This is a genomic window from Streptomyces sp. MCA2, from assembly GCF_023544705.1.
Taxonomy (GTDB): Bacteria; Actinomycetota; Actinomycetes; order Streptomycetales; family Streptomycetaceae; genus Streptomyces; species Streptomyces decoyicus.
In genome coordinates this window covers 57,275-114,102 of the sequence record NZ_JAMJFM010000021.1, presented here as the reverse complement: position 1 = coordinate 114,102, position 56,828 = coordinate 57,275, and the positions used below count along the sequence as shown (strand labels likewise).

Sequence of the window (56,828 nt, the reverse complement as noted above, 5' to 3'; positions counted from 1 at the left end):
ATCGTGTTCGCGGCGGTGGCCGGCGGCAGTCATGGTGCAGGTGGTCCTTTGTGAGGTGGGGGAGGGGAGGGGGCGAGTGAGGTGACGGGGCGTCAGATGCCCTGCGGGGTCAGGGAATCCGTCGCGTGGAGCGTCCCGACCGGAGCGCCACCGCCGATGACGGGTGTGGTGGCGAAGGCGGCGAGGACGTCGGGGTCGACCCCGCAGTGCGCCAGGGCCGCCGCCGTCACCGGCATCCGGGCGCGGTCGGCGCCGTCGGCTATCTTCACGCCGACCGCCCGTCCGTCCGGCAGCGCCGCGATCTGCACCCCCTCGAAGCCGTCCTTGGCGAGCAGACCGGGCACCGCCCGTACCAGGCGGGCCACGTCCCGGCCGCTGCCGGAGACCATCTCCGGGTGCGCGCGCATGGCGTGCGCGACCCGGCCCTCGTCGGTGCCGGGGGCGGCCGTCGCCAGCCGGGCCGCGGCCCGGGTCAGACCGTGCAGGGAGACGGAGAACAGCGGGGCGCCGCAGCCGTCGACCGTGACCTGGGCGATGCCCTGGCCGGTGAGGTCCTCCACCGTCGCGGCGAGTTCCCGCTGCAACGGGTGCCCGGGGTCGAGGTAGTCGTCCAGGCGCCAGCCCCGGGTGCGGCACGTCAGCAGCATGGCGGCGTGCTTGCCCGAGCAGTTCTGCGCGAGGCGGGTGGGCCCGAGGCCCCGGCGGATCCACGCGTCCCGTACGGCGGGGTCGTACGGCAGATCGGGGACGTTGCGCAGGTCGTCCTCGGTCAGTTGGCCGAGGGCCAGGATGTCCCGGGCGCCGGCCAGGTGCCGTTCCTCACCGGAGTGGCTGGCCGCGACCAGGGCCAGCGCCTCGTCGTCCAGCGGCGGCAGCCCCGCGCGCAGCAGACCGACCGCCTGGAGAGGCTTGAGCGCCGAGCGCGGGTAGAACGCGGCCTCGATGTCGCCCGCCTGGAACGCCACGCTCCCGTCGGCCGCCAGCACCACGACCGAGCCGTGGTGGACGCCCTCGACGAGCCCTCCGCGCACCACATGGGCGACGGGGACGTGGGCCGGTACGCGGAGCGCGGGCGGGTCGCCCGGAGTGCGGTGCGGCGGCAGGGTGGTGGTGCTCTGACTCATGATCCGTTCTCGGTGCTTTCGGTGCTGTTGCTGTCTTCGGTGCTGTGGGTGTCTTCGGTGTGCGGGGTGTGCGGGGTGCTGCCGGGGCCCGTCGCGCGCCCGGCGCTGTCGGGGGCCGGCTGTCCGCCGCTCTCGCGCGCCGCCGCGTCCCGGAGGATGCCGACCCGGCCCCGTACCAGGAACCAGCCCCCGACCAGGGCCGCCACGATCGCGGGCAGCGACAGCACGGTGGTACGGCCGGCGCCGCCGTCGGCCCACATCAACACCAGGACGAGGGCGAGAAAGGCCAGCGTGACGCACTCGGTCCAGGGTGATCCGGGGAGCCGGTAGCCGGGGCGGACGAGCAGCCCGGCCCGCGCCTTCCGCCAGAAGAGCAGATGACAGACCATGATCATGGCCCAGGTGCTGAGGATGCCGATCGCCGCGAAGTTCAGCACGATCTCGAACGCCTCGCTCGGCACGACGTAGTTGAGCCCCACGCCCAGTACGCACACTCCCGAGGTGAGCAGGATGCCGCCGTAGGGGACCTGGCTGCGGCTCATCACGCCGGTGAACCGCGGCGCGGAGCCGGACATCGCCATCGAGCGCAGAATGCGCCCGGTGGAGTAGAGGCCGGAGTTGAGGCTGGACATCGCGGCGGTGAGCACGACGAGGTTCATCACGCCGCCCGCGGCCGGTATCCCGACCCGGGACAGCACGGTGACGAAGGGGCTCTCGGCGGCCGAGTACGAGCTCCAGGGCAGCAGCATCGCCAGCAGCACCACCGAGCCGACGTAGAACAGCGCCACCCGCCACATGATGGAGTTGATCGCCCTGGGCATGATCTTCTCCGGCTCCGCCGTCTCGCCGGCCGTGACACCGACCAGCTCGACCGAGGCGTAGGCGAACACCACACCCTGGATGACCAGCAGCATCGCCAGGGTCCCGGTCGGGAAGAGCCCGCCGTGGTCGGCGATCAGCGAGGGGCCGGGGGAGTGGCCGGCCACCGGGTGCTGGGTGACCAGCAGAAAGATGCCGATCAGCATGAAGACGACCAGCGCACCGACCTTGACGATCGCGAACCAGAATTCCAGCTCGCCGAAGATCCTCACGGAGATGAGGTTCACGGTCAGCACGACCGCGAGCGCGATCAGCGCGATCACCCACTGCGGGATATCGGAGAACATGCCCCAGTAGTGCGTGTAGGTCGCCACCGCCGTGATGTCCGCGATCCCGGTGGTCGCCCAGTTCAGGAAGTACATCCAGCCCGCGACGAACGCCCCCTTCTCGCCGAGGAATTCCCGCGCGTACGACACGAACGCACCCGAGGACGGCCGGTGCAGCACCAGCTCGCCCAGCGCGCGCACCACCAGGAACGCGAACAGGCCGCAGACCGCGTACGCCACCGCCAGCGACGGCCCGGCGCCGGCGAGCCGGCCGCCCGCGCCGAGGAAGAGCCCGGTGCCGATGGCCCCGCCGATCGCGATCATGTTGACGTGCCGGGAGGTGAGGGACTTCTGGTACCCGGCATCACCGGCGTCCACATGCCCGCCCGACGGCCGCTGTGCGGCGTCCTGTCCTGCTCCCTGTTGCTGCTGCCGTTCCGCCTGCCGGAGGGATTGCTCGCTCACGCGTGATCCTCGTCTTCCGTGGAGGGGGTCGTACGGTGTTGCGGCCGCACGATGGTGGTCAGCGTCGTCTCGACGCGTGCGAGGTGGTGCCGCATGGCTTCCACCGCGTCGTGTTCGGAGCTGTCGACGAGTGCCTCGACGATCGCCCGGTGTTCCCGGTTCGACTGCTCGCGCCGGCCGCCGAGCTCGTTGAGGAAGGCCGACTGGCGGGCCAGCGCATCGCGGATCTCCTCGATGACCCGGCGGAAGACCGGATTGCGGGCCGCCTGCGCGACGGCGAGATGGAAGAGGGAATCCATCGCCACCCATGCGGTGGTGTCGGTCTCCTGCTCCATCCGCTCCAGCAGATGGGTCAGCTGATCGAGGTCCTCCGGCGTACGGCGCACCGCCGCGTACCCGGCCACCGGGATCTCCACATGCCGGCGCACTTCGAGGAGGTCGCTCGCCGCGTAGTCGCCGAAGGTCGGGTCCGCCACCGCGCCGTCCGAGACGACGAAGGTGCCCTTGCCGGTACGCGAGACCGTCAGCCCCATGGTCTGGAGTGCGCGCAGCGCCTCCCGGAGCACGGGTCTGCTCACTTCCAGCCGCCGGCAGAGCTCCGCCTCGGAGGGGAGCTTGTCCCCGACCGCGTAGTCGCCCCGCTCGATGGCGCCGCGCAAGTGGTGCAGGACCGCTTCCATCGCGCTGATCCGCCGGGGCACATCGCCAGCTGTCTGGCTGTCTGACAGGTTCACCCGTGGATCGTCAGTTCCCGCCGGGGGAGCTGTCAAGGGGTGGGGCGCAGGGGATTCCCCGTGGGCCGGCCCCCGCGCCCCTTCGTGACGGCGCCGCTACTGCGGGTGCGGCGTCTGCTGCTCCGGCCGCCCGGTTCCGCGGAAGTCCAGCAAGTAGAAGACCTTGTCGTAGCGGCGGCCGCCCATGGCGACGAAGTCGGGGAGGCGGCCGTATTCGCTGAAGCCGAGCGACCGGTAGAGGTCCAGTGCCCGGGTGTTGTCGGCCCGTGCGTCCAGGGTGAGGACCTCGATCCCCGCATCCCGGGCGTCCTCGACCAGAGCGCTGGTCAGCGACCGGCCGATGCCCTGGCCATGAGCCTCCGGCGCCACCGCGAGCTTCTCCAGATCCGCGTGCTGCCGGTTGGTCGGACGGGCATAGCGCAGCCAGTACCCCAGCCCGACCAGCCGGCCGCCCGCATACGCCGCACGCAGCGCCCCGTCCCCGGACCGTGCGGCGCGCAGCACGCGGTCGACGAGCTCCGCCACCTCGTCCGCGCCGGGCGGGTCGACCCAGCCGAGCGGCGCGCCGCCGCGGACCAGGTCCGCCAGGATCCGGTGCACCGACGCGGCGAAGCCGGCCGCCAGCTCCGGATCAGCGGTCAGTCGTATCGCGTCGAGGATGTCGGGCGCGGGGCCCGTCCCACTGGTCGTCACTGCATTCATGATCGGCAGCCTAGGCGGGTCCGCACGGTCCCGTCCGGCTCGCGCTCCTGGCGGACTCGCCCCGCGGATTCTGCGGAGTGCGCGGATTCCACGGGGACTGCCGGGCGGCCGGCCGTACGGACCGTCGTGACGCGGACGGTCAGTGTGCGTCCGCCCATCGGTAGCGGTGCTCGGGGCGTCCGGTGTCGCCGTATTTGAGGGTCAGGGTGATGTGGCCGCCGCGTTCGAGGTGTTTGAGGTAGCGCTGGGCCGTGGAGCGGCTGACACCGGCGCGTTCGGCGACCTCGTGGGCGGACAGCGGATGCCCGGCCGCGCCCAGGACCCGGCGGATCAGATCGACGGTCGCCGCCGAGTGGCCCTTGGGGAGCTCCGTGTGCGGGGAGTCGGTGGTCCTGAAGGCGCCGAAGATCCGGTCCACCTGCTCCTGGCCGGCCTCGCCGCGGCCGCCGACGCCCTCCACGGTCCGGCGCAGCGTCGCGTAGCCGTCGAGCTTGGCGCGCAGTCCGGAGAAGCCGAACGGCTTGACGAGATATTGCAGCGCACCGCAGCGCATCGCGTCCTGGACCGTGGCGACATCACGGGCCGCGGTCACCATGATCACGTCGGCGCGGTGGCCGAGCTGCCGTAGCCGCCGCACCAGCGTCAGGCCCGTTTCGTCGGGCAGATAGTGGTCGAGCAGCACCAGATCGACATGGGTGCGCTCCAGGGTGGCGAGTGCCTGGGCGGCGGTGTGGGCGCGGCCGGTGACCCGGAAGCCGGGGACCTGGGACACATACGCGGCATTGATCTCGGCGACGTGGAAGTCGTCGTCCACGACCAGCACATCGATCATCGTGGCGCCCCGCCGGCCAGGGGTCTTCGCCCCTGTGGCTCCGCACGCCCGTGGCGCCGCGGCCGTCGCCGTACTCCTGTCACCGTGGTATCCTCTTCACCAGTGGTTCTTCGTTCACCGTGGCTCTCACGTTTCACCGTGGCTCTCCCGCCGCCGTGAGCCGACGCTCCGGGGAGTCGTCCTGCCGGGCGAGTGCCTCGGGGAGGACGACGGTGAAGACCGCGCCGCCGCCCGCGCGGGCGGTCACCCGGGCCATCCCGCCGTAGCGCTCGGCGAGCCGGCGCACCAGCGCGAGGCCGATGCCGCGGCCGCGGTGGAAGGCCGCCGGGTGCGCGGACGACGGAGCTCCGGCGGCGGGCGGGGCGGCCTTGGAGGACCAGCCCTCGGCGAAGATCCGCTCCCGCAGCCGCGGCGGCACCCCCGGCCCCGTGTCCGAGACCCGCAGCACGGCCGTGGTGCGCTCGGCCCGCAGCTCCACCTCGACGAACGGTTCGTCGCAGCGGCGCTCCGTGGTGGCGTCCAGCGCGTTGTCGATGAGATTGCCCAGCACGGTCACCAGGTCGCGTGGATCGACCACCGCGTCGGGCAGCAGCGTCGTGGACGACACCCGCAGCGACACCCCGCGCTCGGCCGCGACGGCCGCCTTGCCGACGAGCAGCGCCGACAGCAGCGGATCGTGCACCCGCTCCGCGATCTGCTCCGCGGACGCCCGCTGCGCACTGGCCACTTCGCTGACGAACTCCACCGCCTTCTCGTGCCGGCCGAGTTCCAGCAGACCGCGCACGGTGTGCAGTTGATTGGCATGCTCGTGGTCCTGGGCCCGCAGGGCGTCCAGCAGCCCCTGTGTGCTGTCCAGTTCGCGGCCGAGCAGCTCCAGCTCGGTGCGGTCCCGCAGGGTCACCACCGCCCCGCCGTCCTGGGTCGGCATTCGGTTGGCGACCAGCACCCGCCCGCCGCTGACGGCCAGCAGATCCGTGCCGTCCACCCGCCCGGCCAGCACATCCGTCGTACGGCCCGGCGGCAGCACCTCGTCCAACGCCCGGCCGGCCGCCCGCGCGTCCAGGCCCAGCAACCGCGCGGCCTCGTCATTGACCAGCCGGATGCGGCCGCGCCGGTCGAAGGCGACGACGCCCTCACGGATGCCGTGCAGCATCGCCTCCCGCTCGTCGAGCAGCGCGGAGATATCGGCGAACGCCACACCGTGCGTACGGCGCCGCAGCCGCCGGGAGAGCGCGACCGCGGCCAGCACGCCGACGGCCAGTGCGGCGCCCGCGTAGCGCAGCAGTCCGGGGATGGTGCCGAACAGCCGCCCGCGGACGCTCTCGTAGGCGATACCGACGGACACCGCGCCGACGATCCGGCCGTGGCCGTCGCGCAGCGGCACCTTGGCGCGGGCCGACCGCCCCAGTGTGCCGGTGTCGATCTGGCGCACCTGCCGCCCGGCGAGGGTCCGGCTCGGATCGGTGGAGACATGCCGCCCGATCTCGTCGGTGTGGGTGTGGGACCAGCGCACTCCGCGGGTGTCCATCACGACGATGTACAGCGCCCCTGTCGCGGTACGGATCCGCTCCGCGTCGGCCTGCACCGGCCCGTGCACCGTCGGTCCGGTGGTGACCAGCTCCCGGGCGAGGTCCGGGTCGGCGGCCGCGGTCTGGGCGATGGACAGCGCCCGGCGCATCGCCTGGTCGTCCAGCTCGGAGCTGAGCGGGGCGAGGAACAGGCTGGTGGCGAGCACCATGACCCCGGTGGTGAGGGCCACTTGCGCGGTCAGCACCTGCGCAAAGACCCGTCGGGGCCAGCGGATCCGCATCGGGTCTCCCTTGTCTCCGGCCCTCCGCCCTTTGCGGAACCGAATCTTCCCTTTTCATCTCGTGGTGCCCGCACCGTAAGCCGTGCGTGAGCGCGCGCACACCCCCTGGTGAGGACTTAGCCGTTCTAGCGTGAGCAGAATGAGCACAACAGGGTTTGCGCGCAGAAAGGTCGCTTGCGCCCATAAGGCTGCCGCTGTGGCCCGGATCACTCCTAGCCTCCCCAGCCATGAACAGCCACACGAGCCCCGCTATCGAACTGCGGGGTACGAGCAAGGCATTCCGGACTCCCTCGGGGGCGCTGCACACCGCCGTCCGGGATCTGGATCTGGTCGTCGAACGCGGTGAGTTCGTCGCGGTCGTCGGCCCCACCGGGTGCGGTAAGTCCACCACGCTGACGCTGGTCAGCGGGCTGGAAGAGCCCACGGAAGGCGAGGTGCTGGTCGCCGGTGAGCCGGTCCGCGGCATCGGCGACAAGATCGGGTTCGTCTTCCAGCAGGACGCGGTCTTCCCCTGGCGCACCGTGCTGTCGAACGTGATGGCCGGGCCCCGGTTCCGCGGCGTACCGAAGGCCGAGGCCAGGCAGCGGGCGCGGGAGTGGCTCGCCCGGGTCGGGCTCACGGCCTTCGAGGACCGCTATCCGCACCAGCTCTCGGGCGGGCAGCGCAAACGTGTCGCGCTCGCCGCGACCTTCGTCAACGACCCCGAACTCCTGCTCATGGACGAGCCGTTCTCCGCCCTCGATGTGCAGACCCGGGCGCTGATGTCGGACGAGCTGCTGGAGCTGTGGTCGGGGACCGGGGCCTCCGTCGTCTTCGTCACCCACGACCTGGAGGAATCCATCGCCCTCGCCGACAAGGTCGTGGTCATGACCGCGGGGCCGGCCACCGTCAAGGAGGTCTTCGAGATCGATCTGCCGCGTCCCCGCAAGGTCGAGACCGTCCGGCTGGAGCCCCGGTTCATCGAGATCTACCGGGAGATCTGGTCCTCGCTCGGCGAAGAGGTCCGGATCACCCGCGAGAGGGGTGCCGCGGATGCCGCCTGAGACCGTCACCGTGGCCAAGTCCCCGGCCGGAACCGGTCGTACGGACCGTTCGCAGGCCAGGGCGCGCGCCGCGCGTCACCGCAAACTCCTGGTCCACGGCACCCGGGTGCTGCTGCTCGTCGGGCTGATCGGACTGTGGGAGGGGCTGGCCCGCGCCGCCGTCATCGATCCGTTCAACTTCTCGATGCCCTCCAGGATCTGGGACCAGATGAGCCAGTGGGCGCTGCACGGCACCCCGCAGGGCTCGCTGTGGGAGCAGATCTGGTACACGCTCTACGAAGCGCTGCTCGGCTGGGTCATCGGCGTCATCGCCGGTGTGGTGCTGGGGATCGCGCTCGGCCGGATCCGCTTCCTGGCCGATGTGCTCGGCCCGTACATCAAGGTGCTCAACGCGCTGCCGCGGATCGTCCTGGCCCCCATCTTCCTCATCTGGTTCGGCCTCGGACCGGCCTCCAAGGTCGCCTCAGCCGTCGTCCTCGTCTTCTTCCCGGTCTTCTTCAACGCCTTCCAGGGCGCCCGGGAGGTCGACCGCAACCTGGTCGCCAACTCCCGCATCCTCGGCGCGAGCAACCGCCAGGTCACCTTGCAGGTGGTGATCCCCTCCGCCACCTCATGGATCTTCACCAGCCTGCATGTCAGCTTCGGCTTCGCGCTGATCGGCGCGATCGTCGGCGAGTACATCGGGGCGACCAAGGGCCTCGGCCTGCTGGTCGCGGCGTCCCAGGGCACCTTCAACGCGGCCGGTGTGTACGCCGCCATGGTGATCCTCGCCGTCGTCGCCCTGCTCGCCGAAGGGCTGCTGGCGTTCCTCGAACGGCGGCTCTTCCGCTGGAAGCCGGCCGACGCCGCCGACGGCCGCTGAACCGCTGAACCGCTGAACCCCGGCCCGTACAGCCCTCTTTCCCTTTTCCCTCTCACAAGGACGTGACCATGCGTACCCCGCTGAAGCTCTCGGCCGCCGTGGCCGCCGCCGCCCTGGCCCTGACCACCCTCACCGCCTGCGGCGGCTCCTCGGCCGCCGGCCCCGACGACAAGAACGGCAAGATCAAGATCATGGTGGGCGGCCTCGACAAGGTCATCTATCTGCCCGCGAGACTCACCCAGCAACTGGGCTATTTCGAGGACGAAGGCGTCCACGTCACGCTGCTGACCGAACCGGCCGGTGTGCAGGCCACCACCTCGCTGGTCTCCGGCGACGTCCAGGGCGTCGTCGGCTTCTACGACCACACCCTCGATCTCCAGGTCAAGGGCAAGCAGGTGGAATCGGTGGTGCAGCTCGCGCACGCCCCCGGTGAGGTCGAAGTCGTCTCCCGCAAGGCGGCCGGCGACCTCACCTCGGCCAAGGACTTCAAGGGCAAGAAGCTCGGCGTCACCGGCCTCGGCTCGTCCACCGACTTCCTGACCAAATACCTCGCGGTCAAGAACGGCGTGCAGACGAACGAGTTCACCCCGGTGGCGGTCGGCGCCGGACAGACCTTCCTCTCGGCCCTCCAACAGGGCTCGATCCAGGGCGGGATGACGACGGACCCGACGGTCGCGCAGATCCTGGACAAGAAGCTCGGCACGGTCCTCATCGACATGCGCACCCCCGAGGGCTCGCAGAAGGCGCTCGGCGGTCCGTACCCGTCCTCCAGCCTCTACATGAACACCGACTGGGTGAACAGCCACAAGGACACCGTGCGGAAGCTGGCCCGCGCCCTGGTCAAGACCCTCAAGTGGATGTCCACGCACACCCCCGAGCAGATCGCCGCGAAGATGCCGTCCGACTACGCGCAGGGCGGCAAGGAACTGTATGCCCAGGCGATCAAGGACACCCTGCCGATGTTCACCGAGGACGGTGTGATGCCGGCCGACGGCCCCGCAACCGTCGAACGCGTCCTGAAGGCCTTCAACCCCAACCTCAAGAACGCCACGGTGGACCTGAAGAAGACCTACACCACCGATTTCGTCAAGAAATAGGGCGGGCAGGCCGACCGGCGGACGGCACCGGGCGGGGCTCATACGAATACGAAGTTGCCCCCCGCCCGGGCCGGCGACGGATCGTCCACCAGCTGCCATCGCGGTACGGCATAGCTGTGCTGACGTTCCGGTCGACGGCATGCCGCACCTACCCGGCGCCGTCGCGCGCCTCCCGTCGCTCAGCCGCGCCGGAGCGTGATGTCGTCGTGCGAGGCGAGCCGCTTCCAGCGTTCCTCCGGGGCGCGTACGACGGGCATCAGATCGGCGGCGGGGAGCGGGCCCAGGTCCAGCGAGGTGAGCTCGACGACGTCCTTCACCGGCACCTGGAACGTCCGGAAGGCGCCGAGCGGCGGCGGCGCCCCCGCCTGTGCACCGGCCAGCGCACGGTCGGCGTCCCGGGTCAGGTCGGGGCTCTGGTCGAGGACGTACGCCGTCGCCGCCAGCGAGCCGCCCTGGACGAACGCCGCCACCTTCCAGAAGCGCAGCGGCACTTGTACGCCCCGGTACGGCGGGTCGCAGTCGTGCAGTACGGGCCCGGTGAGGACGGTCAGCTTCCGGTCGGGGCCGGCGGCGTGGTCGAGCAGATGGTTCTCCAGCCCCTGCCAGAGCTTCTTGCCCTGGTTGAAGACATCGGCCTGCGGGGCGGCGTTGGTGTAGTGAAAGGTGTCCTCATTGGCCTGGTCGGCCTCCGCGGCCTCGCCCCATACGGGATCGAGCCGGCGCACCAGATGCCCCTTGTCCAGGGAGTTGTCGCGGTACACGTCATCGCCGACCTGCCGGTCCTTGCCCAGCCGCGGGTCGAACTGCCAGCTGCACTCCCGCGGCACATCCTCCACCAGAAACCGACCGTCGATACAGACCGCGGCGGCCGCCGCCATCCGCCGGTCCGGGCGCAGCACCACGGTGAAGTGCGTGTACGGCAGCACCACCGTCTCCACGGCGGGGTTGCTCGGCATCGGCAGCGGTACCGGGACTCCGAGGAAGTGCTCGTCATAGCCCGTACGGTCGGCCAACGACGGCCCGGACGCCGTCCCGGCCACGGCCCCACCGGCCCGTGGGGAATCTGATGGGATCATGCGATAACCGCTTCCCGGCGGCGCGGACCGCCGACCGGTGCCCACCCCGAAGCCACTCGACCAGCCGCGCGCACCGGCGGCGGCTCCTTCCGCGGCGGCTACCGCGCCTTCCACCGCGACGTCCTGCCGCGATATGCGCCGCCCACCCGGAGCCCGAATCTGTATCCGGCCGGCCGGCCCGCCGACACGCTTCGGGAGCAGCGGCCGTTCACGGTGGGAGGGACGGGCGCGGCGGTCGCGCATGCGGTGGCGCACAGAGACGGGACGCGGCGCCGGGCGCGCGTCCCGTCCACGGATCACCCCATTCTTCCGCTGCCGGGTGAGAACGCGGGGCCCTACTCGGCGGGGTAGATGTCTCCGCTGGCCATACCGCTTTCCTGCTCACTCTGGGACGCGAGCCTGCGGGCCTTCTCCTGGAGCCGCTTGCGCTCCTCCGGGTCGCCGGACCGTTCCGCGGCCGCCTGCAATTCCTGGGCCTTGTCGCGCATCTGCTGGATTCGTCCGCGTGATTCTCCTGTGGCGCTCATGATCTGTCCTCGAAACCGTGTAGAGGGAGCTGCACCTTCCAGGCAATCAGGCTCGGCGGCCCTCGGCACGTCGAAGAGTCACGTTCCGCCAGGGCACGTATCCGGCTGTAATCAGTGGGGGCGGACGGATGCCGGGACAGGCGCCGCGACGGCCGATTCCGGGGATCGCGGAACCGTCCCGAACCGACCGGACCGGGCCGGCCGGGTCCCTCGGTCCGGGGCCGCCGAGGCGCGACCGCCGACCGCGGCGCGCCCGGCCGTACCGGCGTGTCTCCACCGGATGGCCTTCCTGAATGGCGAGGGCACACAGAAGGGACGTTGGCTGAACCACAGCACTCTCAACGTCCGCCGAGTGTCAGCGCTTCTGGTGTTTGACGCTCCCCTCGTTCAGTGGAGTCCCTCCATGACATCCGAACCAGCTCTTTGTGGGGGCGACGCCGGACTGTCCTCGACAGAACCCGGCGAGCACTTTCCGCCCATGACCCATGAGAAAAACTCGGCCCACACCCTTCTGTGGGAGGCAGTCACCAATCGGCCCTTGGAGGAAGTCGCCGCCCTGGTGGAACTGCTCAAGCGCAGCGGCGACGTTCCCAACCCGGGCGATGAAGCCCTCCGCATGGCAGTGGTCGCCCGTCCGGTGAGCGAGGTCGCCGCGCTCTTCGACATGCTGCGAGCCACCCCGCACACCGCGGAATCGAGCCATGAGGCACTGCGCGCGGTGGCCGTCGACAGATCCGTCGAGGAGGTGGCGCAGCTGATCGAGCTGTTCGACCGGACGAAGGCCGGTGCCGCCGGTGTCCACGGCATGGCCGATCACTTCCCGGCCGGCCCCGGGGACCCCTTCGAACCAGAACCCCAGCCCACCGCGTCCATGCATGTGCTCGACCCCGATGTGCGCCCCCTGGGCCCCAACGGGCAGCCGCTGCACTCCGCCCCGCGCGAGTCCGCGATGGGCCAGCCGCCCCAGCGCGCCCCCTGGGCCCAGCCGCCTGCCCGCACCATGCCGCAGGGCACCCCGCCGTGGGCCTCCTCGGGGGCCTCCGCGGGCGACGAGGGCCGGCCGCCGGGCTACGCGGTCTCCGGTGTGCTGCGGTCCGTCCTGCGCTGGCCCGCTGCCGTGGCCCTGGCGCTGTGCGGTCTGAGCCATCTGCCCGTGAACTCGTCGCATCTCCAGGGCGCCCAGACGACCGCCGGGCTCTCGATGGCCATCGCCATCGTCTACCTGCTGCTGGCCGGCTGGCTGGCGATGCGCGACACCGCCCTGGTCTGGACGGTGAGCGCCGCCGCGGCGATGATCATCATCGCCCTGCACGCGCTGTCCCGGGCCGGCGTCTTCGCGCCCATGGGCAGCGGCCTGGGAGAGACGGGCATGTGGCCCGAGCTGATGGCCGTGGGACTGGCGATCGTCAGCGCCGGGCTCGCGGGCGCGGCGCTGCTCTACCGCCCGCGCCCTTGGCGGCCGTTGACGCACGGGGCGGCGGGGCGCATCGGGCGTCGGACCGCGGGCACCACAGGGGCACGAGAGGCCGGGCACCGGACGCGCCCGCGGTGCGCCCCGCAACCTCGCTCAGCCCTCTCAGCCCTCTCAGTCCGCCCGGTCCGCCCGGTCCGCCCGGTCCGCCCGGTCCAGCCGGTCTGCCCGGTCCGCTTGCTCCGCTCAGTCCCTGGTCGAATACCGGTGCAGGACCCAGGCGGGCAGCACGAACCAGCAGACCACGAACCAGACGACCAGCCCCGCGACGACCCAGGGAACGGCGGCGTTGTGCAGGGCGATGCGCAGGATCAGCAGCAGCGCGGAGGTGACCGTCCCCAGCAGGAGGACGATGCCGAGCAGGGCCAGGCGTGAGGCCCACACCACCGTCTCGGGCTTCAACCGGTGGCCGGTGACCAGCCGGTGAAAGGTCACCGTGCCGATCAGCGCGCCGGTCGTGGCCGCCCCCAGCAGGACCGTCACCACGTAAATGGCCTTGTCGGTGGGCTCCAGCGTGGTGAAGCGCGGGGTGAAGGCGACGGTGAGCAGAAACGCGAAGAGGATCTGCACCCCGGTCTGGATCACCCGCACCTCTTGCAGCAGTTCGTTCCACCGCCGGTCGGCCCGCTCTTCCGGCGACTCGTCGCGCCCCTCGGACGTGTCACGAGGGCCCAGCGGCGCCACCCCGGCTCCTACCGTTTCTCGTCGATGCGGAACGCCAGCTCGTCGTCCTTCACCTCGACCCGCACCTCGCCCCCGGCCGTCAGCGCACCGTCCAGCAGCAGCCGCGAGAGCGCATTGTCGACCTCGCGCTGGATGGTGCGCCGCAGCGGCCGGGCCCCGTATTCGGGCTGATGGCCGCGGTGGGTGAGCCAGTCCACGGCGCCGGGCGTGAACTCGACGGAGATGTCCTGGGCGCGCAGCCTGCGGGTGGTCCCGTCGAGCAGCAGGGTGGTGATCTGGCGCAACTGGTCGTCGGTGAGCCGGCGGAAGACGATGATCTCGTCGAGCCGGTTGAGGAACTCCGGGCGGAAGTGTTCGCGCAAGGAGCCGAGCGCCCGTTCCCGTGCGCCGTCGCCCCCGTCGGCCCCCGTGCTGTCCGGGCCGAAGCCGAGCACTCCGCGGCCGCCGCTGAGCGCCTCGGAGCCGAGGTTGCTCGTCATCACGACAACGGTGTTCTTGAAGTCGACCCGACGGCCCTGGGAGTCGGTCAGATGCCCGTCGTCGAGGACCTGGAGCAGGATGTTGAAGACATCGGGGTGAGCCTTCTCCACCTCGTCGAGCAGCAGCAGCGCATACGGGTGGTGGCGCACCGCCTCGGTGAGCTGTCCCGCGTCCTCATGACCGACGTATCCCGGGGGAGCACCGACCAGCCGGCTGACCGTGTGCCGCTCCTGATACTCGCTCATGTCCAGCCGCACCATGCGGTCCTCGGTGCCGAACAGCGCCTCGGCGAGCGCGCGGGCCAGCTCGGTCTTGCCCACACCCGTCGGGCCGAGGAAGAGGAAGCTGCCGATCGGGCGGTCGGGGTCGGCAAGTCCGGCCCGCGACCGGAGGATCGCCTCGGAGACGGCCGTGACCGCGTCGTCCTGGCCGATCACCCGGGTGTGCAGCCGCTCCTCCAGCCCGAGCAGCAGCTCCTTCTCCTCCTGGGTCAGACTGCTCACGGGCACACCGGTCTGCCGCGACACGATCTCGGCGATGTCCTCCGCGGTGACCTGCACGATCCGTCCGTCGCTCAGCGGCTCGCCCCGGCCGGCCTCGATCCGCGCGGCGAGTACGGCGATCCGGTCACGCAGCTCGGTGGCCCGCTCGTACTGCTCGGCGGCGACCGCCTGGTCCTTGTCCCGCACCAGCTGCTCCCGCTCGCGTTCCAGGTCGCGTACGTCGGTGGCCTTGGCGCCGGAGCGGAGCCTGACCCGTGCGCCCGCCTGGTCGAGCAGGTCGATCGCCTTGTCGGGAAGGAAGCGGTGGGCGATATAGCGGTCCGAGAGCTCGACCGCCGCGAGCAGCGCCTCGTTCGTGTAGCGCACCTGGTGATGGGCTTCGTAGCGGTCCTGTAGCCCGCGCAGAATCTCCACCGTGTCGGAGACATCGGGCTCGGGCACGAGGATGGGCTGGAAGCGGCGGGCGAGCGCGGCGTCCTTCTCGATGTTGCGCCGGTACTCCTCCAGGGTCGTGGCGCCGATGACATGCATCTCGCCACGTGCCAGGGCGGGCTTGAGCATATTGCTCGCCTCCAGCGAACCGCCGTCTCCGCTGCCCCCGCCGGCACCCACGACCGTGTGCAGCTCGTCGATGAACACGATCAGCGACTCGGGGTGTGCGCGGACCTCCTCGATGATGCCGTTCAGCCGCTCCTCGAAGTCACCGCGGTAGCGGGTGCCGGCGACGACCGCCGTCAGATCCAGGGCGACCACGCGCCGTCCCGCCAGGTTCTCGGGGACGTCCCCGTCGGCGAGGCGCTGGGCCAGGCCCTCGACGATCGCGGTCTTGCCCACCCCCGCGTCACCGACCAGCACCGGGTTGTTCTTGCCCCGGCGCGAGAGCACCTCGATGGTCTGCTCGATCTGCTCCTCGCGGCCGATGACCGGGTCGATCCGGCCCGCCCGCGCCAGGTCGGTCAGATCGCGGCTGTACTTGTCCAGGGTCGGCGTGTCGTGCTTCGGCGGGGCGCCGTGCTCGGGTCCCGTGTGCTGGCTCCCGAGGCTGCCCTGCGGTGTGGCCTGCGGATCGAAGTGGGCGAGGTTCAGGATGCGCCCCGCTGCCGAGTCCATGTTGGCCGCCAGCGCGTCCAGCACATGCTCCGGGCCGATGTACGAGGCCCCGTTGTCCCGTGCCAGATCGTGCGCGCCCAGCAGGGCCCGCTTGACCGCGGGGGTCACGGCGACGCTGGCCTGCTTCGGCCCCGAACCCGCGCCGCGGTCGATCTCGGCCGCCAGCGTGTCGGGGTCCGCCCCCGCCTGTTGCAGCATGCGGCGGGTCGGTTCGGCGGCGAGGGCGGCCCGCAGGAGGTGCTCGGTGCCGAGTTCCGGGCTGCCGTGCTCGGCGGCGTAGGCGGCTGCGGAGGTCACCAGATCGCGGGCGGGCCCGCTCATCATGCGGGCGATGTCCGCCTGCCGGGGCGCGGGCTGACCCGGCTCGCCGCTCGCGGACTGCGCGGCACCGAAGAAGCGCGCGAGGAAGTCACCGAACGAGTCCGGGCCGTAACCCTCCGGACCCATGAATCCGTTGCCCATGTGTGTCCGTTCCGCTGTCACGGCGGTACCGCGACATGCTGCCTTGTCGGGTTCCTTGTGCTGTCGCTACGTGCTCCTGCCCGGCGGGTGCCCGCGAGAGGCGACGCCACACGTCGTACACGGCTTCACTGCTTCAGGATCAGGTCCCGCCACCCCATCCGCACCCGGGCAGGCCGGAGCCCGCCAACCCCGCGGCCGGGCCCGTGCCGGAACGCCCCGGCTCCGCCGTATGGCGCTCCCGGATGGCGCGGGTGCCCGGAAGGGATTTGGCTCGCAGTGCCCGGAGGGATGGTGCGCGGAGGGAAGCGGGGATGGCCGTCGAGAGTGTGCCGGCCGGTGACGGCGAACACCTGCTTCAGGACTTCCTGACGGCCGTCCACACCGCGCCCCCGTCACACTTCCTCGCCCTGGTCGACCGCTACGCCGCCCAGATCGGTCTGCGCCGGGTGGCTCTCTACCTCGTCGACCTCCAGCAGCGGCAGTTGACACCCCTCGACGGCGGGGAACGGCTCCTGGTGGACGAGTCGCCGGCCGGCTGGTCCTATCGCACGCTCGGGCTCCGCGTCGAGGAGAGCGCCGGCGGCCCGCTGACCGTCTGGCTGCCGCTGGTCGACGGCGCGGACCGGCTGGGGGTGGTGGGGATGCACGTCGATGCGCTGGACAGCGCCCTGCTGCGCCGCTGCCGGACACTGGTCTCGGTCCTGTCCATGGCGATCACCTCCCAGCGGGCCGTCAGCGACCACTTGGTGCAGCGGGCCCGTACGGACACCATGACGCTGCCCGCCGAGCTGGTGCGCTCCCTCCTGCCCCCGCGGACCGTCGCCAGCGCACAGGCCGTGTCCACCGCCGTCCTGGAGCCCGCCTACGAGCTGGGCGGGGACGCCTTCGACCATGCGCTGACCGAGTCGGTGCTGCATGCGGTGATTCTCGACGCGATGGGCCACAACCTCGCCTCGGGGCTGACGACGTCGATCGCGATGGCCGGCTGCCGCAGCGCACGGCGGATGGGCGCCGCCCTGCCCGATCTCGTCAAGACGGTGGACGAGGTACTCGCCGAGTGGCTGCCCGAGCAGTACTGCACCGGAATCGCCGCCCGGCTGGATGTCACCAGCGGGCTGCTGACCTGGTGCAACTGCGGCCATCCGCCACCCCTGTTGATCCGCGACCACCAGGTCCTGGAAAAGGCGCTGGAGCGCCCCGGCGAACCCCCGATGGGCATGCCCGCCGCACTCGGCGACGCCCCGCGCACGGTCCACCGGGCGGCGCTGGAGCCGGGGGACCGGGTGCTGCTCTACACCGACGGCGTGACCGAGGCCCGCACGGCCGGTGGCGGCCGCTTCGGCCTGGCGGCCTTCACCGACTCCATCATCCGGGCCACCGCGGCCGGCGAACTCGCCGCCGAAGCGCTCCGTCAGCTGATCCACGCCATTTTGGAGAGCCAGGACGAGAGACTGAGCGACGACGCCACGATCCTGCTGCTCGAATGGCGGCCGCCCGGGGCGCGTTGAACCGGGCCCCCGGCCGGCGGCGCGGCGTCACATCTCCTTGTGGATCCGGTTCAGATCGGCGGTGAGCCCGTCGAGCCAGATCACCGAGTCCAGGAGGAGAGCGGCGGCCAGCGCGCGGGTGTCCCGGTCCGGGCTCTCGCGCGCGATGGCCGGGGCCACCGCCAACAGGGCGCGGATGTCGAGTGGCCTGGCCTCGTCCCAGGCCACCTCGCCGTCCGTGCGCAGATGCCGGGCGAGGGAACGGTAGTCGGCCGCCGTCCGGTCGGCCGCATGCCGCAACCAGGCGCCGACCTCGTGCGCGGTGATCCGGCCGGGCCGGCCGGGCAGCAGCCGTTCGCCGCGCCGCGCGTCCGACCCGGCGACCAGCAGCGCGGGCCAGTCCGGCTGCCTGGCGGTCTCCTCCCGCAGCTCGCAGTGGTACTGGGCCAGGCTCTCCTGCGCGAGGGTGAGGGCACGGTTGATCGTGAAGATGTCGGTGCTGCCGGAGCGTTCGACGACCCGTGCGGTGGTGTGCCCGATGGCGTCGGCGATGGCCGAGCACAGCCCTGCCATGCTTCTGCGCACCTCCCGGCCCGCGCCCCGCGGCCAGGCCACCAGCCCGCAGGCCAGCCCGATGAGACTGCCGACCAGCACATCCACCAGCCGGACCGGGGCCAGCTGCCAGGTGACGGGGGAGACCTGCGCGAACAGCGTGGCCACGACCAGCGTGAACCCGCCCTGCGCCCAGGCCAGCCCGCGCAGCGGCCCCAGGATGAACGCCACCAGCATCACCACCGGCAGCACGACCGCGTAGACCGTGTCCCGGTCGTGGACCAGTGCCAGCAGCCCGCCGGCCAGTACCGCGCCGACCAGTGTGCCGCTCAGCGCCTGCCGGACCGCGGACCACGTCTCCAGGGTGGTGGTACGGGTGAGCGTGAGCGTCGCCAGCAGGACCCAGAAGCCGTGCTGGAGGTCGAGGAGTCCGGCGATCCACCGCGCGGTGGCCAGGCCGAGCGCGAAGCGGCAGGCGTTCTGGAAGATCACCGAGCGGGGGGTGAGATGCGTGGTCAGCCGCTGCCACCACAGCTGGTGGGCGTGCGACTGCGCATAGGCGAAGGCGTGCCCGGCGGGGCTCCGTTCGACGGACCGGTCGCCGAGCAGCAGCCGGGTGGCCAGGGCGAGTACGACGGCGCAGTCGGCGGCCTGCACCACCTGGGACCGGCGGCGCAGATAGACCAGCCGGTCGTCGGCGCTGAGCCGCTCCAGGGTGTCCACGGCCCGGTGGGCCCGCACGGGGTTCAGCTCACTCTGGAGGGCCGCCGCGGAGGGACCCTCGCCGGGCAGCAGCCGCTTGCCGCGCCGCAGTGCGCCCGCCGCCTCACGGGCGGCGGCGCTGATGCCCTGGAGCAGCACCACCGTCTCCGGGTGGTAGACGTCGTGCGGGCCGGCCGCGGTGTGCAGGGTTTCCAGCCGCGCCAGCAGGGTGCGGACACCCTCGGTGGCGTGCGCCATGGCCTTGTGGGTGAGGCTGGGGGAGGCGGGCAGATCGGCGGGCGGCACGCGGGACGGACGCAGGGCGTCCCCGGTCCGGTGCGCCCGTGCGAGCGCCTCCACGGGGAGGGGCCCGCCGTGGTGGTCGGCCAGGTCCGCGGCGGCGTCGGCGGCGTCGGCCAGCAGCCGGCAGAAGGGCGGGGTGTCCGGTTCGGGCAGCACGAAGCGCTGGGCCAGCGCGAGCAGGACGGCTCCCAGCAGGAAGCCGGACAGCCGCTGGCCCAGGGCCTCGGGGGCATAGGGCGGGAAGCACGGCAGGATGTAGAGCAGCTGCATCCCGGGTGCCGCCCCGGCGATCCGCGGTCCGGTGGTGCCCGCGTACGCCACCACGAAGCCGATGACGAGCATGCCGAGGACGGCGGCCCAGGTCTGCACGGCGAGCAGCGTGCCCAGCGTGACGAGCGCCAGCCCGGCCGGGATCGCCGTGAGGACGGTCGCGGCGCGCTGCCGCCCGGACCCCGGGATCCGGGCCAGCACGCCGAGGGCCACCACGGTGAACGTGGCGTAGACGGACATGACGGTCAGGCCGAGCGCGTAGCGGCAGAGGTAGAACGCCACGCACGAGCCCACCGTCACCCGGACCGCGTTGCCGACCACGGAGCGGTGTCCGCGCAGACCGTGTCTGCCGTGCTCCAGCAGATAGCGCACTCTGCGCAGCACCGCCCCGGCGGGCCCGCCGGCCGACCGCCGCGGCCCGGACCGCGGGGAAGCTCCCTGTAGCGGGCTCACCTCTCCACTATTGGCCAGCGGGTCCGGCTCCGCACCGCGCGGCGCCCCGGCGGCCGCGTCGAGGAGGCGGCCGCCGGCCGGCCCGGGTCCACCGGCCCGGAGCGGTTCCTGCGGCACTGCCGCCCCGGGCCCGGAAGCGCCCCGTACGTCGAACAGAAATATCTCTCGCAGGAAGAACGGGACCACCACAGGAAGGCACGGGCCGCGGAGGGGAGTTGGCGATCTCCGCGGCGGGCCTGCGCGGACGCGGACCGTAGACTGCGGCACGTGACGGAGAAGATGGCGGGCGCCGTGAACACCGGAGACGCGGAGCGGCCTGCGCTGCCGGCCACCAGTTGGGCGGTGCTGGGCCTGCTCTCCTTCGGTGAGGAGCTCTCCGGCTACGACCTGAAGAAATGGTCGGACGGGTCGCTGCGCCTCTTCTACTGGAGCCCGTCCTTCAGCCAGATCTACGGCGAACTGAAGCGCCTGGAGAAGGTCGGTTACGTCAGCTCCCGGATGGTCGCCCAGGAGACCGGCAACCGCGACAAGCGGGTCTATGTGATCACGGACGAGGGGATGGCGGCGGTCCGCCACTGGGCGCGCGAGGCGCCGGTGGAACCTCCCGTCCTCAAGCACGGGGTGATGCTGCGGCTGTGGCTCGGTCATCTGCTGGAGGCCGACCGGATGCGTGAAGTGCTGGGCCGCCACCGGGAGTACGCGGAGACGATGCGGCAGCGCGCCGAGGTGGACGTCGCGGGCGCCCACGCCGAGGAGGCCTGGGCCTACCCCTCGCTCGTCCTGAAGTGGTCGGAGCGCTACTACACCGCCGAGCGGGATCTGGCCGATGCCATGCTGGCCGACCTGGAGGAGCGGGACCGCAGGCACCTGTAGGGGTGTGGGCCGGACGCCAACTCGGTCTGCGGGACGGTGGATTCCTGAGCCCGTGACGCGGGGACGCGGGGCCGTCGTCCGAGACGCCGGACGGCGGCGACACGTCCACGGTCAGCCGGCGAGGACGCGGGCGCGGCAGTCGGCCGGAGTTCCCCACGCGTCCCGCAGCGGGCGGGCCTTGCGGATCCACAGCGAGAGGGCCGGCTCCTCCGTGTAACCGAGGGCGCCGTGCAGTTGCAGTGCCGTACGCGCCGCGGCGTAACCGGCCTCGCCCGCCGCGACCTTCGCCGCCGCCACCTCCCGGCCCGCCGACGGGGCGCCCGCCGCCAGCGCCAGGGCCGCCGCGTACACCAGCGGCTGGGCGAACTCCAGCCCGATGAGGGTGTCCGCCAGCCGGTGCTTGACCGCCTGGAAGGAGCCGATGGGCACCTGGAACTGGGTGCGTTGTTCGGCGTAGGCCACCGTCGCCGCGAGCAGGGCCCGGCCGAGGCCGAGGGACTGCGCGGCGGTGGCGAGCCGTGCGACATCGACGGCGTGCGCGGCGGCCGCGGTCACCGCGGGGCCGCTGGCCAGGACAGTGCCGCCGAGCGGCCGGGCCAGCCGTCGGGCCGGATCGAGGGAGGGCTGCACGGGACCGTGGGCGTCCGTACGGCGTACCGTGTCGCCCTGGACGACGAGGACGGCATCGGCGGCATCGGCGTCCAGCGCGTAGGGGGCTCCGGCGCACAGGCTGACCAGGGCGTCGCCCGCGGCGATCCGCGGCAGCCACACCCCGGCCCCGGCCTCCTCGCCGAGACGCTCCAGCAACGCGGCCGCCGCCACCGTCTCCACCAGCGGGCCCGGCACCGCGTGGCGTCCCAACTCCACGAAGGAAAGGGCGAGTTCGACCGGCAGCGGACCCATTCCCCGGTGCCGCTCGGGAACGGCGAGCGCGAACACGTCCGCCGCCGCGACCCGCGCCCACAGCTCACGTCCCGGCTTCTGCTCCCCGGCCGCCCAGGCGCGCACCACGGCCGGTGTGCCGGACGCCCCCAGCATGCCGTCCAGCGTGCGGGCGAACTCCCGCTGCTCGTCGGTCAGGAGGAACCGCATCACCTGCGCCCCTTCGGCAGGCCGAGCAGCCGCTCGGCGACGATGTCGCGCTGGATCTCGTTGGTGCCGGCATAGACCGGCCCGGCGAGCGAGAAGGTGTACCCGTCGGCCCAACTCCCGTGCGCGGGTGCCTCGTCGGCGTCGTCGGCGAGCATGCCGTACGGGCCGAGCAGGTCCAGGGCGGTCTCGTGCAGGGCGATGTCCAGCTCGGACCAGAAGATCTTGTTCAGGCTCGACTCGGCGCCGATCGACCCGCCGGCCGCGAGCCGGGAGGCGTTGGCGTAGGTGAACAGCTGGTACGCGCGGGCGCCGATCAGCGCGTCGGCCACCCGCGCGGCCAGGGCCGGGTCCGCCGCCCCGGGAGCCTCGCGCCACAGTGCGGCCAGCCGCTCGGCGGCCGCGGTGAAGCGGCCGGGACTGCGCAGCGTCAGGCCGCGTTCGTTGCCCGCGGTGCTCATCGCGACCCGCCAGCCCTGCCCCGGCTCCCCGAGGACGTCCGCATCCGGCACGAAGACGTCGTCGAGGAAGAGCTCGGCGAAGGCCGGCTTGCCGTCCAGGCGGCCGAGGGGGCGTACCGTCACGCCTGGTGCGTCCAGCGGGAACATCAGATAGCTGAGCCCCTGGTGCGGCCGGGCGGTGTCCGGGTCGCTGCGGAAGAGCCCGAAGGCACGATCAGCGAAGGCGGCCCGGGACGACCAGGTCTTCTGCCCGTTCAGCAGCCAGCCGCCGTCGGTCCGTACGGCGGTCGAGCGCAGCGACGCCAGATCCGATCCCGCCTCCGGCTCCGACCAGGCCTGCGCCCAGATGACCTCGCCGCGGGCCATGGGGCCGAGGATGCGGGCGCGTTGGGCGTCGGTGCCGTGCTCGAAGAGGGTGGGGGCGAGGAGGTTGATGCCGTTCTGGCCGACCCGTCCGGGGGCGCCCGCGGCGTAGTACTCCTCCTCGAAGAGCAGCCACTGGAGGAGCGAGGCACCCCTGCCGCCGTACTCCTCGGGCCAGGAGACGACCGACCAGCGGTCCGCGGAGAGCCGGTGCTCCCACTCCCGGTGGGCGGCGAACCCCTCCGCGGTCTCCAGCGACGGCAGCGGTTCGGCCGGTACGTGCCGGGCGAGCCAGTCGCGGGCCTCGGTGCGGAACTCCTCGTCCGCGGCGCCGACTTCGAGGTCCATCAGGCCCCCGCCTCTCGGGTGGCGGTCGCGACCGGCCCCGCCCGTTCGGCGTGCACGGGCGCGTCGTCGTGGGCAGCGGGCATCCGCCCTCCTTCCCTAACAAGTGTTTGGTAGATTAACGTACCGGCACGAGCAGCGTCGAGGCCTCCGCCACCGCCGAGCGCCTTCGGACCCCGATCCGCAGCCGGCTGCGGGAAGAGGAGGCCCACGGATGACACCGCCCCCCTACGTGCCCGGCCATCACCTGCTCGACGGCCGGACCGCCGTCATCACCGCGGCCGCCGGAGCCGGCATCGGCGGCGCCACCGCCCGCAGATTCCTGGAGGAAGGCGCCCGTGTCGTCCTCGGCGACGCCCATACGCGCCGGCTGAAGGAGACCGCCGAGGCGCTCGCGGCGGAGTTCGGCGCCGCCAAGGTCGCGTCCCTGCCCTGCGATGTCACCGACGAGGACCAGGTCGACGCCCTGCTGGCGAGCGCCGAGGAACGCCATGGGCGCCTCGACATCGTGGTCAACAACGCCGGGCTCGGCGGCACCGCCGACCTCGTCGAGATGACCGACGCACAGTGGGGCAAGGTCCTCGATGTGACCCTGAACGGCACCTTCCGCTGCACCCGGGCCGCCCTGCGCCGGATGAAGGACACCGGCAGCGGCGGCGTGATCGTCAACAATGCCTCGGTGGTCGGCTGGCGTGCCCAGCGCGGCCAGGCCCACTACGCCGCGGCCAAGGCCGGGGTGATGGCGCTGACCCGGTGCGCGGCCATGGAGGCCGCCGAGTACGGCGTGCGGATCAACGGGGTCGCCCCCAGCCTCGCGATGCACCCGCACCTGGCGAAGGTGACCACGCCCGAGCTGCTGGCGGAGCTCACCGAGCGGGAGGCGTTCGGCCGCTACGCCGAACCATGGGAAGTCGCCAATGTCATCGTCTTCCTGGCCGGCGACTACTCCTCGTACATGACCGGGGAAACGGTGTCCGTCAGCTCCCAGCATGCGTGAGGCGCGACGGGCGCGCCGGGCCGTGTGCCGCACCGCCCCGGGGAGGGCGCCCGCCGGCGCCCGTCGACCGCGCCGCCCCGCACCGCCTTGCGGAACCGGCCGTCACCTCCGCAGAATCTGACCAAGGAGACCACCATGTCCGAGGCCTATATCGTCGACGCGGTCCGCACCCCGGTGGGCAAGAAGGGCGGCGGGCTGTCGGCCGTCCACCCCGCCGACCTGGGCGCTCATGTGCTGACGGCGCTGATGGCGCGCAGCGGGGCCGATCCGGCCGCCGTCGAGGATGTCGTCTTCGGCTGCCTGGACACCGTGGGACCGCAGGCCGGGGACATCGCCCGGACGTGCTGGCTGGCCGCCGGACTGCCCGAAGAGGTGCCCGGCGTCACCGTCGACCGCCAGTGCGGCTCCTCGCAGCAGGCCGTGCACTTCGCGGCGCAGGGGGTGCTCTCCGGTACCCAGGACCTGGTCGTCGCGGGCGGGGTGCAGAACATGTCGCAGATCCCGATCGCCTTCGCCAGCCGGCAGGCCGCCGCTCCGCTGGGGCTGACCGAGGGCCCGTTCGCCGGGTCCGCGGGCTGGCGGGCCCGCTACGGCGAGGCGCCCGTCAACCAGTTCCACGGCGCCGAGCTCATCGCCGCCAAGTGGCACATCTCCCGTGCGGACATGGAGGAGTTCGCGCTCCGCTCGCACCAACGGGCCGTCCGCGCCCTCGACGAGGGCCGCTTCGACCGTGAGACCGTCCCCTTCGGTGAGGTCACCGCCGACGAAGGGCCGCGCCGCACCACCTCGTTGGAGAAGATGGCCGGGCTGCGGCCGGTCGTCGAGGGCGGCCTGCTGACCGCGGCGGTCTCCTCGCAGGTCTCCGACGGCGCCGCCGCCATGCTCCTCGCCTCCGAGCGGGCGGTGGCCGAGCACGGCCTCACTCCGCGGGCCCGTATCCACCATCTGTCGGTGCGCGGCGAGGACCCGATCCGGATGCTGTCCGCCCCGATCCCGGCGACGGCGTATGCGCTGAAGAAGGCGGGCCTGCCGATCGACGCCATCGATCTGGTCGAGATCAACGAGGCGTTCGCGCCCGTGGTGCTGGCCTGGCTGAAGGAGACCGGCGCCGACCCCGAGCGGGTCAACGTCAACGGCGGCGCGATCGCCCTCGGCCATCCGCTCGGCGCGACCGGTGTCCGGCTGATGACGACGCTGCTGCACGAACTGGAGCGCACCGGCGGCCGGTTCGGGCTCCAGACCATGTGCGAGGGCGGCGGCCAGGCCAACGTCACCATCATCGAACGACTCTGATTCCTCATCAGGCAGGCGGGACCGGCAGCGCGGCCAGTGTCGCGCGCGCCTCGGTCATGAGCCGGTCGACGAGTTCCGCGCAGGACGGCAGATCCTCGATCACCCCGGCGACCTGGCCGGAGGCCATCACCCCCAGATCGGTACGGCCGTCGACCATCGACGCCTTCAGCAGCATCGGGGTGTTCGCGGCCAGCAGGACCTGGCTCCAGGAGAGCTCCCTGCCGTGTTTCATCGCCAGGCCGTCACGGACCATCTGCGCCCAGCTCAGGCCGGACAGCTTCCTGAACGACGCGGCCCGGCGGACCGCCTGGAGCAGCGCGGTGGCGCGCCCGGACCGCTCCAGCGCCTCGACCAGCTCGCTGCGCAGCATCCGGTGCGGCAGCCCGTCGACCTTGGTGGTGACGGTGATGTCCTTGGCGGCCGCCGCCAGATAGCGGTCCTGCACGGCCTGCGGCACGGTGCTGTCCGACGTCAGCAGAAAGCGGGTCCCCATGGCGACACCGGCCGCGCCGTAGGCGAGCGCCGCGACCAGGCCCCGGCCGTCGAAGAAGCCGCCCGCCGCGATCACCGGGATGTCGACCGCGTCCACGACCTGCGGTAGCAGCACGGTCGTGGCGACGCTCCCGGTGTGGCCGCCGCCCTCCCCGCCCTGGACGACGACCGCGTCCGCGCCCCAGGCGGCGACCTTCTCGGCATGGCGGCGGGCACCGACGGACGGGATGACGACGACGCCCGCGTCCTTCAGCCGGGCGATCAGCTCACGCGAGGGGGCCAGGGCGAACGAGGCGACCCGTACGCCCTCCTCCACCAGCAGACGCACCCGCTCGCCCGCGTCCGCCGCGTCCGCCCGCAGGTTGACCCCGAAGGGCGCATCCGTACGGGACGCGACTTCGCGGACCGCCGCGCGCAGCTGCCCGACGGTCATCGTGGCCGAGGCGAGAATCCCGAGTGCGCCCGCGTTGGCCGCCGCCGAGACCAGCCGGGGCCCCGCCACCCATCCCATGCCGGTCTGTACGAGCGGGTGGCGCACCCCGACGAGCTTCGTCAGCGGTGTCTCGATCCGGACGTCCGTCATGGCGTCGGCACCTCGCGCTCGCGGCGCCCCTCCGGGTCGAGGACGGTACGGATCAGCCGCAGTTCGTCCGAAGTGGGCTCCCGGGTGGGGGGCACCTCGTCGGGCAGTGCCAGCGCGAACCCGGTGGCCTCCTGGACCTCCCCGACCGTGACCCCGGGATGTACGGAGGCCAGCCGCATGGTGCGGTTCGGGGTCGCGAAGTCGAAGACGCCCAGGTCGGAGACGACGCGGGGGATGCGGTGGTAGCGGGTCGCGGACGGTCCGGCGGCGGCCGCGCTGTCGTACCCGACCCCGCTGATCATGTCGACTTTCTCGACGAAGACCCGCTTCGAGTGCTTCGGCACCCAGTAACTCACCGGATTGTTGAGGGTGTTGACCGGTGCGCCGCGGACGCCGAGGAGCTGGCGGGCGGGCCGCTGCCAGTCGCCGATGCAGGAGATGTTCTGGTTGCCGAAGCGGTCGAGCTGGCTTGCGCCCATCATCACATGGCGCCGGCCGCCGGAGACCATGGCGAGGTGCTGACGGTAGGGCAGCCAGCCCTCGGCCGCCCCGTCGAGGCCGACGATCATCGCCTCACCGTCGGTGAGGAGCAGATCGGGGGAGAAGGTGCGCTGGGCGAGCCGGGCGCCGATCGACGGGATCAGGCCCATCGGGCTCGCGAGCACCTCGCCGTTGTCGCGCCAGGCGTCGGCGCAGGCGATCGCGCAGTACTCGGCACGGGTCGTCGTGGTGGTGGCGCTCACTGCTGCTCCTCGTGCCAGGTCTGGACTGCGGACTGGTACGCCTTCTCGTCCCCGGACAGGAACCGTTCGGCGAACTGCGGCCAGGGCGTGGTCGCGTAGAGCTTCTGGAAGGGCTCGTCGCGGCCGTAGTCCGGGACGCAGGAGGTGAAGTGCGCGCCGTTCGGGGTCTCGACGACGCCGGTGACCGCGTGCCGCTTGACCAGCAGGGTCTGCGGGACGGCCCCGGCGAAGTCGTCCACGAGCCGCTCGCAGGAGACATACGCCTCGTCCGCGGCCTCGCAGAACAGGTCGTCGAAGTACGGGTCGGGGCCCAGGTACTGGCCGTTTCCGCGCCGGTCGGCACGGTGCAGGTGGACCAGCGCCGCGTCCATGCGCAGGGCCGGCATCGCGACGAAGGTCTCGCCGTCCTCGTAGGGCGACGTGACGGTCTTCAGGCCGGGGTTGACGCGCATCACGTCCGAGCCGAGGCCGGACCGTACGGGCAGGAACGGCAGCCGGTTGGCGGCGGCGTGCAGGCCCCACATGAACATCGCCTCGTCGATCTCCATCAGCTCGAACGCGCCGCGCTGACGGGCCGCGCGGAAATGCGGTTCGAGGGGGATCGAATCGAGGGTCGCGAACGCCGCGACGAGTCTGCGGATCCGGCCCGCGGCGGCGAGCAGACCGACATCGGGACCGCCGTACGAGACCACGGTCAGATCGGTGACATCGGAGCGCAGCAGCGCCCGCACCAGCGCCATCGGCTTCCGGCGGGAGCCCCAGCCGCCGATGCCGAGGGTCATACCGCTGCGCAGCCGGGAGACGACGTCCTCGGGCGTCATGGTCTTGTCGGTCACGGGTCAGGCCCCTTTCGTCGGTGTGCCGCCCGGCGCGCCGAAGGTGTCGCGGACGCGGTCGGCGACTCCGCTGAGGTTCGCCTCGAAGGTGAAGCCCTGCTCGAAGCGGTAGCTGCGCCGTACGTCGACGGGGTCGATGCCGTTGAGGGCGGCCTTGGCCAGACGGAGGAGAAAGCCGTCCTTCTGCGCGATCTCCCGCGCCAAGTCCCGTGCCGCCTCGTGCAGTGCGGCGCGCGGGACGACCTTCCAGACGGAGCCGTGGGCGTGGAGTTCGGCGGCGGTGGCGGTCCGTGAGGTGTAGTAGAGCGCGCGCATCAGGTGCTGCGGGACGAGCCGGGCCAGATGGGTGGCCGCGCCGAGCGCGCCGCGGTCCAGCTCCGGGAGCCCGAAGGTGGCGTCGTCGCTGGCCACGATGGCATCCGCGTTCCCGACGAGGCCGATGCCACCGCCCAGACAGAAGCCGTGCACCGCCGCGACGACGGGGACCTCGCACTCGTAGACCGCCGCAAACGCCTCGGCGCAGCCGCGGTTGGCGCCGATCAGGGCACCGTGCCCGCCGGATGCGGTGTCCCGCTGCATCTCCTTGATGTCGACCCCCGCGTTGAAGCCGCGGCCCTCCGCGGTGAGCACGACGCAGCGGACGGCGGGGTCACGGCCGGCCGCGCGCACGGCCGCGGCCAGGTCGTACCAGCCCTGTACGGGAAGGGCGTTGACCGGAGGGAAGTCGGCGGTGACGACGGCGATGCCCTGGTCCGGCTCGGAGGTGGAGACACCCATGAGCAGATCAGCTACCTTTCCACCAAGCGTTTGTTAGGTAGCGAAGTTAGCAGCGGATGCCGCGCTGCGGGAGGGGTGCCCGTTGAGCCTGGCTCTCGATCTGTCCGGACGGCTGGCCGTCGTCACCGGCGGCACCCGGGGTGTCGGCGCCGGCATCGCCCGCGCCTTCCTCCAGGCCGGAGCGGAGGTCGTGGTCTGCGCGCGACGGCCACCGGACGCCCCGGTCACGGCGGCCGGCCGCCAGGCGCACTTCCGCGCCCTCGACCTGCGCGACGCGGCCGCCGTACCCGCCTTCTTCGCCCGACTCGCCTCCGAATACGGCCGGCTGGACTGTCTGGTCAACAACGCGGGAGGCACGCCCTACCGGCTGCTGGGGGAGGCCGACGCCACGCGGCACGCCCGGGTCGTCGAACTCAACCTCCTCGCGCCGCTGACCGCCTCGCTCGCCGCGTACGAGGTGATGCGGGACCGGCCGGGCGGCGGGTCGGTCCTCATGATCGGCAGCGTCAGCGGCACCCGCCCCTCGCCCGGCACCGCCGCCTACGGCGCCGCCAAGGCCGGCCTGGACCACCTCGCCCGCTCCATGGCCGTCGAATGGGCCCCGAAGGTACGGGTCAACACCCTCGTCCTCGGCATGGTGCGCACCGAACTCGCCGCCCTGCACTACGGCGACGAGGCGGGAATCGCGGCCGTCGGCGCCACCGTCCCGCTCGGCCGGCTCGCCGAACCCGCCGAGATCGGCGACGCCTGCGTCTTCCTCGCCTCCGACCGCGCCGCGTATCTGACCGGCGCGAGTCTGCTCGTCCACGGCGGCGGGGAGCGCCCCGCCTTCCTCGACGCCGCCACCGTCAACCACCCCACCGCGCCCGACACCACGAAGGACACCTGACATGACCGGAAAAGGAGCACGGACATGACCGGCACGGGGATCTGCACGGGACGCGTGGCCGCCGTCACCGGGGCCGGCCGTGGCCTCGGCCGCGCCCACGCCCTGGCCCTCGCCGCCGAAGGCGCCCAGGTCGTGGTGAACGACCTCGGGGTGGCTCCGGACGGCGCCGGTTCCTCGGCCGGTCCGGCCCAGCAGGTCGCCGACGAGATCCGGGCCCGCGGCGGCCGGGCCGTCGCCCACACCGGCGACATCACCACCACCGACGGCGCGGCCTCGCTCGTCGCCACCGCCCTGGAAGCCTTCGGGCGCCTCGACACCCTCGTCAACAACGCCGGATTCCTGCGCGACCGGATGCTGGTCAACCTCGACGAGGACGACTGGGACGCCGTCATCCGCGTCCATCTCAAGGGCCACTTCCTGCCGCTGCGGCACGCCGCGGCGCACTGGCGGGCCGAGGCCAAGGCCGGCCGCAGGCCCGACGCCCGGATCGTCAACACCAGTTCGGGCGCCGGGCTGCTCGGCAGCGTCGGCCAGGGCAACTACTCCGCCGCCAAGGCCGGCATCATCGGCCTCACCCTCGTCGCCGCCGCCGAACTGGCCCGCTACGGCGTGCAGGCCAACGCCCTCGCACCGGCCGCCCGTACCCGTATGACCGAGCAGACCTTCGCCGGGACGATGGCGGCGCCCGCCGAGGGGGAGTTCGACGCGATGGCCCCGGAGAACGTCTCCCCGCTGGTGGTCTGGCTGTCCTCGGCCGACAGCGCCGGGGTCACCGGCCGGGTCTTCGAGGCCGAGGCGGGCCGGATCACCGTGATGGAGGGGTGGCGCCCCGGCCCCACCGCGGACCGGAAGAGCCGCTGGACACCGGCCGAGGCGGGCAAGGCCGCCCGCGAGCTGCTGGCCGCCGCCGGGACCCCACAGCCGGTGTACGGCGCGCGGTGACGCGCGACATCACGGCCCCGGACCGGGCGCCCCCGGTGGCCCTCCACGGCGTCCTTCAGCCGGAGAGCGTGGCACCACCGCGCGCACGCAGCCGCGGCGCGCTGACCGCGAGCAGACCGAAGGCGCCGAGGAAGGCCAGCACGGACGTACCGCGCAGGACGGACTCGATGGCGGGCCCGTCGGCGGCCGCGGTCGACGGGGAACCGCTGATGACCTCCAGCACCGTCGCCGCGACGGCCACGCTCACCGCACCGAACAGCACCAGCGAGGTCAGCACCACGCCCGACGCCGCACCCGTCCGCTCCGCAGGGACATGCGCCTGGGTGGCCACGTTCGTCAGCGCCCACCCCAGCCCGATGCCCACCCCGCAGACCGCGAAGACCACCGCGTACCAGCCCAAGGGCTGTACCCAGGTCAGCACCAGCAGCCCCGCACCGCTGGTGAGCATGCCGCAGGCCATCAGCCGCTCGGCACGCCACCGCAGGGCCAGCCGGCCGGCCCCGTAGCTGGCCGCGCCGACCCCGCAGGACAGCGCCAGGAAGATCACCCCGGCGTGGAACGGCGACAGCCCCCGCGCCTGTTGCAGATAGAGCGCCGAGAGCACCGCGATCAGGCAATAGACCACATTGGAGAGCGAACCCGCGAGGGTGATCACATCGAACTTCACATTGCGGAAGAGCGACAGATCGATCAACGGCTCCGGCGTGCGCCGTTCCACCACCACGAACAGCACGAGGGAGGCGACCCCGACCGCGACGGCGGCCAGAGTGGGCGCGGAGGCCCACCCCCAGCCCTGCCCCTGGTCGACCGCGAGCATCAGGCAGCTCAGGCCGAGGGCGACGGTCGCCGCACCGGGCAGGTCGAGACGGCGGGTCGCCCGCTCGTCGCGGGTCTCCGGCACAAAGCGCAGCACCAGCAGCGCGGCGGCCAGACACACCGGCACATTCAGCAGGAACACCGCACGCCAGCTGACGTGTTCGGCGAAGACACCGCCCACGAAGGGCCCCAGCGCGGTGCCGACGGCGCTGAACGCCAGCACCGTACTGACCGCCCGCCCCTGCCGGTCGTCACGGAAGTAACTGGTCACCACCGCCACGGAAACGGGAAAGATCAAGGCCGCGCCGACGCCCTGCACGATCCGGGCGGCAATGAGCCAGGGCGCGTTCTGCGCGGCGCTGCACACCACGGACAGGCCGGCGAACACCATCAGCCCGATCACGATGACCCGTCGCCGCCCGTGCAGATCGGCGGCCCGGCCACCGACGATCATCAATGCGCCGATCGCCACCATGTAGCCGCTGACCAGCCACTGGAGGTTGGTCGACGTGGTGTGGAAGTCCCGGGCGATGACCGGGAGCATCAGATCGAGCGCGAACCAGTCCATCTGCACGATGAGCATGGACAGCGCGGCAGCACAGATGACTGCCCGGTCCCGGTGGGAGAAGGTGCCGCCCTGGGCGGCCTCCTCGGCGTGGTCCGCCAGGTGATGGCGCACGAGCACTCCTCGGCGGTAAACCCGTAACCAACCGGTCTGCGCAGCCGTCTTGGTTCTCAGGATAGAAGGCGGCGTCCGGCGCCGCATGGCGGCGTCACCCTGGTGCCCCCCGGGGCGTCAGTCTCCTGGACCGGACGGCCCCGCGAGTGCGGCGGCGCGTGCCAGCAGCTCGACGAGCATGTCGAAGGTGAGCCGGCCGGTGAACGTATTGCGCTGGCTGGGGTGGTAGCTCCCGAGCACCTGGAGTTCCCGCCGCCGCCCGGTGGCGGGCAGGGTCAGCCGTACGCCGTGGCCGAACGCGGGGCGGGGCCGGGGGAGCGGCCACCCTGCCTCGCCCAGTACGGGCAGCAGCGCCTGCCAGCCGAAGGCGCCCAGCGCCACGACCGTGCGCAGGGTGGGGCCGAGAAGTTCGAGCTCCGCCGACAGCCATGGCCGGCAGGTCTGCCGTTCGGCGGGTGTGGGCCTGTTCTCCGGCGGAGCACAGTGGACCGGTGCGGTGACCCGCACTCCGTACAGCTCCAGCCCGTCGCCCCGGTGCGTCGCGGTGGGCTGCGAGGCGAGTCCGACCGCATGGAGGGCGGCGAACAGGAAGTCACCGGAGGCGTCCCCGGTGAACATCCGGCCGGTGCGATTGCCGCCGTGCGCGGCGGGTGCCAGCCCGACGATGGCCAGCGTCGCATCCGACGGCCCGAACCCCGGGACGGGACGCGCCCAGTACTCCTGGTCCCGGAACGCCGCACGCGGATGCGCGGCGACCTCCTCGCGCCATTCCACCAGCCGGGGACAGGCCCGGCACCCGGCCACCTGCGCGTCGAGCTCCGCGAGCCCGCCGCACCGCCCCGCGTGAAAGGCGGGAAAGGCACTGTCGTCAGGTCCCGGCGGCGACCCCGCCGCCCCTGTCTCGTCCATCCCGCCACGCTAGAGGACCGACGCGAAGGGTGAGGGGGCACAGGCGGTCGGCGAGCGGATGACGTGCGCTCGTGCCGGCCCGTGTGCCCGGAAAAAAACCTGGTTGCCGTGTTCGTGGCCCTGCGGCTATGGTCCTGGTCATCCGTCATCGAACAGAGGGAGTGGCGAGAGGCACAACGAACACAGAAGAACCGTGATCAGCAGCTCTGCTGACGACTGATCAACGGTTGAGAGGGCCTTCCAAGGCCGGAGTCGGACGAGATCCGACCACCCCTTCTCCGCTGCTCATAACAGGCAGCGTTCTTCGTCGAGTTCGTTCTGCGTACTCCCCTACCGGGCGATGCCCCGCACCACGGCATCGCTCGTCGATGACAAGGATTCCTCGTGGCTTCCCGTTCACCCCGACCTGCCCTCGACGCTGCCACCGCACCAGATCCGTCCGTCAGGACCCACGCGCTGGTCCTGACCCTCATGGCGGCGGTCTTCCTCTCCCTGCTCGACTCCCAGATCGTCGCCACCGCACTGCCGCAGATGGTGAGCGACCTCGGCGGGCTCGACCGGTTCGCCTGGGTCACCACCGGATACCTCATCGGCGGCAGCGCCGCCGTCCCCGTCTGCGGCAAGCTCGGCGACCTGTTCGGACGCAAGCGCGTCTTCCTGGCCGCCACCGTCGTGTTCCTCTCCGCGTCCGCACTCTGCGGCATCGCCCAGACGATGACTCAGCTCATCGCCGCCCGCATCGTCCAGGGCATCGGCAGCGGTGGCCTGTTCATCTGTGTGCTCGCCCTGATCGGCGAGATGTTCTCCCCGCGCGAGGGCGCCCGCTACTACGGCTGGTTCTCCCTCACCTTCGGCGCCGCCTCGCTCGCCGGCCCGACCCTCGGCGGCATCCTGACCGACCTCGCCGGCTGGCGCTGGGTCTTCCTGGTCAACCTGCCTGTCGGCGCCGCGGTCCTGGTCATCGTCGCCGCGACGCTGCGCCTGCCGGCCGCCCGGCCCACGAAGGCCCACATCGACTACGCCGGTGTCCTCCTCCTCGTCCTCGCGATCCTCGCGCTGAACCTGTTCACCGGCTGGGCCGGCGTCACGTACGGCTGGGACTCGCCGGTCATCCTGGGCCTCGCCGCGGGATCCGTCCTCGCGGTGGGGCTGTTCATCCTGTCGCAGCGCCGCGCGGTGGACCCCGTCATCCCGCTGCGGCTCTTCACCGACCGGACCTTCACCCTCGTCGTCGCCCTCGGCTTCCTCGCCGGTTTCGTCGGCTTGGGCCTGATCAACTACCTGGCCCTGTGGCTCCGGACCGTCCTCGGCCTCGACGTCGAGAACTCCGGCTACCTCCTCACCGCCATGATGCTCGGCGTCGTGCTGACCTCCTGGATCAGCGCCAAGGTCATCGGACACACCGGCTCCTACCGATGGTTCCCGGTGCTCAGCATGGGGGTGTTCGCCGTCGCCGCCGTCCTGTTCTCCACCGCAGGTCCCGGGACGAGCACCGCCCTCGTCATCGGATACGTCCTGCTCTTCGGCATCGCCGCCGGCCTCAACTCCCAGGCCCTGAGCCTGGCCGCCCGCAACACCGCGAGCAGGCAGGACATCGGCGCCGTCCAGGGCACCGCCACCCTCCTGCGGCAGCTCGGCACCGGGCTCGGTGTCTCGTTCTTCGCCGCCCTGACGACCTCCCGCCTCGACACCGGACTCCAGGAGCACTTCGGAGGCGACGCGGCCGTCCGCATCGACGCCGACGGCTCGCTCTCGCCCGAGGTGCTCGGCCGCCTCTCCGACGCCGTCCGTCTCGAACTGGCCGACGTCTACGCGGACTCGCTCCGTGCCGTCTTCCACGCGGTCATTCCGATCGCCCTCGTCGGACTGGTGATCGCGCTCCTGCTCAAGGACGTCAAGCTCGCGGGCGGTCACGGCCTCGGCGGCGCCGGGTCCGAGCAGTCCGGCGGCGACGCCACAGCCGACTCGCCTTCCACAGCCCGCGACGCATCCTGACCCGTCCGCTCCACGAGTGGGCTCACCGCACGGCTTCCGCCCGTGCCACCTCTTCCAAGGAGATCCCCGCATGATTCTGGTAACCGGCGCCACCGGCAATGTCGGCAGTGAACTCGTCACCCGACTCGCCGCCGCAGGCGTCCCCGTGCGAGCCATGACCCGGTCGCCCGAGAAGGCCGGCTTCCCCGACGGCGTCGAGGCGGTCGCGGGTGACTTCGACAAGCCAGGGACGCTGCCCGCGGCCCTGGCCGGCGTCGACCGCGTCTTCGTCGTCCCGCCGGGCTACGGCCCCGAGGGCCCGGTCCAGGAGCGCGCCCTCGTCGCCGCCGCCCGCGAAGCCGGCGTCGAGCACCTGGTCAAGCTCTCCACCAGCGGCGTCGGCTTCGGCGCCACCGACCCGCTGACCTCCGGCCACCGACAGGGCGAACAGGTCATCCAGGAGTCCGGCCTGGCCTGGACCGTGCTACGCCCCGGCACCTTCATGGCCAACCTCTACGGGTACGCCGGCACCATCGGCAAGGAGCGGACCATGTACGTCACCGAGGGCGACCCGGTCTCCGCAATGATCCACCCGCGGGACATCGCCTCCGTGGCCGCCGAGGTCCTCACCACCTCCGGCCACGAAGGCCGGGCCTACACCCTCACCGGCGGTGCGGCGCTCAGCCCGCACCGCCAGGCCGAGATCGTCGGCGAGGCCCTCGGCCAGGAGGTCACGGTCGTCGAGCGCACCGAGGCCGAGACCCAGGCCGAATTCGACCGGCTGGGCTGGGGCGGCCCCCGCCTCGAGGCCCTGCTGGAGCTCAAGCGCCAGTCGGCCGCCTGGGACTGGAAGATCTCCGAATCCGTCGAGCAGATCACCGGAAGGCCGCCGCTGACCCTGCGCCACTGGGTCGACGAGAACCTCCACCTCTTCGGCTGAGCCGACCCGCACATCGGCCCCCCGCCTCCGATAGGTCCGTACGGGTCCGAAGGCCGGCAAGACCGCCTTCGGACCCGTCGGCTTCGGTCGGTCACTGGATCGGCTGCTGGGAATCGGTCATCGGGGCTGGGGCTGGGGCGTGGCGCGGCCGGCGAGATGCGAAGGGGGTTCGATGCCCGCGGGAAGTGCGGGGTCCGGTTCCAGGGGGCCCCAGGAGGTGTGCAGCGGAAGGACCCCCGCCCACAGGCCGAGTTCGGCGTCCGCGCCGTCCCCGTCGTCCGGCGGTCCGGTCCGGATCTTCACGGATGCCTCGTCGAGCGAGAGGGCGAGCAGCGCCGTCGCGGCGAGTTCCTTGCGGCTGGGGCGCCGGGCGTAGTCCCACTGGCCCGGCGTCGCCTGTTCGGTGAGACAGCGCAGACCGGCGAGCTTCTCGTCCGGGTCGGTGACCGGGCGGGGCGTGCCGAACACCATCGCACTGCGGTAGTTGACCCCGTGCTCGAACACCGAGCGGGCCAGCACCAGCCCGTCGACATGCGTCACGGTCACGCAGACGCTCGCCCCGGGCGAGGCGGCCAGGCTGCGACTGGCAACCGACCCGTGGAAGTACAGCGTGGTGCCGTCCGAACCGTAGACCGTGGGCACGACCAGCGGCGTGCCGTCCACCATCACGCCGACATGGCAGAGGAACCCGGCAGCCAGCACGGCATCGAGCGCATCGCGGTCGAGACTGCCCTGCTCGCGCAGCCGTCGATGGCGTGTGCGCGCGGTCTCCGGGAGCTTCCGGGCAGGCGACGGGGAGGTCATGACGGCCCTTCCGAGGGGGGACGGCGGGGCCGGGCGCCCTCACGGCAGCGCGCCCACGCCAAGGACGCACCGCTCTCACTTCGGGTACCCAGCGCTGTGGGTATTCTACGAATTCAATGGCCATTTTGCTAGGTGGTGCGTGAATTCGTTGCCACAGCGCCTCCACGCAACGGATTTAGTAGATGCGTTGTGCGGGTCGCCAGTGTGACGACGGACGGGGGCTTCAGATCAGCTCGACGGTGTCCCCGAGGCGTACCCGTCCCGGCTGGGCGACCGTGGCCAGGGCGTCCAGCCGCATGTCGTGTGCCTGCGCAATGGCTCGCAGGATCAGCGGGGAGTGCGGCAGGTCCTGCTGGGCCTCGTTGGTCATCACGCATCGCTCGCTGGCGCGCTCGAACCGTACGCACAGGGCGCCGCCGATCCGGGCGGTGCCGCCGAACCACGCGTCCTCCACGAACGGAGGCGTACCCGGCGGTGTCCGCACCAGCAGGTTCGGACGGAACCGGCGCTCGTCGACCGGCACGCCGGGGACGGCCGCGCGGACCCAGTCGAGGGTGGCGGTGGTCAGGACGCTGAGGGGGAGCTGGTCGAAGTGCGAGATCGTGCCCTCGCGTGCCACTTCGACGTCGTCCCGGTCCAGGTAGTGCCGCACATAGGAGGTCGGGTCCGGTACCGGCTCGCCGTCCGGGGCCAGCAGTTCGGGCACCGCCGTTGCCGCTCCTCCGGGGTAACGGGACCGCAGCCGCAACAGTCCCGGCATGCGCCGGAACCGGCGGGTGTTCTTGCCCGAGCCGAACTTGCCCTCCGTGTCCCGCACCGCGTAGAGCCGGTCGCCGACGAGGCCGCGGGCATCCACGGCGGCCTCGTCCAGCGGCTCACCGCCGGTGGACTTGATGGGGTACCGCCAGATCCGCTCGATCGTGCCGAGTGCCGTGCCCAATGCCCGCCCCTCCCGCGAGTCGACTGTCCGTTGTGTCAGGTGGCTTCCGTGGCCACCCGCACCCCGAAGCCGATGAGCACCACACCCGTCACGCGGTCCAGCAGCCGCCGGACGCGCGGCCGTTCGAAGACCGAGCGCGCCCGGGACACGAGGCAGGCGTAAGCACCGAGCCAGGTCAGGGTCAGCGTCGTGTGCAGCAGAACCAGCAGGCCCATGCCGGCCGCCGTGGGCATGCCCTGCGGGGCCAGGGTCGGCAGCAGGCCGGTGTAGAAGACGGCGATCTTCGGGTTGAGGACGTTGGTGATCAGGCCCGTCAGGTACGCGCGTCCCGAGGCGGTGGCCGTCGACGCGGCGGTCCGCGGCGCGGAGCGGCGGCTCTGCCAGAGGGCCTGCAACCCGAGGAAGCCCAGGTAGGCGGCGCCCAGGATCTTGACGACGAAGTACGCCTCCGCCGAGGCCGCGAGGATCGCCGCCAGCCCGACGACGGTGAACGCGCCCCACACGAGCAGCCCGGTGGTGATGCCGGCGGCGGTGCGCAGGGCCTCCGTCCTGCCGGAGGCGATCGCGCGCTTGGTGACCACGGCCATGTCCGGCCCCGGCACCACGGTCAACAGGGCGAGCACTCCGGCCGCCATGGCTGTCTGCGTCCACATGCGACCAGTCTCCTTCGAAGCGATCACATCCGGGGTATGACGCCGATCACGGTCGGGACGCCGGTCGCGGTCGGATGCCCGCGGCTCGGGGAGCGCCGTCGTTCCCCGGACGGTACCTGCACGCTGGTCCTCGACGACCGGCAGCGGACCACGGTCGACGGGGTCTGGGCGGCCGGTGAGACGGGCGGCGTAGGGGGCGCGGAACTCGCTTTCCTGGAAGGGGAGTTGGCGGCACACGCCATGGCGCGGCAGATCCCCGGCGGTGCGCTGCGGCGGCGTCGTGACCGGCTGCGCCGGTTCGCCCGGACCATGGCCGCCGCCCATGCGCCGCGCCCCGGCTGGACCGGCCGGCTGCGCGAGGACACCGACGTGTGCCGCTGCGAGGAGGTCACGGCCGGGCGGATCCAGGAAGCCGTCGCCGGTCTCGGTGCCCGCGACACCCGCACCGTCAAACTGCTCACCCGGGCCGGAATGGGCTGGTGTCAGGGCCGGAGGTGCGCCCCCGCCGTCGCCCGCCTGGCGGGGGAGGAGGGGGCCGCGGCCGACCGCAGACCGCTTGCCTGTCCCGTCACCCTGGGGGAACTTGCCCGCGAACAGGGGTAGTTCCGCTCTCCTGGCGACCTTGGCAAGCCCCAGGACACTCAATAAAATGTCACACCCCATAGAAGGAGACTTCGTATGGTCACGCGCACCTGTCCCTGGCACGGCATCATGGTCGCCACCACCCTCCCCTTCCGCCCCTTCCGCAATGGGCTCTCCGTCGACTACGACGCCTACGCCGCCCAGGTCGCCCGGCTCCTCGCGGCCGGCTGCGACGGGGTCGTCCCCAACGGCTCGCTCGGCGAGTATCAGACGCTCACCGACGACGAGCGGGCCCGTGTCGTCCGTACCGCCGTGGAAGCCGCCGGTGACGGCGACCGGGTGATGCCCGGCGTCTCCGCTTACGGCAGCGCGGCGTCGCGCCGCTGGGCCGAACAGGCCGCCGAGGCGGGCGCCGGTTCCGTACTGCTGCTGCCGCCCAACGGCTACCGGGCCGAACCGGCCGCGGTCCGCGCCCACTTCGCCGAGGTGGCCGCGGCCGGCCTGCCGGTCGTCGCCTACAACAACCCCTTCGACACCAAGGTCGACCTCACCCCCGGCCTCCTCGCCGAGCTGCACGCCGACGGCAGCATCGTCGCCGTCAAGGAGTTCAGCGGCGATGTCCGCCGGGCCTACGAGATCGCCGAAGTCGCGCCGGAACTGGACCTGTTGATCGGCGCCGACGACGTCCTCCTGGAACTCGCCCTGGCCGGCGCCGTCGGCTGGGTCGCGGGCTATCCGAACGCACTGCCCGAGGCGTGCGGCACCCTCTACCGGTCCGCGGTCGCCGGCGACCTCGACACCGCGCTGCCCCTCTACCGCGCCCTGCACCCGCTGCTGCGCTGGGACTCCAAACCCGAATTCGTGCAGGCGATCAAGCTCTCCATGGACCTCGCCGGACACCGCGGAGGCCCGACCCGCCCGCCCCGCTCCCCGCTCACCGCCGAGCAGTCGGCCGCGCTCCGCTCCGCCACCGAGAAGCTCCTCGCCGACGGCCACCACTGAGAGGGCTCCCCATGCGCACCCGCCACGTCTTCCACGCCGTCGACTCCCACACCGAGGGCATGCCCACCCGTGTCATCACCGGCGGCGTCGGCACCCTGCCCGGCGCCACCATGGCCGAGCGCCGGCAGCATTTCGCCGCCCACCGCGACGACATCCGTACGCTGCTGATGTACGAGCCGCGCGGCCACGCCGCCATGAGCGGTGCGATCCTCCAGCCGCCGACCCGCCCCGACGCCGACTACGGCGTGCTGTTCATCGAGGTCTCCGGCTACCTCCCGATGTGCGGACACGGGACGATCGGCGTGGCCACCGTCCTCGTCGAGACCGGCATGGTGGAGGTCCAGGAACCCGTGACCACGGTGCGGCTGGACACCCCCGCCGGACTGGTCACCGCCGCGGTGCAGGTGCGGGACGGGGCGGCCACGGCCGTCACCCTCACCAACGTGCCCGCGTTCTGCGCCGGGCTCGACCGCAAGGTCACCGTCCCGGGCCACGGCACGCTGAGCTACGACCTCGCCTACGGCGGCAACTTCTACGCGATCCTGCCGCTGGACAGCGTCGGACTGCCCTTCGACCGGGCCCGTAAGGACGACATCCTCGCCGCCGGACTCGCCCTCATGGACGCCGTGAACGCCACCGACCGGCCGGTGCACCCCGAGGACGCGCGGATCGGCGGCCTCAAGCACGTCTACTTCGCCGCGCCGGGGTCGGACGCCACCCGCTCCCGGCACGCGATGGCCATCCACCCCGGATGGTTCGACCGCTCGCCGTGCGGCACGGGTACCTCCGCGCGGATGGCGCAGCTGCACGCACGCGGCGAACTCCCGCTCCACCAGGACTTCGTCAACGAGTCCTTCATCGGGACGCAGTTCACCGGCCGCCTCGTCACACAGACCACGGTCGCCGGGCGCCCGGCCGTCGTCCCCACGGTCACCGGACGGGCCTGGGTGACCGGCACCGCGCAGTACTTCCTCGACCCGTCCGATCCGTTTCCCGCGGGTTTTCTGCTGTGACCACCGGCCGTGGCGACGGCCATTGACCGTGACCAGTGAGTTGGCGCAACGTGACATTGTACGCTGGCCCTCCGCGTCAACTCGGAGGAACACGATGGGTGAACTCAAGCACCGCAGCCTGGTCACCGCTCAGGAGCGGCTGCGCGATCAGGTCGCCCATCAGCTGCGCGCGGCGCTGATCGCGGGGGAGCTCCGCCCGGGGTCGGTCTACTCGGCCCCGGGCCTCGCCGCGGACTTCGGTGTCTCCGCCACCCCGGTACGCGAGGCGATGCTCGATCTGGCCCGGGAAGGGCTGGTCGAACCGGTCCGCAACAAGGGCTTCCGGATCACCGAGGTGAGCGAGCGCGACCTCGACCAGTACACCGAGATCCGTGCCCTGATCGAGGTCCCGGTGGTCGGCCAGGTCACCCGCACCGCCGGCCGGGCACAGCTGGAGGCGCTCCGGCCGGCCGCCCTGGAGATCGTCGCGGCCGCCCGGGCGCACGACCTCATCGGCTACCTGGAGGCCGACCGCCGCTTCCATCTCGAACTGCTCGGCCTCAGCGGCAACGACCGCCTCGTCGAGACGGTCGGCGATCTGCGCAAGCGCTCCCGCCTCTATGGCCTCACCCGCCTCGACGAGCGCAACCAACTGCTGCCCTCCGCCGAGGAACACGTCGAGCTGCTCGACGTGATGCTGACGGGCGACGCCGAGGCGGCCGAGTCCTGTATGGCCCGCCACCTCGGCCATGTCCGCTCGCTGTGGGCCCAGGGCCGCGACGAACCGCTGGTACCGCACCCCACGCGCGCGGTGGGCGCCCGCCGGGGCTGACCGGCGCCCGCCGGGTCAGTCCCGTCCGGCAAGGAGCCCTTCCATCCACTCCTCCACCCCGTCGGCGGTGCGCGGCAGCGCCGACGACATCAGCCGGGCCCCGTCCGATGTGATCACCAGATCGTCCTCGATACGGACACCGATGCCGCGCAGCTCCGGTGGCAACGTCTCGTCGTCGGGCTGGAGATAGAGCCCCGGTTCGACCGTGAGGACCTGCCCCTCGGTCAGGACGCCGTCCAGATACTGCTCCGCGCGCGCCCGGCCGCAGTCATGCACGTCGAGCCCGAGCATATGGCCCGAACTGCACAGCGTGTAACGCCGGTAGAGGCCGCTGTCGGGGGCGAGCGCCTCCGCCGCCGGGACGGGAAGTACGCCCCAGTCGGCCAGCCCCTCGGCCAGGACGCCCGTACAGGCCCGGTGGAAGTCGCGGAAGCTCGCCCCCGGTTTGAGTGCGGCGATTCCCGCGTCCTGCGCGGCGAGCACCAGGTCGTACACCCGTCGCTGGACGGGGGAGAAGCGCCCGGAGAGCGGCAGGGTGCGGGTGATGTCGGCGGTGTACAGCGCGTCGGTCTCCACGCCCGCGTCCAGCAGCAGCAACTGGCCGGGATCGAGCGGGCCGTCGTTGCGGATCCAGTGGAGTACACAGGCATGGGCGCCGGCGGCGGCGATGGTCTCGTACCCCGTGCCGTTGCCCTCGGCGCGGGCGCGCAGCTGGAAGACCCCCTCGATCCAGCGTTCGCCGCGCGGGTGGCGCAGCGCGGTGGGCAGGGACCGTACGACATCCTCGAAGCCGGTGGCGGTGTGATCGACGGCCTGCTGGAGCTGTGCCACCTCCCAGTCGTCCTTGATCAGCCGCAACTCGCTGAGTGCGGAGGCGAGTTCGGCGTCACGGGCGGCGTCGCGGTCCGTCCGGTGGCGGACGAGGTCGTCCAGGTGCGCACAGCGGAGGCCGGTGAGCCGCCCGGCCTCGGCCAGATCGGGGCGGCGGCCCACCCAGAACTCGCCGTAGCGGCGGTCCCGGTAGAACTCGCCCCTGCCGTCCCGCGGTGACCGCGGCCGCAGATACAGCACCGCCTCCCCGTCCGGCTCCAGCACCAGGACATGCCCCGGCTGGTCCTCGCCCGTCAGTCCGGTCAGCCAGGCGTAGGCGCTGTGCGGGCGGAAGCGGTGATCGCAGTCGTGGGAACGGACCGTCAGCTCACCGGCGGGGACGAGCAGTCGTTCGCCGGGGAAGCGTGCGGTGAGCCGGGCCCGGCGGCCGGCGAACCGGTCGAAGCCCGGAACGCGGGAGCCGTCGGGGAGCGGGGTGGCGGCCCACCCGCCGGTCATGAAGTCGGCGAGGGCCTCCGACACCGGCAAGTCATGGCTTCCGGTGTGGAGTTGAGGGGCGCGCGAGGTCATGTCGACACCTCCGGGAAAGAAAACTACCTGAAGCCTTGTCAGTGCAATTTCACATTACTATGTTACGGGTCACACCTCGTGGAGTGAAGGCCATGGCCCCACCTCCCACGCAACCCCCCACCCCCTCTCGGAGGTTCAGGTGTCACATCCGCGTATGCCGCGCAGGATCCTGCTGGCCGCGACGCTCGCCACCACCCTCGCCCTGCCGGCCGTCCAGGCGGCCCAGGCGGCACCCCACACGTCGGCCCACCCCGCACAGCGGACCCCGGCGCAGCAGTCCGGGCACCGGCCCGCTGCTCCCACGGCCAACCCCTTCGACCAGGTCCAACGCCTCGCCAGGACACCGAAGTTCGACCCCGCCCCGGCCCCGGCGCCGCGCACGGTGACAGAGAGAGGCCGCATACCGGGCCCGCAGACCAAACCCTCCACCGCGCCGCACAGCCAGAGACCCGCCGTCGCGCCCTGCACCCTCGACGGCATCACCGGCCTGAGCCCCGAGCGGTTCGCGGACTTCCTCGCCGACCCGGCCGTCACGGCCGACGACTGCCTGCGCAACCTCGTCTGGACGTGGGACGCCCGGCTCATCCCCGTCATGTCCGACGCCCACGTCCAGGCCGTGGCCCGTCGCATCACCAGCCTCGCCGCCGCCCACGACGGCAAGAACACCAGCCATCTGTACGAGATGTTCACGTATCTGCACGCAGTGGCCTACCAGGACTTCTCGCACGACGAGATCGACACCACCGACGCCCCCACCGTCGACGCCGTACGCCGCGCCGTCGACGCCTTCGCCTCCGCCGCCCGCACCTTCGACGTCACCCGGGCCAACGCGGACACCCTGCGCGAAGCCCTGAACGCCGCCAGCGCCCCGGGCCTGCGGCAGCATCAACTCGGCTTGATCCAGCGGGTGCTGGCCACCATGGACGCGGCCCACCCCGCCACCCACAAGGACCAGGCCTGGGGCAACGCCGCCCTCGCCGCGCTCTCCGTCAACTACCTCGGCGTCTACCCCGGCAACAAGGACACCGCCTTCCAGTACGCGGTCGCCTCGGACCCCGGCTACCGCGCCGTCTTCAAGGCCTTCGCCGGGTACACCCACCTCAAGGGCACCCCCAATGCATGGGTCGTACGCGACGCGCTCGGGGAGTACGGCCGCTTCGGTCAGATCCCCTCCCTCAAGAAGGCCATCGTCGCCGACCTCGGAGCCCTCCTCCCCACCACCGTGGCGAACTTCGGCGAGGGCAGCGAACCCTGGGCCAAGGTCGCCTCCTGGCTGGGCTTCTTCGACGCCTGCAAGCCGTACGGGGTGTGCAAGGAGGACATCGAAAAGCGGATCTTCCCGCGCACCTACTCCTACGACAACGGCGCCATCAAGGTCCGCACCGCCCTCGACCGCGCCGTCGTCGACCAGCTCTACTACGCGTCCAAGCAGGTCAGGGCCCAGTTCCACCGGGTGCTCGGCACCAGCGAACCGCTCGCCGGCGACCCCAACACCACGCTCACCATCGTCCTGTACGCCTCGCGCGCCGACTACGAGGTCTACCACCCGCTGCTCACCGGCATGGGCACCAACAACGGCGGCGTCTACATCGAGCAGGGCGCGACCTTCTACACCTACCAGCGGCGCGTCCCCCAGGACTCCAGCCTCACCCTCGAAGAGCTCTTCCGGCACGAGTACGTCCACTACCTCAACGGCCGTTTCGCCGTCCCCGGCTTCTTCGGCGAAGGCCCCTGGTACGAGGGCGACCGCACCACCGCCATGGACGAGGGCAGCGCCGAGTTCTTCGACGGCTCGACCCGCGACAACGGCATCGCCGTCCGCCGGTCACTCGTGCGCGACATCATGGCGGACACCGCGGGCGGCAAACCCCGGATGACCGTCAACGAGTTCCTGCACGCGACGTACGACCACGACGGCTTCCGCTTCTACTCCTACGCCGGGACGTTCTTCGAGTTCCTGTGGCGCGAGCACCCGGCGCTGCTCCAGGAGATGTACCGGCATCTGCGCGCCGACGACCCGGCCGCGTTCGACTCCTGGCGCAACCGCATGGGGTCCGACGCCGGCATGCAGCAGCAGTACAACGCCTTCCTCGACGCGCAGATCGCCATCGTCGACGACCTCTTCGTCCCCCACACGACGTTCACCCCCAACGGCTCTCTGAAGTTCGCCACCCCCGCCGAGGTGCAGAGCGCCTTCGCCGCCGCCACCGCCAACACGCCCGCCTGCAAGGACGAGGGCGACCCGGGCCTCGGGCGGTTCCTCTGCACCGGCCGGATCACCGCCAATCTCGGCAACTCGGGCAGCCCCGACCAGGTCTTCAAGGACATGTCCGAAACCGTCGACTACTTCATCCTCGACCGCGCCAAGCCCGCCGCGAACAACTTCACCGATATGAACTGCTCCTTCGGCCCCACCGAGATCTGGCCCTCGGGCCGGGCCGGCAGCGCGGACTTCCGCTGTGAGGGCCCGCTGCGGCGGTGACGCGGCCGCCGCGCTCAGCGGTCGCACGGCCCGTCGTCCGGCGGACGGGCCGTGTCCGGGCGCGGCGCACCGGGCCCTCCCGGGCTCGATCAGGCCCGCCGCCCGCGCCAGCCGTCCGCCGTCCGCCCGTCCGCCCGTCCGTCAGTCGTCGGGCAGATCGAGCCGGCGGGACGTACCGGGCGCGAGGGAGAACGAGCGGTCGCGCAGCTTCACCCGCACCTCGGCGTTCTCGTCGGCCGGTACCGCGATCCGTACCTGCTCGCCCCGGATGCGCAGATCGATGTCCCAGTGGTGCCGGAAGCGGATCCGGACCCCGAACTTCGAGAGCTCGGGCAGCGGCGCCGGGTCGAGCCACAGCGCCTGGTCGCGGGTCTCCAGGCCGGTCATCCCGCGCTGGACGAAGTCCAGGGTGCCGGCCATCGCCCCCAGATGGATGCCCTCCGCCGTGGTGCCGCCCTGGACGTCCGCCACATCCCCGGTCAGTGCCTCCTCGCAGTACGTCCAGGCGTCGGGGCGGTGGACACGGGCCAGGACCCAGGCGTGGACCAGGGCGCTGAGCGTGGAGCCGTGGCTGGTGCGGTGCAGGTAGTAGTTGACGGTGGCGTGCCAGATGTCGTCGTCGAGGGGGTGCCCGAGGGCGCGGAACACCGAGGCGAGTTCGGAGGGCGAGAAGAGATAGCCGAGCATCAGCACATCGGCCTGTTTGGAGGCCTGGTAGCGGTTGGCCGTATCGCCCTCGGCCTCCAGGATCCGGTCCAGCCGGCGGATGTCGCCGTAGCGGTGCCGGTAGCCGTGCCAGTCGAGCTCGGCGAGGTCCCCGTACCCGGCGAACTGGCTGATCACCCCGCGGTGGTAGGGCACATGAAGCCGGTGGGCGATGTCCTCCCAGCGTTCGGGCTCGTCCGGGCACAGCTGGAGGCGTTCGGACAGCTGCCGTTGCTCGGCCTCGGGGAGCGTGCGGCAGAGTTCGAGGGCACGCATCAGCACCCAGGCCGCCGTGACGTTGGTGTAGGCGTTGTCGTCCACGCCCGGTTCGAGGGCTCCCGGATAGCCGTCGTGGTACTCGTCGGGACCGACGACCCCGCGGATGCGGTACCGGCCCAGGGCGGGGTCCCAGTCCGCGGCCGATGCCCAGAAGCGGGCGACCTGGAGCAGCATCTCCGCGCCCCTGGTGTGCAGGAACTCCGTGTCGCCGCTGGCCTGTCCGTACTGCCACACGTTGTAGGCGATCGCCGACCCGACGTGGTGCTGGAGCCGGGAATGATCGGGCAGCCAGCGTCCCGAGTGCGGATTGAGATGGAGCTCCTGGGTCTCCTCGCGGCCGTCCCCGGCGCTCTGCCACGGGTACATCGCCCCGGAGCGGCCCGCTTCCCGTGCCGCGTGGCAGGCGGCGGGCAGCCGCCGGTGGCGGTAGTCGAGCAGGGCCCGGGAGACCTGGGGAAGGTGCAGATTCAAGAACGGCAGCACGAACAGCTCGTCCCAGAAGACATGCCCGCGGTACGACTCTCCGTGCAGGCCCCTCGCCGGCACCCCGACATCCAGCTCGGCGGTGTGCGGCGAGAGGGTCTGGAGGAGGTGGAAGAGGTGCAGACGCAGAATCCGGCCGGCCTCTCCGGGGACCTCCAGCTTGGCCTGCCGCCACAGGTTCTCCCAGGCGCGGCGGTGCGACGCGCGCAACTGCCGGAAGTGCGGGGCCAGCACCACGGCGTCCACGGCCGCGTGCACCGGACTGTCGATCGCCGGGTCGCGGGAGGTGTACAGCGCCACCGTCTTGTCGACGACCGCGGGGGAGTCGGGGCCGACGGGCACCCACAGGGTCTGAGCGGCCTGTAGCGCGGCGAGCTGCGGGCGGGGCACCACGCCCCGGCCGGAGGTGGCGCGGGTCCGGGCGGCCAGCGCGATACGGATGTCCGAGTCGAGGGTGCGGCAGCTCAGCCACACCGTGTCCCGCCGCTCGGTACCGGTGTCCCACCCCGTCAGATGCTGGTCCGCCAGCTCCCGGTAGCGCGCGACCCCGGCATTGCGCACCGCCCCGTCGATCCCGGACTCCACCTCCACCGTGCCCGCCCAGCCGTCCGAGGCGAAACAGGTGCGCAGCGCGGCCAGATGGGGTTCCCCCATGTGCACCAGGCGGCATTGCTCCACGCTCAGGCGCCGGCCGGCCTCGTCCTCGTAGACCGACCAGCGGGTCAGCGTGCCGTGCCCCAGGTCCAGGGTCTGCCGGTGCTCCGTGAGATGTGCGTGGTCGGGGGAGAGCCAGGGGCCGGGAGCCGCGTCGGCGGGGCACATCCGGTAGCGCAGCGGGAGCCAGTTGGGCAGGTTGACCATGTCCTCGTTCTCGACGGGGCGGCCCCCCACGGTGGAGACGAGCCGGTTGTAGCAGCCGGCGGCGTAGGTGCCCGGGTAGTGCGCGGGCCCGGCCGGCACCTCGGACGCCGCGCCGCGGGTGGCGAAGTAGCCGTTGCCGAGCGCGCACAGCGATTCGCGCAGCCGTTCCGTGTCCGGGTCGTACCCCTCGTACGACCAGGTCCACGCCCGCGTCATTCGCCCTCCCCGGACGTCAGCAGCTCACCCGGGTCGCTCACGACCACATCGGCGCCACGGCGGCGCAGCGCGGTGGCGCTGTACGGGCCGGCCGTCCGGTCCACGCCCACCACCAGGCCGAATTCGCCGCGGCGGCCGGCCTCGACACCGGCGAGCGCATCCTCCACCACGGCGGTGTCCTCGGCCGGGACGCCGAGCCGCCGAGCCGCTTCCAGGAAGAGCGCGGGGTCGGGTTTGCCCGGCAGATGCAGCCGGCGTACCTCGTTGCCGTCCACCACGGCCTGGAAGAGCCCGAGCAGATCGGCGGCGGCCAGCAGCTCGGTCGCATGGCGCGACGCCGAGACGGCGGCGCACGGCACCCCGTGGTCCCGCAGCGCCCGCAGCAGGCGCACGGTGCCGGGCCAGGTGGCGACGGCACGGTGGTGCAGACTCGCGGTGAACAGCTCGTCCTTGCGGGCCGCGACGGCGCCGACGGTGCCCGTGCCCGGCGCGTCGTCCGGAGTGCCGAGCGGCAGCTCAAGACCCCGGGAGTGCAGGAAGGCGGCTGCCCCGTCCTGCCGGGAGCGGCCGTCGACGTACTGGAGATAGTCGTCCACCGGGTCGAAGGGCCGTTGTCCGCCCGCGGCCGACAGACACGCGTCGAAGGCGCTCTTCCAGGCCGCGGCATGCGTACGGGCGGAGTCGGTGATGACCCCGTCGGTGTCGAGGACCACGGCCCGCATCGAGTGCAGGCAAGCGGCCAGGGACGGCGCGCCGGTCATGGTGACGGTTCCGTTCGTCGGTGTCTCCCTTCCATGGCACCACGGGCTGGGGCCCCGGGCGCGCCGCACGCCCCGGTGCGGGCGCCGCCCCGCCCCGCCGTCCCCTGCGCGCACCGCAACACGGTGCGACGGTGGCAGTACGGACCTCTTCGCCGAGGAGCGGAAGGGAGTGGGGGCGATGGAGCATCCGCTGACCGTGGGGACCGACGGATCGGCTTCCGCGCTCCGTTCGCTGGACTGGGCGGTGGACGAGGCGGCACGGCGCGGGCTCCCGCTGCGGATCGTCCACGCCTCCCGGTGGGAGCGCTACGAGGGAACGGCGCCGCAGGGTCCGGAACGTCCCGGTGAGCAGGTGCTGGCGGAGAACATCGTGGCGTCCGCCGTCGAACACGCCCGCGGCCGGCACGCGGACCTCACGATCTCGGCGGAGGTGCTGGCCGACGACCCGGTCACCGCCCTGCTGAACGAGGGTCTGCATGCGACGGCGCTGGTCCTGGGCTCGCGGGGCCGCGGGGAGGTCGCCGGGCTGCTGCTGGGGTCGGTCGGACTGACGGTCGCGGCCCGCGCCCGGTGCCCGGTGATCGTGGTGCGCGGCGACGAGGCCGCGCTCGCGGGGACCCACGAGCGCGTCCTCCTCGGTGTCACCGACCCGGCCGACGACCTGCCGGCCGTCCGCTTCGCCTTCCGCACGGCCGAGGCCCGCGGTTGCACGCTGGAGGCGGTGTGCGCCTGGCACCGCCCCGCCCATGAGCCGCCCGACGCGCCGCCGCTCCCCGCGGATGCCCGCCGCTACCACGAGCAGCAGGCGGCGGAGGTGCTGGCCGACGCGCTGACGGAGGCGGCCGGTGAGCATTCCACGGTGCGGGTGCACCGCGCCCTGGTCGAGGGACCGGCACACAAGGTGCTGGTGCACCGCGCCGCCGCCGCGGATCTGCTGGTGGTCGGAGCGCAGCGCCGCCACGGTCACTTCGGCCTGCGGCCCGGCCGGGTGGCGCACACCGCTCTCTGCCACGCCGCCTGCCCCGTGGCGGTGGTGCCGCGGCATGCCTGAGCCGGCGCCACCGGGCCCCGCCCTACTCCTCCAGCTCCGCCGCGTGATCGGGAACGTAGGTCTGGAGATCCCGGGGCGGGCGCTGGTAGCCGGTGGCCGGCGGCCGCGGCGGCAGGGTGAGCTCCGGCGGGGTGATGTCGCGGTAGGACACCGTCGACAGCAGATGGGCGATCATGTTCAGCCGGGCCCGGCGTTTGTCGTCGCTCTCGACGACGTACCACGGGGCCTCCGCGATGTCCGTGTGCACGAACATCTCGTCCTTGGCCCGTGAATACTCCTCCCAGCGGGTCAGCGACTCAAGATCCATGGGGGAGAGCTTCCAGCGCCGCGTCGGGTCCTTCAGCCGGCGCCGGAACCGCTGTTCCTGCATCTCGTCGCTCACCGAGAACCAGTACTTGCGCAGCAGGATCCCGTCCTCCACCAGCATCCGCTCGAAGACCGGGCACTGCCGCAGAAACCGCTGGTGCTCGGCCGGCGTGCAGAATCCCATGACCCGCTCGACACCGGCCCGGTTGTACCAACTGCGGTCGAACAGCACGATCTCGCCGGCCGCGGGAAGGTGCTCCGTATAGCGCTGGAAGTACCACTGGCCGCGTTCCCGCTCGGTGGGCCGGGGCAGCGCCACGATCCGCGCCACCCGGGGATTGAGGTACTGGGTGACGCGTTTGATCGTGCCTCCCTTGCCGGCCGCGTCCCGCCCCTCGAAGACGACGACGAGCCGGGCACCCTCGGTACGCACCCACTCCTGGAGCTTCACCAGCTCCGTCTGCAACCGGTACAGCTCCCGCTCGTACAGCGACCGCGGCAGCTTCCCGGGGCCGATGCCGTGCTGCTTGTCCGCCATACGACGACGGTACGGAGAAAAGCCTCCGGCGGCTCAGGCGTGCGAGCCGAACGGGGCCAGGACCTCGCGCTCGATCCGCCGCCGGACCTGCTCGGTCAGCGCGGCGAGGCGCTTGGAAACCTTCGCCCGCACGGGGTGCGGCGACCGGATGTGCCGGGCCGCGGCGGGCAGCCCCGCGACATCCGCCGCGACCCGCCGCCGGGCGTCCTCCAGACGGCCGTGCGGGGTGCTGCGCTCGCCGCCTCGCATGAGCGTCTCCAGCAGCGGCGTACTGCCCACCGGGACCGGCTCGTCCGCCAGGCCGAGCACATCGACGCACCCGGGCCGGCGGAAGACCTGCTTGCGCCCCGGGGCGGTCGCCTTCGCCGTCGACAGCTTCATCATGGGGCGGCCGTCGTAGGCGACGAGCTTGTAGGCCGAGTCCAGCGCGGGAGCGTCGGCGCTCACTCCGACGAGGGTGCCCACGGCGTAGACGTCGATCGGTGCTCCCGCCCGCGCCAGATCGTGCACCGCGAACTCGTCCAGCCCGCCGCTGGCGACGATGCGCACCTGCGGCAGCCCCGCGTTGTCCAGGATCGAGCGCGCGCGGAAGGCCAGCCCGGCGAGGTCCCCGCTGTCCAGCCGGATGGCCGACCCGTCACCACGGCCCAGCCCGTTGAGCACCCGGGCCGCCGCCGCGACGCCGGATTCGGTGTCGTAGGTGTCCACCAGCAAGGTCACCGGTCCGGGATGGCAGAGCGCGAACGCGGTGAACGCCGCCTCCTCGTCCCCGAACGCCTCGATGTACGAGTGCGCCATCGTGCCGACCGCCGGCAGATCCTCGGCGTGGGCCGCCGCCACATTGCTGGTGCCCGTGAAACCGGTCATGGCACCCAGCCGCGCCACCTGGTGGGCGGAGGCGGTGCCGTGGGTGCGCCGCAGCGAGAAATCCACCACGGAGCGTCCCCGCGCGGCGAGCACGCATCTGACGCACTTGGACGCGAGGGTCGTCTGATGACTGAGGTGGTGGAGTACATACGACTCCACGAGCTGCGCCTGCGGCAGCGGGGCGGTGACCTCCAGCAGCGGCTCACCGGCCAGCACCACCCGTCCCTCCGGCACGGCCCGGACCTCCCCGGTGAAGCGCATCCCCAACAGGGGAGCCAGGTCCCTCGCCGGCCGTTGCAGCACCTCGGCGAACACCTCGACATCCTCGCGTCCGACAGCGAAGCCGGAGAGAAAGTCGAGCACCGTCTCGGCCCCGGCGGCGACCAGAAATCCCCGGTCCGGCGGCAGGGCGCGGACGAAGCAGCTGAACGTCGCCGGTTGCGTCATGCCCTCGTGGAGGTACGAGAGGGCCATGGTCACTTCGTACAGGTCGGTGATCGTCGCATCCGACATGGCCGACTCCTTCCGCGGACCGCCGCGCCACCGGCCGGCCGGGGACGGCGTCCGCACCGGACTCACGCCATCGCGCTCGTCCAGCCGTAGGCGGCGCGATGCTCATGCCGGGGCGGTGCGGCCCCGACCCCTTCGAGATCGAGGTCCGCCACCCGCTGCAACTGCCCGGCGAGGTCCCGCATCGCGCGCCCGGCCGCGATCTCGTCCCCGATCTCCGGTACGTCCGGGTCCTCGGGGCTGCACCGGGCCGTCCCGTGCCCGGTCAGCGTGGTCGTTCCGGTCCGGAGCACCACGCGTGCCTTGGTCGTTCCGTCCTCCTCGTAGAGGTACAGACGGACGGGCCACTCGACTGTCGTTGCCATGGCTCACCTCTGCCTTCCTGCCGGGGGCCGCCTTCTCAGGCCGCACACGGGGCCGTCGTGCCCTTGGCGGCCGGTCCCCGCCGCATGAGCCCTCACCGTCATCATCCGCCTTCTGCCGCGGGGCGTCCTGGTGCCGGCCACCGGCCGTCTCAGACCTTGGACGCCCGCTGTCCCACGCTCACTCGTGCGGCACCACGGCCACCGGACACGGCGCGTGGTGGACGACCGCCTGTACGACATGGCCGATACGGCGCGTGGGCAACCGGAGCCGGTGCCGTCGGCCGACGACGACCAGGCCCGCGTCCGCCGCGCTGTGCAACAGGGCCGGTGCCGGGCTCTCCATCACCACCCGCTCGTCCACCCGCAGGTCCGGATGCTTCTCCCGCCAGGGCGCCAGGGCCGCGGCCAGCTCCTGCCGCGCGTCCCGCGCCGCCTCCTCGGCAGCGATCGGCTCCACGCCGCCGCCCCGGTTGTACGCGTACGCGGGCAGGTGCCTGCCGTGTACGACACGCAGGGTCACGCCCCGCCGTGCGGCGCTGTCGAAGGCGAAGGCGAGCAGTGCCTCGCACGGCTCGTGCAGGCTCAGCCCGACCAGCACCTCCCCGCCCCGCTCGACCGCCGGCGCGCTCTTCCGGGCGCGTACCAGAACCGTGGGGGAGGCGGTGTGGGCCACCAGCTTCAGACCGAGCTCGCCGAGGGCGAAGCGGCCCACCGGGCCCAGGTCCCGGGAGCCGAGGACCAGCAGGTCCGACTGCTCCGAGGCTTCCTGTAGGGCATCCAGCGGGTCCTTGGGCACCAGGAGCTCGTCCACCGGAAGGTCCGGGAAGCGGGTGCGCACCGCGGTGCGGGCCTCGCCCATCATCCGATGGGGCCAGTAGTTCTGGTCTCCTTCCTCAGGGGGGTGGCGCTCCGGTTCCGCCGCCAGCATCACCCACGCATGCAGCAGCCGCAGGCGTGCCCGGCGCAGCTGTGCTTCCTGTGCCGCCCAAAAGGTCGCGGACAAGGACTCGGGCGTACCGTCCACACCGGCGGTGATGACATCCTTCATGGCCTCGCTCCGTTCCTGGCGCGCTCGGCGCCATCGGGCCCCTACCTCAAGGGTGCTCGACCTCGCGCGCTCCGGCACGAGCCGATCGGCCCCCACCCGCCGATGCCGGTCAGCGCGGGCCGTGCCCGGTGCCGTCGTCCGTGGTGGGCGTCCGCCGGCCGGCGTGCGGGGTGCCGCCCATCGTCCGGAGCATGGCCGGGCCCCCGGTGCGCAGAAAACGGTGGACCAGCGCGGCGGCAAGGAGGAGGAAGACGATGTTGAGCCAGGTGGTGTAGTCCCAGGAGACCCCGGACATGGGGATCTTCGCGTCGGCCTGGTGGGGGATCAGCCCCAGCGCGCCGAAGCCGAATTCGACCGCGTAGCCCGCGACGACGGCGGCCGCATAGAACGTGGCCGGCAGGAACAGGGCCATCCGGGCTCCGTAGTACTTCCGGTAGATGTTCAGGATCGGCAGGATCAGCAGGTCGGCGAAGATGAAGGCGACCACTCCGCCGAAGCTGATACCGCCCTTCCACAGGACCACCGCCAGCGGCACATTGCCGATGGAGCAGACGAACGAGGCGAGCGCCACCAGCGGCCCGATCAGCGGGCCCCACAGCTTCTCGGCCAGTGGGTGTCCGTCGAAGAAGAAGGCGCGCCAGAAGCTGTCGGGGACCCAGGCGGCGATGGCCCCGGCGATCAGCAGGCCGATCACCAGATCCTTGATGATCGCGGCCCATTCCATGACGAAGACGTGCGCGGTCGCGGTGTGGCCCTCGGCGGAGAACAGCCGCCGGGCGAAGGACCCCTCGCGGCGTACGGACATGTCCATCGCGGCATGGCCCTCCATGGAGCCGGCCAGCCCCCGTTCGGCCTGTTCACGGGCCTCGCGCAGCAGCTCGTCCCGCAGGAAGAGGCGGAACAGCACGGCCAGGACCACGATCATGACCGGACCGCCGAGGAACTCGGCGGCCGTGAACTGCCACCCCATCAACACGGCCAGGATGACGCCGAGTTCCACCACCAGGTTCGTGGAGGCGATCTCGAACGCCATGGCCGCCGTGAAGTCCGCGCCCTTGCGGAACAGGGACCGGGCCAGCGCGACCGCGGCGTACGAGCAGGAGGAGGACGCGGCGCCCAGCGCGGAAGCCAGCGCCAGGGTGCGGGGACGGTCGTCGCCGAGCAGACCGGCCACGGTGGACCGGCGCACCACGGCCTGGACGACCGCGGACAGCGCAAAGCCCAGGATCAGCGCCCAGGTGATCTCCCAGGTCATGGATCCGGCGATGGACAGTGCGTGCAGGATCGCGGGCATCGGCTGAGGTGTTCCGTGGCGTACGGCCGCCGAAACGCCCGCCCGCCCGCGCGTCGGACCGCCGGCCGTCCCCTCGGCGTCGGACCCGCAGGGCTCCGCTCAGCGCGTCAGACCCGTCCGTGCGCCTTCTGCGCCCGCCTCGCCAGCGAGTCGATGACCACGGCGATGAGCAGCACACCGCCCGTGATCATGAACTGCACGGCCGTCTGGATGCCCATGAGGGCCACCCCCGAGGCGATCGACTGGATGACCAGGACACCGAGCAGGGCCGACCAGGTCCGGCCGCGTCCGCCGAACAGACTGGTGCCGCCGATCACCGCGGCGGCGATGGCGTCCATCAGCAGCAGGCCCGCCCCCGACGTCTGGCTGGCCGAGGTGACGCGCGAGGCCAGGAACAGGCCGCCGACCGCGGCCATCGTGCCGGACATCATGAAGACCGAGATCCGGACCAGATCCACATTGAGGCCGGTGCGGCGGGAGGCCTCGACGCTGCCGCCGAGCGCGAAGATCATGCGTCCGTAGCGCGTGCGGCGCAGCACGAAGTCGAGACCGACGAGCACGACGAGGAAGATCAACAGGGCCAGGGGGAGCCCCAGGAACTGGTTGAGCACGGCGGCGGAGGCCATGGTGATCACCGCCAGCACGCCCGTGCGCAGAAGGATCTCGCTCAGCGGACGGGCGGGCACACCGGCGGCCCTGCGCCGCCGCGCGTCGTGGTACGAAGCGAGGAAGTACCCGGCGGTGCCGAATGCCGCCAGGCCGTAGGCGGCGGCCACATTGGTGAAGTAGTAGCCGGTCAGCATCGCGAGCAGGCCCTTGTCGTCGAGGTTGATGGTCCCGCTGGAGCCCAGGATGTAGAGCATCAGGCCGTTCCAGCCCAGCAGGCCCGCAAGGGTGACCACGAACGCCGGCACCCCGACCTTGGCGAAGAAGAAGCCCTGTATCGCCCCGATCACCATGCCGCCGAGCACCGCGAACAGCAGCGCGAGCCCCTCCGGCACGCCGTGTTGCACGTTCAGCACCGCGAAAGCGGCCGCCGCGAGGCCGCTCACCGAGCCGACCGAGAGGTCGATCTCGCCGAGCAGCAGCACGAAGACGATACCCACCGAGATCATGCCGGTGCCGACGATGTCCACGCTCAGACCGGACAGGTTGCGCGGCGAGAGGAAGTTCTCGTTGAGGCTCTCGAAGATGATCCACACCACGACCAGGCCGAGGGCGACCGGGACCGAGCCGAGTTCGCCGCTGTGGAACCTGCGCTTGAGCACATCGAGGACGTTCCGCGGGCCGAGCCCGGCCTTGAGCCGGCGCAGGCCGGCGGCGGTCCCGCTCCCGGGAGTGCCGCCTTGGCCGCCGGCCGGTCCGTGCTTCCTCAGCGCCCATGTTCTGCTCACAGCTCCCCCTCCCGCCCGTGCGCCTTGCGGCGCGTCACGGCGTTGTCCGTGGCTCCGGTGATCGAGGAGATGATCTGTTCGTGGGACGTGGTCGTCACATCGAAGAACCCGTTGTTGCGGCCGAGCCGCAGTACCGCGATCCAGTCCGCGACGGCCTTGACGTCACCCATGTTGTGGCTGATGAGCAGCACGGCGAGACCACGTTCGCGCAGCCGCTCCACCAGGTCGAGCACCTGGGCGGTCTGCTCGATCCCCAGGGCGGCGGTGGGCTCGTCGAGGAGCACCAGCCGGGGTTCGCCGAGCAGCGAGCGGGAGATCGCCACGGTCTGCCGCTGGCCTCCGGAGAGCGAGGCGACCGGGAGGCGCACATTGGGCATCCGGATGGAAAGGGTGTCGAGCAGGCCCAGGGTGAGGCGCTCCATCTCCACCTCGTCGAGGATTCCGGCCCGGTGGATCTCGCGGCCGAGGAAGAGGTTGCCGACCACGTCGAGGTTGTCGCACAGCGCGAGGTCCTGATAGACGGTCGCGATTCCCAGGTCCTGGGCTTCGTGGGGGCGGGTGAGATGT

50 protein-coding genes (2 of these 50 running past the window's edge) are annotated in these 56,828 nt (G+C 72.0%); 17 read left to right on the top strand and 33 right to left on the bottom strand.

Going from position 1 to position 56,828, the window contains the following annotated elements; all coding sequences use genetic code 11:
• From aspA to M8I34_RS19440, 7 genes are all read right to left on the bottom strand, one after another.
• Positions 1 to 33 carry the 5' end (the start) of an aspartate ammonia-lyase gene (aspA, locus tag M8I34_RS19470; RefSeq protein ID WP_250050698.1) on the bottom strand. Its footprint begins 1,389 nt before the window's first position, so only the first 33 of its 1,422 coding nucleotides appear in the window; the start codon lies at positions 31 to 33; its stop codon lies off the left edge, out of view.
• Positions 34 to 92: 59 nt separating this feature from the next.
• Positions 93 to 1,124, bottom strand: a complete 1,032-nt coding sequence (locus M8I34_RS19465) for an asparaginase (RefSeq protein ID WP_250050697.1) — start codon at positions 1,122 to 1,124, stop codon at positions 93 to 95.
• The gene (locus M8I34_RS19460; RefSeq protein WP_374210942.1) at positions 1,121 to 2,734 is read right to left on the bottom strand and encodes an amino acid permease; all 1,614 of its coding nucleotides are present in this window, start codon (positions 2,732 to 2,734) and stop codon (positions 1,121 to 1,123) included. The genes M8I34_RS19465 and M8I34_RS19460 overlap by 4 nt, the downstream gene beginning before the upstream one ends.
• The gene (locus M8I34_RS19455) at positions 2,731 to 3,468 is read right to left on the bottom strand and encodes a FadR/GntR family transcriptional regulator (protein WP_250050696.1); all 738 of its coding nucleotides are present in this window, start codon (positions 3,466 to 3,468) and stop codon (positions 2,731 to 2,733) included. The genes M8I34_RS19460 and M8I34_RS19455 overlap by 4 nt, the downstream gene beginning before the upstream one ends.
• 96 nt (positions 3,469 to 3,564) lie before the next feature.
• A complete protein-coding gene (locus M8I34_RS19450; RefSeq protein WP_250050695.1) occupies positions 3,565 to 4,170 on the bottom strand; it encodes a GNAT family N-acetyltransferase in 606 nt (201 codons plus the stop codon).
• Between the two features lie 139 nt (positions 4,171 to 4,309).
• Positions 4,310 to 5,002 (bottom strand): response regulator, encoded by a 693-nt coding sequence (locus tag M8I34_RS19445; RefSeq protein WP_250050694.1) that lies wholly within the window; start codon positions 5,000 to 5,002, stop codon positions 4,310 to 4,312.
• Between the two features lie 133 nt (positions 5,003 to 5,135).
• Complete coding sequence (locus tag M8I34_RS19440) at positions 5,136 to 6,812, bottom strand: sensor histidine kinase (protein ID WP_250050693.1); 1,677 nt, start codon at positions 6,810 to 6,812, stop codon at positions 5,136 to 5,138.
• A gap of 227 nt (positions 6,813 to 7,039) precedes the next feature.
• Between M8I34_RS19440 and M8I34_RS19435 the strand changes: the two genes are divergently transcribed.
• From M8I34_RS19435 to M8I34_RS19425, 3 genes are all read left to right on the top strand, one after another.
• Positions 7,040 to 7,855 carry an ABC transporter ATP-binding protein gene (locus M8I34_RS19435; RefSeq protein WP_030983379.1) on the top strand — a complete coding sequence of 272 codons (816 nt, stop codon included), beginning with the start codon at positions 7,040 to 7,042 and terminating at the stop codon, positions 7,853 to 7,855.
• On the top strand, positions 7,845 to 8,717 hold the full coding sequence (locus M8I34_RS19430; RefSeq protein WP_250050692.1) for an ABC transporter permease: 873 nt from the start codon (positions 7,845 to 7,847) through the stop codon (positions 8,715 to 8,717). Before M8I34_RS19435 ends, M8I34_RS19430 begins: the two co-directional genes overlap by 11 nt.
• Before the next feature lie 68 nt (positions 8,718 to 8,785).
• Positions 8,786 to 9,814 carry an ABC transporter substrate-binding protein gene (locus M8I34_RS19425; RefSeq protein ID WP_250050691.1) on the top strand — a complete coding sequence of 343 codons (1,029 nt, stop codon included), beginning with the start codon at positions 8,786 to 8,788 and terminating at the stop codon, positions 9,812 to 9,814.
• 179 nt (positions 9,815 to 9,993) lie between these two features.
• Here the strand turns inward: M8I34_RS19425 and M8I34_RS19420 are convergent, their stop codons facing one another.
• The 4 genes from M8I34_RS19420 to M8I34_RS19405 all read right to left on the bottom strand — a co-directional run bounded on the left by M8I34_RS19420 (position 9,994) and on the right by M8I34_RS19405 (position 16,127).
• Positions 9,994 to 10,890 (bottom strand): DNA/RNA non-specific endonuclease, encoded by an 897-nt coding sequence (locus tag M8I34_RS19420; protein WP_250050690.1) that lies wholly within the window; start codon positions 10,888 to 10,890, stop codon positions 9,994 to 9,996.
• Positions 10,891 to 11,225: 335 nt separating this feature from the next.
• Complete coding sequence (locus M8I34_RS19415; protein WP_030076726.1) at positions 11,226 to 11,417, bottom strand: DUF6381 family protein; 192 nt, start codon at positions 11,415 to 11,417, stop codon at positions 11,226 to 11,228.
• 1,657 nt (positions 11,418 to 13,074) lie between these two features.
• On the bottom strand, positions 13,075 to 13,572 hold the full coding sequence (locus M8I34_RS19410) for a DUF6328 family protein (RefSeq protein WP_244416471.1): 498 nt from the start codon (positions 13,570 to 13,572) through the stop codon (positions 13,075 to 13,077).
• A gap of 8 nt (positions 13,573 to 13,580) precedes the next feature.
• Entirely contained in the window at positions 13,581 to 16,127 is a 2,547-nt protein-coding gene (locus M8I34_RS19405; RefSeq protein WP_250050689.1) for an ATP-dependent Clp protease ATP-binding subunit, read from the bottom strand.
• A 311-nt stretch (positions 16,128 to 16,438) separates the two neighbouring features.
• Between M8I34_RS19405 and M8I34_RS19400 the strand changes: the two genes are divergently transcribed.
• Positions 16,439 to 17,635, top strand: a complete 1,197-nt coding sequence (locus M8I34_RS19400) for a PP2C family protein-serine/threonine phosphatase (protein WP_250050688.1) — start codon at positions 16,439 to 16,441, stop codon at positions 17,633 to 17,635.
• 27 nt (positions 17,636 to 17,662) lie between these two features.
• On the opposite strand, the gene M8I34_RS41640 is transcribed toward M8I34_RS19400, so the two are convergent.
• Positions 17,663 to 20,080, bottom strand: coding sequence for an FUSC family protein (locus M8I34_RS41640; protein ID WP_250050687.1), 2,418 nt, complete (start codon positions 20,078 to 20,080; stop codon positions 17,663 to 17,665).
• Positions 20,081 to 20,173: 93 nt separating this feature from the next.
• Between M8I34_RS41640 and M8I34_RS19390 the strand changes: the two genes are divergently transcribed.
• Positions 20,174 to 20,767, top strand: a complete 594-nt coding sequence (locus M8I34_RS19390) for a PadR family transcriptional regulator (protein WP_250050715.1) — start codon at positions 20,174 to 20,176, stop codon at positions 20,765 to 20,767.
• A 111-nt stretch (positions 20,768 to 20,878) separates the two neighbouring features.
• Here M8I34_RS19390 and M8I34_RS19385 read toward each other — a convergent pair whose 3' ends face one another.
• Entirely contained in the window at positions 20,879 to 21,859 is a 981-nt protein-coding gene (locus M8I34_RS19385) for an acyl-CoA dehydrogenase family protein (protein WP_250050686.1), read from the bottom strand.
• Positions 21,859 to 23,028, bottom strand: coding sequence for an acyl-CoA dehydrogenase family protein (locus tag M8I34_RS19380; RefSeq protein WP_250050685.1), 1,170 nt, complete (start codon positions 23,026 to 23,028; stop codon positions 21,859 to 21,861). Before M8I34_RS19380 ends, M8I34_RS19385 begins: the two co-directional genes overlap by 1 nt.
• 211 nt (positions 23,029 to 23,239) lie before the next feature.
• Between M8I34_RS19380 and M8I34_RS19375 the strand changes: the two genes are divergently transcribed.
• Complete coding sequence (locus tag M8I34_RS19375) at positions 23,240 to 24,022, top strand: SDR family oxidoreductase (RefSeq protein ID WP_250050684.1); 783 nt, start codon at positions 23,240 to 23,242, stop codon at positions 24,020 to 24,022.
• Between the two features lie 135 nt (positions 24,023 to 24,157).
• Positions 24,158 to 25,315 (top strand): acetyl-CoA C-acetyltransferase, encoded by a 1,158-nt coding sequence (locus M8I34_RS19370; RefSeq protein ID WP_250050683.1) that lies wholly within the window; start codon positions 24,158 to 24,160, stop codon positions 25,313 to 25,315.
• Between the two features lie 7 nt (positions 25,316 to 25,322).
• Here M8I34_RS19370 and M8I34_RS19365 read toward each other — a convergent pair whose 3' ends face one another.
• From M8I34_RS19365 to M8I34_RS19350, 4 genes are read right to left on the bottom strand one after another with little or no spacing between them, the layout of a single operon-like run.
• The gene (locus M8I34_RS19365) at positions 25,323 to 26,375 is read right to left on the bottom strand and encodes an NAD(P)H-dependent flavin oxidoreductase (protein WP_374210943.1); all 1,053 of its coding nucleotides are present in this window, start codon (positions 26,373 to 26,375) and stop codon (positions 25,323 to 25,325) included.
• Positions 26,376 to 26,386: 11 nt separating this feature from the next.
• Entirely contained in the window at positions 26,387 to 27,133 is a 747-nt protein-coding gene (locus M8I34_RS19360; RefSeq protein ID WP_250050681.1) for a CoA-transferase, read from the bottom strand.
• Positions 27,130 to 27,969, bottom strand: coding sequence for a CoA transferase subunit A (locus M8I34_RS19355; RefSeq protein ID WP_250050680.1), 840 nt, complete (start codon positions 27,967 to 27,969; stop codon positions 27,130 to 27,132). The genes M8I34_RS19360 and M8I34_RS19355 overlap by 4 nt, the downstream gene beginning before the upstream one ends.
• Before the next feature lie 3 nt (positions 27,970 to 27,972).
• Positions 27,973 to 28,746: an enoyl-CoA hydratase family protein gene (locus M8I34_RS19350; protein ID WP_250050679.1), complete on the bottom strand. Its 774-nt coding sequence runs from the start codon at positions 28,744 to 28,746 to the stop codon at positions 27,973 to 27,975.
• A gap of 82 nt (positions 28,747 to 28,828) precedes the next feature.
• Here M8I34_RS19350 and M8I34_RS19345 point away from each other — a divergent pair, with 82 nt between their 5' ends.
• On the top strand, positions 28,829 to 29,635 hold the full coding sequence (locus M8I34_RS19345) for an SDR family oxidoreductase (protein WP_250050678.1): 807 nt from the start codon (positions 28,829 to 28,831) through the stop codon (positions 29,633 to 29,635).
• 24 nt (positions 29,636 to 29,659) lie between these two features.
• Complete coding sequence (locus tag M8I34_RS19340; protein WP_250050677.1) at positions 29,660 to 30,577, top strand: SDR family oxidoreductase; 918 nt, start codon at positions 29,660 to 29,662, stop codon at positions 30,575 to 30,577.
• A gap of 55 nt (positions 30,578 to 30,632) precedes the next feature.
• Here M8I34_RS19340 and M8I34_RS19335 read toward each other — a convergent pair whose 3' ends face one another.
• Both M8I34_RS19335 and M8I34_RS19330 read right to left on the bottom strand, forming a co-directional pair.
• Positions 30,633 to 32,072: an MFS transporter gene (locus tag M8I34_RS19335; protein ID WP_250050676.1), complete on the bottom strand. Its 1,440-nt coding sequence runs from the start codon at positions 32,070 to 32,072 to the stop codon at positions 30,633 to 30,635.
• A gap of 117 nt (positions 32,073 to 32,189) precedes the next feature.
• Positions 32,190 to 32,981, bottom strand: coding sequence for a uracil-DNA glycosylase (locus M8I34_RS19330; RefSeq protein WP_250050675.1), 792 nt, complete (start codon positions 32,979 to 32,981; stop codon positions 32,190 to 32,192).
• 384 nt (positions 32,982 to 33,365) lie between these two features.
• Here M8I34_RS19330 and M8I34_RS19325 point away from each other — a divergent pair, with 384 nt between their 5' ends.
• Together M8I34_RS19325 and M8I34_RS19320 are read left to right on the top strand one after the other, a co-directional pair.
• Positions 33,366 to 34,976, top strand: coding sequence for an MDR family MFS transporter (locus M8I34_RS19325; RefSeq protein WP_250050674.1), 1,611 nt, complete (start codon positions 33,366 to 33,368; stop codon positions 34,974 to 34,976).
• A gap of 70 nt (positions 34,977 to 35,046) precedes the next feature.
• The gene (locus M8I34_RS19320) at positions 35,047 to 35,895 is read left to right on the top strand and encodes an SDR family oxidoreductase (RefSeq protein ID WP_250050673.1); all 849 of its coding nucleotides are present in this window, start codon (positions 35,047 to 35,049) and stop codon (positions 35,893 to 35,895) included.
• A 117-nt stretch (positions 35,896 to 36,012) separates the two neighbouring features.
• Here the strand turns inward: M8I34_RS19320 and M8I34_RS19315 are convergent, their stop codons facing one another.
• The 3 genes from M8I34_RS19315 to M8I34_RS19305 form a co-directional block, all read right to left on the bottom strand.
• The gene (locus M8I34_RS19315; RefSeq protein ID WP_250050672.1) at positions 36,013 to 36,699 is read right to left on the bottom strand and encodes a pyridoxamine 5'-phosphate oxidase family protein; all 687 of its coding nucleotides are present in this window, start codon (positions 36,697 to 36,699) and stop codon (positions 36,013 to 36,015) included.
• A 223-nt stretch (positions 36,700 to 36,922) separates the two neighbouring features.
• The gene (locus tag M8I34_RS19310; RefSeq protein ID WP_250050671.1) at positions 36,923 to 37,639 is read right to left on the bottom strand and encodes an MOSC domain-containing protein; all 717 of its coding nucleotides are present in this window, start codon (positions 37,637 to 37,639) and stop codon (positions 36,923 to 36,925) included.
• Between the two features lie 35 nt (positions 37,640 to 37,674).
• Positions 37,675 to 38,292, bottom strand: a complete 618-nt coding sequence (locus M8I34_RS19305; RefSeq protein ID WP_250050670.1) for a LysE family translocator — start codon at positions 38,290 to 38,292, stop codon at positions 37,675 to 37,677.
• 36 nt (positions 38,293 to 38,328) lie between these two features.
• On the opposite strand from M8I34_RS19305, the gene M8I34_RS19300 reads away from it, so the two are divergent.
• The 4 genes from M8I34_RS19300 (at position 38,329) to M8I34_RS19285 (ending at position 41,700) form a co-directional block, all read left to right on the top strand.
• A complete protein-coding gene (locus tag M8I34_RS19300) occupies positions 38,329 to 38,895 on the top strand; it encodes a (2Fe-2S)-binding protein (RefSeq protein WP_374210941.1) in 567 nt (188 codons plus the stop codon).
• Positions 38,896 to 38,970: 75 nt separating this feature from the next.
• The gene (locus M8I34_RS19295; protein ID WP_250050669.1) at positions 38,971 to 39,876 is read left to right on the top strand and encodes a dihydrodipicolinate synthase family protein; all 906 of its coding nucleotides are present in this window, start codon (positions 38,971 to 38,973) and stop codon (positions 39,874 to 39,876) included.
• 11 nt (positions 39,877 to 39,887) lie between these two features.
• Positions 39,888 to 40,889, top strand: coding sequence for a proline racemase family protein (locus M8I34_RS19290; protein WP_250050668.1), 1,002 nt, complete (start codon positions 39,888 to 39,890; stop codon positions 40,887 to 40,889).
• Between the two features lie 94 nt (positions 40,890 to 40,983).
• A complete protein-coding gene (locus tag M8I34_RS19285; protein WP_250050667.1) occupies positions 40,984 to 41,700 on the top strand; it encodes a GntR family transcriptional regulator in 717 nt (238 codons plus the stop codon).
• A gap of 15 nt (positions 41,701 to 41,715) precedes the next feature.
• Here M8I34_RS19285 and M8I34_RS19280 read toward each other — a convergent pair whose 3' ends face one another.
• Positions 41,716 to 43,101, bottom strand: a complete 1,386-nt coding sequence (locus M8I34_RS19280; protein WP_250050666.1) for an aminopeptidase P family protein — start codon at positions 43,099 to 43,101, stop codon at positions 41,716 to 41,718.
• Positions 43,102 to 43,255: 154 nt separating this feature from the next.
• On the opposite strand from M8I34_RS19280, the gene M8I34_RS19275 reads away from it, so the two are divergent.
• On the top strand, positions 43,256 to 45,583 hold the full coding sequence (locus tag M8I34_RS19275; RefSeq protein ID WP_250050665.1) for a collagenase: 2,328 nt from the start codon (positions 43,256 to 43,258) through the stop codon (positions 45,581 to 45,583).
• 141 nt (positions 45,584 to 45,724) lie between these two features.
• Here M8I34_RS19275 and M8I34_RS19270 read toward each other — a convergent pair whose 3' ends face one another.
• The gene (locus M8I34_RS19270; RefSeq protein ID WP_250050664.1) at positions 45,725 to 48,127 is read right to left on the bottom strand and encodes a glycoside hydrolase family 65 protein; all 2,403 of its coding nucleotides are present in this window, start codon (positions 48,125 to 48,127) and stop codon (positions 45,725 to 45,727) included.
• Positions 48,124 to 48,888, bottom strand: coding sequence for an HAD family phosphatase (locus M8I34_RS19265; RefSeq protein ID WP_250050663.1), 765 nt, complete (start codon positions 48,886 to 48,888; stop codon positions 48,124 to 48,126). Before M8I34_RS19265 ends, M8I34_RS19270 begins: the two co-directional genes overlap by 4 nt.
• Before the next feature lie 178 nt (positions 48,889 to 49,066).
• Here M8I34_RS19265 and M8I34_RS19260 point away from each other — a divergent pair, with 178 nt between their 5' ends.
• Positions 49,067 to 49,939 (top strand): universal stress protein, encoded by an 873-nt coding sequence (locus tag M8I34_RS19260; RefSeq protein WP_250050662.1) that lies wholly within the window; start codon positions 49,067 to 49,069, stop codon positions 49,937 to 49,939.
• A gap of 22 nt (positions 49,940 to 49,961) precedes the next feature.
• Here M8I34_RS19260 and ppk2 read toward each other — a convergent pair whose 3' ends face one another.
• The 7 genes from ppk2 to M8I34_RS19225 all read right to left on the bottom strand — a co-directional run.
• Complete coding sequence (ppk2, locus tag M8I34_RS19255) at positions 49,962 to 50,783, bottom strand: polyphosphate kinase 2 (protein ID WP_250050661.1); 822 nt, start codon at positions 50,781 to 50,783, stop codon at positions 49,962 to 49,964.
• Between the two features lie 33 nt (positions 50,784 to 50,816).
• The gene (locus M8I34_RS19250) at positions 50,817 to 52,163 is read right to left on the bottom strand and encodes a nicotinate phosphoribosyltransferase (protein ID WP_250050660.1); all 1,347 of its coding nucleotides are present in this window, start codon (positions 52,161 to 52,163) and stop codon (positions 50,817 to 50,819) included.
• 62 nt (positions 52,164 to 52,225) lie between these two features.
• Positions 52,226 to 52,525 carry a dsRBD fold-containing protein gene (locus M8I34_RS19245; protein ID WP_250050659.1) on the bottom strand — a complete coding sequence of 100 codons (300 nt, stop codon included), beginning with the start codon at positions 52,523 to 52,525 and terminating at the stop codon, positions 52,226 to 52,228.
• A 178-nt stretch (positions 52,526 to 52,703) separates the two neighbouring features.
• Entirely contained in the window at positions 52,704 to 53,573 is an 870-nt protein-coding gene (locus M8I34_RS19240; RefSeq protein WP_250050658.1) for a universal stress protein, read from the bottom strand.
• 109 nt (positions 53,574 to 53,682) lie between these two features.
• Positions 53,683 to 54,867 carry a permease gene (locus M8I34_RS19235; RefSeq protein ID WP_250050657.1) on the bottom strand — a complete coding sequence of 395 codons (1,185 nt, stop codon included), beginning with the start codon at positions 54,865 to 54,867 and terminating at the stop codon, positions 53,683 to 53,685.
• A gap of 107 nt (positions 54,868 to 54,974) precedes the next feature.
• Positions 54,975 to 56,261 carry a sugar ABC transporter permease gene (locus M8I34_RS19230; protein ID WP_374210940.1) on the bottom strand — a complete coding sequence of 429 codons (1,287 nt, stop codon included), beginning with the start codon at positions 56,259 to 56,261 and terminating at the stop codon, positions 54,975 to 54,977.
• Positions 56,258 to 56,828: the 3' portion of an ATP-binding cassette domain-containing protein gene (locus M8I34_RS19225; protein ID WP_250050656.1), read on the bottom strand. 239 nt of this gene lie beyond the right edge of the window; only the last 571 of its 810 coding nucleotides appear in the window; its start codon lies beyond the right edge, outside the window — the gene reads right to left on this strand; the stop codon is at positions 56,258 to 56,260. Before M8I34_RS19225 ends, M8I34_RS19230 begins: the two co-directional genes overlap by 4 nt.

Coding starts and splice junctions, on each gene's coding strand:
- M8I34_RS19445 (WP_250050694.1), bottom strand. CDS start 5,002: ATGATCGATGTGCTGGTCGTGGACGACGACTTCCACGTCGCCGAGATC.
- M8I34_RS19315 (WP_250050672.1), bottom strand. CDS start 36,699: ATGACCTCCCCGTCGCCTGCCCGGAAGCTCCCGGAGACCGCGCGCACA.
- M8I34_RS19240 (WP_250050658.1), bottom strand. CDS start 53,573: ATGAAGGATGTCATCACCGCCGGTGTGGACGGTACGCCCGAGTCCTTG.
- M8I34_RS19285 (WP_250050667.1), top strand. CDS start 40,984: ATGGGTGAACTCAAGCACCGCAGCCTGGTCACCGCTCAGGAGCGGCTG.
- M8I34_RS19390 (WP_250050715.1), top strand. CDS start 20,174: ATGGCGGGCGCCGTGAACACCGGAGACGCGGAGCGGCCTGCGCTGCCG.
- M8I34_RS19420 (WP_250050690.1), bottom strand. CDS start 10,890: ATGATCCCATCAGATTCCCCACGGGCCGGTGGGGCCGTGGCCGGGACG.
- M8I34_RS19465 (WP_250050697.1), bottom strand. CDS start 1,124: ATGAGTCAGAGCACCACCACCCTGCCGCCGCACCGCACTCCGGGCGAC.
- M8I34_RS19300 (WP_374210941.1), top strand. CDS start 38,329: ATGACGCCGATCACGGTCGGGACGCCGGTCGCGGTCGGATGCCCGCGG.
- M8I34_RS19320 (WP_250050673.1), top strand. CDS start 35,047: ATGATTCTGGTAACCGGCGCCACCGGCAATGTCGGCAGTGAACTCGTC.
- M8I34_RS19435 (WP_030983379.1), top strand. CDS start 7,040: ATGAACAGCCACACGAGCCCCGCTATCGAACTGCGGGGTACGAGCAAG.
- M8I34_RS19235 (WP_250050657.1), bottom strand. CDS start 54,867: ATGCCCGCGATCCTGCACGCACTGTCCATCGCCGGATCCATGACCTGG.
- M8I34_RS19400 (WP_250050688.1), top strand. CDS start 16,439: ATGGCCGTCGAGAGTGTGCCGGCCGGTGACGGCGAACACCTGCTTCAG.
- M8I34_RS19265 (WP_250050663.1), bottom strand. CDS start 48,888: ATGACCGGCGCGCCGTCCCTGGCCGCTTGCCTGCACTCGATGCGGGCC.
- M8I34_RS19245 (WP_250050659.1), bottom strand. CDS start 52,525: ATGGCAACGACAGTCGAGTGGCCCGTCCGTCTGTACCTCTACGAGGAG.
- M8I34_RS19270 (WP_250050664.1), bottom strand. CDS start 48,127: ATGACGCGGGCGTGGACCTGGTCGTACGAGGGGTACGACCCGGACACG.
- M8I34_RS19250 (WP_250050660.1), bottom strand. CDS start 52,163: ATGTCGGATGCGACGATCACCGACCTGTACGAAGTGACCATGGCCCTC.
- M8I34_RS19450 (WP_250050695.1), bottom strand. CDS start 4,170: ATGAATGCAGTGACGACCAGTGGGACGGGCCCCGCGCCCGACATCCTC.
- M8I34_RS19305 (WP_250050670.1), bottom strand. CDS start 38,292: ATGTGGACGCAGACAGCCATGGCGGCCGGAGTGCTCGCCCTGTTGACC.
- M8I34_RS19280 (WP_250050666.1), bottom strand. CDS start 43,101: ATGACCTCGCGCGCCCCTCAACTCCACACCGGAAGCCATGACTTGCCG.
- M8I34_RS19260 (WP_250050662.1), top strand. CDS start 49,067: ATGGAGCATCCGCTGACCGTGGGGACCGACGGATCGGCTTCCGCGCTC.
- M8I34_RS19290 (WP_250050668.1), top strand. CDS start 39,888: ATGCGCACCCGCCACGTCTTCCACGCCGTCGACTCCCACACCGAGGGC.
- M8I34_RS19350 (WP_250050679.1), bottom strand. CDS start 28,746: ATGGGTGTCTCCACCTCCGAGCCGGACCAGGGCATCGCCGTCGTCACC.
- M8I34_RS19415 (WP_030076726.1), bottom strand. CDS start 11,417: ATGAGCGCCACAGGAGAATCACGCGGACGAATCCAGCAGATGCGCGAC.
- M8I34_RS19385 (WP_250050686.1), bottom strand. CDS start 21,859: ATGCGGTTCCTCCTGACCGACGAGCAGCGGGAGTTCGCCCGCACGCTG.
- M8I34_RS19430 (WP_250050692.1), top strand. CDS start 7,845: ATGCCGCCTGAGACCGTCACCGTGGCCAAGTCCCCGGCCGGAACCGGT.
- M8I34_RS19295 (WP_250050669.1), top strand. CDS start 38,971: ATGGTCACGCGCACCTGTCCCTGGCACGGCATCATGGTCGCCACCACC.
- M8I34_RS19340 (WP_250050677.1), top strand. CDS start 29,660: ATGACCGGCACGGGGATCTGCACGGGACGCGTGGCCGCCGTCACCGGG.
- ppk2 (WP_250050661.1), bottom strand. CDS start 50,783: ATGGCGGACAAGCAGCACGGCATCGGCCCCGGGAAGCTGCCGCGGTCG.
- M8I34_RS19380 (WP_250050685.1), bottom strand. CDS start 23,028: ATGGACCTCGAAGTCGGCGCCGCGGACGAGGAGTTCCGCACCGAGGCC.
- M8I34_RS19330 (WP_250050675.1), bottom strand. CDS start 32,981: ATGGACGAGACAGGGGCGGCGGGGTCGCCGCCGGGACCTGACGACAGT.
- M8I34_RS19275 (WP_250050665.1), top strand. CDS start 43,256: ATGCCGCGCAGGATCCTGCTGGCCGCGACGCTCGCCACCACCCTCGCC.
- M8I34_RS19375 (WP_250050684.1), top strand. CDS start 23,240: ATGACACCGCCCCCCTACGTGCCCGGCCATCACCTGCTCGACGGCCGG.
- M8I34_RS19425 (WP_250050691.1), top strand. CDS start 8,786: ATGCGTACCCCGCTGAAGCTCTCGGCCGCCGTGGCCGCCGCCGCCCTG.
- M8I34_RS19370 (WP_250050683.1), top strand. CDS start 24,158: ATGTCCGAGGCCTATATCGTCGACGCGGTCCGCACCCCGGTGGGCAAG.
- M8I34_RS19405 (WP_250050689.1), bottom strand. CDS start 16,127: ATGGGCAACGGATTCATGGGTCCGGAGGGTTACGGCCCGGACTCGTTC.
- M8I34_RS19440 (WP_250050693.1), bottom strand. CDS start 6,812: ATGCGGATCCGCTGGCCCCGACGGGTCTTTGCGCAGGTGCTGACCGCG.